This window comes from Streptomyces sp. RG80, assembly GCF_040446465.1.
Taxonomy (GTDB): Bacteria; Actinomycetota; Actinomycetes; order Streptomycetales; family Streptomycetaceae; genus Streptomyces.
In genome coordinates this window covers 110,690-166,332 of record NZ_JBEAAJ010000015.1, presented here as the reverse complement: position 1 = coordinate 166,332, position 55,643 = coordinate 110,690, and the positions used below count along the sequence as shown (strand labels likewise).

The 55,643-nt window shown below is 68.6% G+C and carries 55 protein-coding genes and 5 pseudogenes (2 of these 60 running past the window's edge); 29 read left to right on the top strand and 31 right to left on the bottom strand.

The annotated features are described in order from the left end of the window. From mqnC to ABKA17_RS41725, 3 genes are all read right to left on the bottom strand, one after another. Positions 1 to 727 carry the 5' portion of a cyclic dehypoxanthinyl futalosine synthase gene (gene mqnC, locus ABKA17_RS41735; protein ID WP_353697635.1) on the bottom strand. 473 nt of this gene lie to the left of the window's left edge, so the window shows 727 of its 1,200 coding nt (coding positions 1–727); the start codon lies at positions 725 to 727; the stop codon falls past the left edge of the window. 71 nt (positions 728 to 798) lie between these two features. Then, complete coding sequence (locus tag ABKA17_RS41730) at positions 799 to 1,527, bottom strand: prepilin peptidase (protein ID WP_353697634.1); 729 nt, start codon at positions 1,525 to 1,527, stop codon at positions 799 to 801. Next, positions 1,524 to 4,502, bottom strand: coding sequence for a BTAD domain-containing putative transcriptional regulator (locus tag ABKA17_RS41725; RefSeq protein ID WP_353697633.1), 2,979 nt, complete (start codon positions 4,500 to 4,502; stop codon positions 1,524 to 1,526). Before ABKA17_RS41725 ends, ABKA17_RS41730 begins: the two co-directional genes overlap by 4 nt. A gap of 509 nt (positions 4,503 to 5,011) precedes the next feature. Between ABKA17_RS41725 and ABKA17_RS41720 the strand changes: the two genes are divergently transcribed. From ABKA17_RS41720 to ABKA17_RS41710, 3 genes are all read left to right on the top strand, one after another. After that, positions 5,012 to 5,506 (top strand): hypothetical protein, encoded by a 495-nt coding sequence (locus ABKA17_RS41720; RefSeq protein WP_353697632.1) that lies wholly within the window; start codon positions 5,012 to 5,014, stop codon positions 5,504 to 5,506. After that, positions 5,494 to 6,564: a hypothetical protein gene (locus ABKA17_RS41715; protein ID WP_353697631.1), complete on the top strand. Its 1,071-nt coding sequence runs from the start codon at positions 5,494 to 5,496 to the stop codon at positions 6,562 to 6,564. Before ABKA17_RS41720 ends, ABKA17_RS41715 begins: the two co-directional genes overlap by 13 nt. A 68-nt stretch (positions 6,565 to 6,632) precedes the next feature. Continuing rightward, positions 6,633 to 7,661 carry a DUF8094 domain-containing protein gene (locus ABKA17_RS41710; protein ID WP_353697630.1) on the top strand — a complete coding sequence of 343 codons (1,029 nt, stop codon included), beginning with the start codon at positions 6,633 to 6,635 and terminating at the stop codon, positions 7,659 to 7,661. Between the two features lie 65 nt (positions 7,662 to 7,726). Here the strand turns inward: ABKA17_RS41710 and ABKA17_RS41705 are convergent. Further along, a pseudogene (locus ABKA17_RS41705) lies at positions 7,727 to 8,373 on the bottom strand (hypothetical protein); the annotation flags it as partial. Between ABKA17_RS41705 and ABKA17_RS41700 the strand changes: the two are divergent. Continuing rightward, a pseudogene (locus ABKA17_RS41700) lies at positions 8,367 to 8,945 on the top strand (DUF5753 domain-containing protein); the annotation flags it as partial. The pseudogenes ABKA17_RS41705 and ABKA17_RS41700 sit on opposite strands and share 7 nt — an antisense overlap. After that, a pseudogene (locus ABKA17_RS41695) lies at positions 8,942 to 9,040 on the top strand (DUF397 domain-containing protein); the annotation flags it as partial. The pseudogenes ABKA17_RS41700 and ABKA17_RS41695, both read left to right, overlap by 4 nt. 12 nt (positions 9,041 to 9,052) lie before the next feature. Here ABKA17_RS41695 and ABKA17_RS41690 read toward each other — a convergent pair. The 4 genes from ABKA17_RS41690 to ABKA17_RS41675 form a co-directional block, all read right to left on the bottom strand. Further along, the gene (locus ABKA17_RS41690) at positions 9,053 to 9,490 is read right to left on the bottom strand and encodes a contact-dependent growth inhibition system immunity protein (RefSeq protein ID WP_353697702.1); all 438 of its coding nucleotides are present in this window, start codon (positions 9,488 to 9,490) and stop codon (positions 9,053 to 9,055) included. A 31-nt stretch (positions 9,491 to 9,521) separates the two neighbouring features. Continuing rightward, positions 9,522 to 9,698, bottom strand: a complete 177-nt coding sequence (locus tag ABKA17_RS41685; protein ID WP_353697628.1) for a hypothetical protein — start codon at positions 9,696 to 9,698, stop codon at positions 9,522 to 9,524. Then, positions 9,695 to 9,868, bottom strand: a complete 174-nt coding sequence (locus ABKA17_RS41680; protein ID WP_353697627.1) for a barstar family protein — start codon at positions 9,866 to 9,868, stop codon at positions 9,695 to 9,697. The genes ABKA17_RS41685 and ABKA17_RS41680 overlap by 4 nt, the downstream gene beginning before the upstream one ends. A 130-nt stretch (positions 9,869 to 9,998) precedes the next feature. Further along, on the bottom strand, positions 9,999 to 10,946 hold the full coding sequence (locus ABKA17_RS41675) for an SUKH-3 domain-containing protein (protein WP_353697626.1): 948 nt from the start codon (positions 10,944 to 10,946) through the stop codon (positions 9,999 to 10,001). A gap of 185 nt (positions 10,947 to 11,131) precedes the next feature. Between ABKA17_RS41675 and ABKA17_RS41670 the strand changes: the two are divergent. Continuing rightward, a pseudogene (locus tag ABKA17_RS41670) lies at positions 11,132 to 11,326 on the top strand (hypothetical protein); the annotation flags it as partial. Positions 11,327 to 11,355: 29 nt separating this feature from the next. Here ABKA17_RS41670 and ABKA17_RS41665 read toward each other — a convergent pair. The 7 genes from ABKA17_RS41665 to ABKA17_RS41635 all read right to left on the bottom strand — a co-directional run bounded on the left by ABKA17_RS41665 (position 11,356) and on the right by ABKA17_RS41635 (position 19,361). After that, positions 11,356 to 11,826: a hypothetical protein gene (locus tag ABKA17_RS41665; RefSeq protein ID WP_353697625.1), complete on the bottom strand. Its 471-nt coding sequence runs from the start codon at positions 11,824 to 11,826 to the stop codon at positions 11,356 to 11,358. A gap of 30 nt (positions 11,827 to 11,856) precedes the next feature. After that, on the bottom strand, positions 11,857 to 12,405 hold the full coding sequence (locus tag ABKA17_RS41660; protein ID WP_353697624.1) for a hypothetical protein: 549 nt from the start codon (positions 12,403 to 12,405) through the stop codon (positions 11,857 to 11,859). Positions 12,406 to 12,503: 98 nt separating this feature from the next. Continuing rightward, the gene (locus ABKA17_RS41655) at positions 12,504 to 12,974 is read right to left on the bottom strand and encodes a hypothetical protein (protein WP_353697623.1); all 471 of its coding nucleotides are present in this window, start codon (positions 12,972 to 12,974) and stop codon (positions 12,504 to 12,506) included. Between the two features lie 27 nt (positions 12,975 to 13,001). Beyond that, complete coding sequence (locus ABKA17_RS41650; protein ID WP_353697622.1) at positions 13,002 to 17,600, bottom strand: DUF6531 domain-containing protein; 4,599 nt, start codon at positions 17,598 to 17,600, stop codon at positions 13,002 to 13,004. Positions 17,601 to 17,684: 84 nt separating this feature from the next. After that, complete coding sequence (locus ABKA17_RS41645) at positions 17,685 to 18,158, bottom strand: hypothetical protein (RefSeq protein WP_353697621.1); 474 nt, start codon at positions 18,156 to 18,158, stop codon at positions 17,685 to 17,687. After that, a complete protein-coding gene (locus ABKA17_RS41640) occupies positions 18,155 to 18,619 on the bottom strand; it encodes a hypothetical protein (protein WP_353697620.1) in 465 nt (154 codons plus the stop codon). The genes ABKA17_RS41645 and ABKA17_RS41640 overlap by 4 nt, the downstream gene beginning before the upstream one ends. 94 nt (positions 18,620 to 18,713) lie before the next feature. Then, complete coding sequence (locus ABKA17_RS41635) at positions 18,714 to 19,361, bottom strand: hypothetical protein (protein WP_353697619.1); 648 nt, start codon at positions 19,359 to 19,361, stop codon at positions 18,714 to 18,716. 104 nt (positions 19,362 to 19,465) lie between these two features. Between ABKA17_RS41635 and ABKA17_RS41630 the strand changes: the two genes are divergently transcribed. Further along, positions 19,466 to 19,801, top strand: a complete 336-nt coding sequence (locus ABKA17_RS41630) for a hypothetical protein (protein ID WP_353697618.1) — start codon at positions 19,466 to 19,468, stop codon at positions 19,799 to 19,801. A 28-nt stretch (positions 19,802 to 19,829) separates the two neighbouring features. Here the strand turns inward: ABKA17_RS41630 and ABKA17_RS41625 are convergent, their stop codons facing one another. After that, entirely contained in the window at positions 19,830 to 20,243 is a 414-nt protein-coding gene (locus ABKA17_RS41625; RefSeq protein WP_353697617.1) for an SsgA family sporulation/cell division regulator, read from the bottom strand. Between the two features lie 232 nt (positions 20,244 to 20,475). Between ABKA17_RS41625 and ABKA17_RS41620 the strand changes: the two genes are divergently transcribed. Next, positions 20,476 to 22,149 carry a sigma factor gene (locus ABKA17_RS41620; protein ID WP_353697616.1) on the top strand — a complete coding sequence of 558 codons (1,674 nt, stop codon included), beginning with the start codon at positions 20,476 to 20,478 and terminating at the stop codon, positions 22,147 to 22,149. A gap of 42 nt (positions 22,150 to 22,191) precedes the next feature. Here ABKA17_RS41620 and ABKA17_RS41615 read toward each other — a convergent pair whose 3' ends face one another. From ABKA17_RS41615 to ABKA17_RS41575, 9 genes are all read right to left on the bottom strand, one after another. Then, a complete protein-coding gene (locus tag ABKA17_RS41615) occupies positions 22,192 to 22,662 on the bottom strand; it encodes a TadE/TadG family type IV pilus assembly protein (RefSeq protein ID WP_502994530.1) in 471 nt (156 codons plus the stop codon). Beyond that, positions 22,659 to 23,075: a TadE/TadG family type IV pilus assembly protein gene (locus tag ABKA17_RS41610; RefSeq protein WP_353697615.1), complete on the bottom strand. Its 417-nt coding sequence runs from the start codon at positions 23,073 to 23,075 to the stop codon at positions 22,659 to 22,661. The genes ABKA17_RS41615 and ABKA17_RS41610 overlap by 4 nt, the downstream gene beginning before the upstream one ends. Before the next feature lie 11 nt (positions 23,076 to 23,086). Beyond that, positions 23,087 to 23,467 (bottom strand): TadE family protein, encoded by a 381-nt coding sequence (locus tag ABKA17_RS41605; protein ID WP_353697700.1) that lies wholly within the window; start codon positions 23,465 to 23,467, stop codon positions 23,087 to 23,089. 112 nt (positions 23,468 to 23,579) lie between these two features. Further along, a complete protein-coding gene (locus ABKA17_RS41600; protein ID WP_353697614.1) occupies positions 23,580 to 23,831 on the bottom strand; it encodes a hypothetical protein in 252 nt (83 codons plus the stop codon). Between the two features lie 76 nt (positions 23,832 to 23,907). Then, entirely contained in the window at positions 23,908 to 24,834 is a 927-nt protein-coding gene (locus ABKA17_RS41595; RefSeq protein ID WP_353697613.1) for a type II secretion system F family protein, read from the bottom strand. Further along, on the bottom strand, positions 24,831 to 25,841 hold the full coding sequence (locus ABKA17_RS41590) for a type II secretion system F family protein (protein WP_353697612.1): 1,011 nt from the start codon (positions 25,839 to 25,841) through the stop codon (positions 24,831 to 24,833). Before ABKA17_RS41590 ends, ABKA17_RS41595 begins: the two co-directional genes overlap by 4 nt. 2 nt (positions 25,842 to 25,843) lie before the next feature. Next, complete coding sequence (locus ABKA17_RS41585) at positions 25,844 to 27,151, bottom strand: TadA family conjugal transfer-associated ATPase (protein WP_353697611.1); 1,308 nt, start codon at positions 27,149 to 27,151, stop codon at positions 25,844 to 25,846. After that, on the bottom strand, positions 27,148 to 28,005 hold the full coding sequence (locus ABKA17_RS41580) for a hypothetical protein (protein ID WP_353697610.1): 858 nt from the start codon (positions 28,003 to 28,005) through the stop codon (positions 27,148 to 27,150). Before ABKA17_RS41580 ends, ABKA17_RS41585 begins: the two co-directional genes overlap by 4 nt. Before the next feature lie 17 nt (positions 28,006 to 28,022). Continuing rightward, entirely contained in the window at positions 28,023 to 28,745 is a 723-nt protein-coding gene (locus ABKA17_RS41575) for a hypothetical protein (RefSeq protein WP_353697609.1), read from the bottom strand. Between the two features lie 347 nt (positions 28,746 to 29,092). On the opposite strand from ABKA17_RS41575, the gene ABKA17_RS41570 reads away from it, so the two are divergent. From ABKA17_RS41570 to ABKA17_RS41535, 8 genes are all read left to right on the top strand, one after another. Further along, positions 29,093 to 30,034: a hypothetical protein gene (locus ABKA17_RS41570; RefSeq protein WP_353697608.1), complete on the top strand. Its 942-nt coding sequence runs from the start codon at positions 29,093 to 29,095 to the stop codon at positions 30,032 to 30,034. A 47-nt stretch (positions 30,035 to 30,081) separates the two neighbouring features. Next, positions 30,082 to 30,813, top strand: coding sequence for a hypothetical protein (locus ABKA17_RS41565; protein ID WP_353697607.1), 732 nt, complete (start codon positions 30,082 to 30,084; stop codon positions 30,811 to 30,813). 87 nt (positions 30,814 to 30,900) lie between these two features. After that, positions 30,901 to 31,767: a hypothetical protein gene (locus ABKA17_RS41560; protein WP_353697606.1), complete on the top strand. Its 867-nt coding sequence runs from the start codon at positions 30,901 to 30,903 to the stop codon at positions 31,765 to 31,767. A gap of 290 nt (positions 31,768 to 32,057) precedes the next feature. Continuing rightward, positions 32,058 to 32,357, top strand: coding sequence for a hypothetical protein (locus ABKA17_RS41555; RefSeq protein ID WP_353697605.1), 300 nt, complete (start codon positions 32,058 to 32,060; stop codon positions 32,355 to 32,357). Between the two features lie 6 nt (positions 32,358 to 32,363). After that, positions 32,364 to 33,545: a putative T7SS-secreted protein gene (locus tag ABKA17_RS41550; protein ID WP_353697604.1), complete on the top strand. Its 1,182-nt coding sequence runs from the start codon at positions 32,364 to 32,366 to the stop codon at positions 33,543 to 33,545. Positions 33,546 to 33,553: 8 nt separating this feature from the next. Beyond that, positions 33,554 to 34,225, top strand: coding sequence for a hypothetical protein (locus ABKA17_RS41545; RefSeq protein WP_353697603.1), 672 nt, complete (start codon positions 33,554 to 33,556; stop codon positions 34,223 to 34,225). Then, positions 34,225 to 35,115: a hypothetical protein gene (locus ABKA17_RS41540; protein WP_353697602.1), complete on the top strand. Its 891-nt coding sequence runs from the start codon at positions 34,225 to 34,227 to the stop codon at positions 35,113 to 35,115. The genes ABKA17_RS41545 and ABKA17_RS41540 overlap by 1 nt, the downstream gene beginning before the upstream one ends. A 65-nt stretch (positions 35,116 to 35,180) precedes the next feature. After that, positions 35,181 to 37,244: a hypothetical protein gene (locus ABKA17_RS41535; protein ID WP_353697601.1), complete on the top strand. Its 2,064-nt coding sequence runs from the start codon at positions 35,181 to 35,183 to the stop codon at positions 37,242 to 37,244. Positions 37,245 to 37,284: 40 nt separating this feature from the next. Here the strand turns inward: ABKA17_RS41535 and ABKA17_RS41530 are convergent, their stop codons facing one another. Continuing rightward, a complete protein-coding gene (locus ABKA17_RS41530; protein ID WP_353697600.1) occupies positions 37,285 to 37,770 on the bottom strand; it encodes a hypothetical protein in 486 nt (161 codons plus the stop codon). Between the two features lie 263 nt (positions 37,771 to 38,033). Here ABKA17_RS41530 and ABKA17_RS41525 point away from each other — a divergent pair, with 263 nt between their 5' ends. From ABKA17_RS41525 to ABKA17_RS41470, 12 genes and pseudogenes are all read left to right on the top strand, one after another. After that, positions 38,034 to 40,421 (top strand): DUF8508 domain-containing protein, encoded by a 2,388-nt coding sequence (locus ABKA17_RS41525; protein WP_502994529.1) that lies wholly within the window; start codon positions 38,034 to 38,036, stop codon positions 40,419 to 40,421. A gap of 134 nt (positions 40,422 to 40,555) precedes the next feature. After that, the gene (locus tag ABKA17_RS41520; RefSeq protein WP_353697599.1) at positions 40,556 to 40,885 is read left to right on the top strand and encodes a hypothetical protein; all 330 of its coding nucleotides are present in this window, start codon (positions 40,556 to 40,558) and stop codon (positions 40,883 to 40,885) included. After that, positions 40,882 to 41,367, top strand: a complete 486-nt coding sequence (locus ABKA17_RS41515) for a hypothetical protein (RefSeq protein ID WP_353697598.1) — start codon at positions 40,882 to 40,884, stop codon at positions 41,365 to 41,367. The genes ABKA17_RS41520 and ABKA17_RS41515 overlap by 4 nt, the downstream gene beginning before the upstream one ends. 402 nt (positions 41,368 to 41,769) lie before the next feature. Continuing rightward, on the top strand, positions 41,770 to 42,441 hold the full coding sequence (locus ABKA17_RS41510; protein ID WP_353697698.1) for a hypothetical protein: 672 nt from the start codon (positions 41,770 to 41,772) through the stop codon (positions 42,439 to 42,441). Further along, a complete protein-coding gene (locus tag ABKA17_RS41505) occupies positions 42,438 to 43,517 on the top strand; it encodes a hypothetical protein (RefSeq protein ID WP_502994528.1) in 1,080 nt (359 codons plus the stop codon). Before ABKA17_RS41510 ends, ABKA17_RS41505 begins: the two co-directional genes overlap by 4 nt. Before the next feature lie 265 nt (positions 43,518 to 43,782). Next, positions 43,783 to 44,424 (top strand): hypothetical protein, encoded by a 642-nt coding sequence (locus ABKA17_RS41500; RefSeq protein ID WP_353697597.1) that lies wholly within the window; start codon positions 43,783 to 43,785, stop codon positions 44,422 to 44,424. 65 nt (positions 44,425 to 44,489) lie between these two features. Beyond that, positions 44,490 to 44,896: pseudogene (locus tag ABKA17_RS41495) on the top strand (YxiG-like protein); the annotation flags it as partial. 426 nt (positions 44,897 to 45,322) lie between these two features. Continuing rightward, a complete protein-coding gene (locus tag ABKA17_RS41490; RefSeq protein ID WP_353697595.1) occupies positions 45,323 to 45,610 on the top strand; it encodes a hypothetical protein in 288 nt (95 codons plus the stop codon). A 59-nt stretch (positions 45,611 to 45,669) separates the two neighbouring features. Then, entirely contained in the window at positions 45,670 to 47,034 is a 1,365-nt protein-coding gene (locus tag ABKA17_RS41485) for a putative T7SS-secreted protein (protein ID WP_353697594.1), read from the top strand. 13 nt (positions 47,035 to 47,047) lie between these two features. After that, a complete protein-coding gene (locus ABKA17_RS41480) occupies positions 47,048 to 47,476 on the top strand; it encodes a hypothetical protein (protein ID WP_353697593.1) in 429 nt (142 codons plus the stop codon). After that, positions 47,466 to 48,143: a hypothetical protein gene (locus tag ABKA17_RS41475; RefSeq protein WP_353697592.1), complete on the top strand. Its 678-nt coding sequence runs from the start codon at positions 47,466 to 47,468 to the stop codon at positions 48,141 to 48,143. Before ABKA17_RS41480 ends, ABKA17_RS41475 begins: the two co-directional genes overlap by 11 nt. Continuing rightward, positions 48,140 to 48,754 carry a hypothetical protein gene (locus tag ABKA17_RS41470; protein ID WP_353697591.1) on the top strand — a complete coding sequence of 205 codons (615 nt, stop codon included), beginning with the start codon at positions 48,140 to 48,142 and terminating at the stop codon, positions 48,752 to 48,754. Before ABKA17_RS41475 ends, ABKA17_RS41470 begins: the two co-directional genes overlap by 4 nt. 14 nt (positions 48,755 to 48,768) lie before the next feature. Here ABKA17_RS41470 and ABKA17_RS41465 read toward each other — a convergent pair whose 3' ends face one another. The 5 genes from ABKA17_RS41465 to ABKA17_RS41445 form a co-directional block, all read right to left on the bottom strand. Then, positions 48,769 to 49,383, bottom strand: a complete 615-nt coding sequence (locus ABKA17_RS41465) for a hypothetical protein (RefSeq protein WP_353697590.1) — start codon at positions 49,381 to 49,383, stop codon at positions 48,769 to 48,771. A gap of 30 nt (positions 49,384 to 49,413) precedes the next feature. Further along, positions 49,414 to 50,049 carry a hypothetical protein gene (locus tag ABKA17_RS41460; RefSeq protein WP_353697589.1) on the bottom strand — a complete coding sequence of 212 codons (636 nt, stop codon included), beginning with the start codon at positions 50,047 to 50,049 and terminating at the stop codon, positions 49,414 to 49,416. A 9-nt stretch (positions 50,050 to 50,058) separates the two neighbouring features. Continuing rightward, positions 50,059 to 51,468, bottom strand: coding sequence for a hypothetical protein (locus ABKA17_RS41455; RefSeq protein ID WP_353697588.1), 1,410 nt, complete (start codon positions 51,466 to 51,468; stop codon positions 50,059 to 50,061). A 2-nt stretch (positions 51,469 to 51,470) separates the two neighbouring features. Then, on the bottom strand, positions 51,471 to 51,758 hold the full coding sequence (locus ABKA17_RS41450; protein ID WP_353697587.1) for a hypothetical protein: 288 nt from the start codon (positions 51,756 to 51,758) through the stop codon (positions 51,471 to 51,473). 136 nt (positions 51,759 to 51,894) lie between these two features. After that, on the bottom strand, positions 51,895 to 52,194 hold the full coding sequence (locus ABKA17_RS41445) for a WXG100 family type VII secretion target (protein WP_353697586.1): 300 nt from the start codon (positions 52,192 to 52,194) through the stop codon (positions 51,895 to 51,897). Positions 52,195 to 52,543: 349 nt separating this feature from the next. On the opposite strand from ABKA17_RS41445, the gene ABKA17_RS41440 reads away from it, so the two are divergent. Next, positions 52,544 to 55,643, top strand: the 5' portion of a protein-coding gene (locus tag ABKA17_RS41440) for an FtsK/SpoIIIE domain-containing protein (protein ID WP_353697585.1). Its footprint extends 1,544 nt past the window's final position; the window shows 3,100 of its 4,644 coding nt (coding positions 1–3,100); its start codon is at positions 52,544 to 52,546; its stop codon lies off the right edge, out of view.

Here is a 55,643-nt window from a genome sequence, read left to right as displayed (position 1 = left end):
GGGTGTCACGGATCATCCGCAGGTGCTCGATGCGCTCGGCGTTGGTCTCGCCGGTGCCCATGAGCATGGTCGACGTCGACTCCACGCCCAGCCGGTGCGCGGTCTCCATGATCTCCAGCCAGCGCTCGCCGGACTCCTTGAGCGGCGCGATGGCCTTGCGGGGCCGCTCGGGAAGCAGCTCGGCGCCGGCGCCCGCGAAGGAGTCGAGCCCGGCGGCGTGGATCCGCTGGATCGCCTCCTCGGCCGACACCTTCGAGATCCGCGCCATGTGCTCGACCTCGGACGCGCCGAGGGAGTGGATCACCAGCTGCGGGAAGGCCTGCTTGATGGCGGCGAAGTGCTCCTCGTAGTACTCCACGCCGTAGTCCGGGTGGTGCCCGCCCTGGAACATGATCTGCGTGCCGCCCAGCTCCACGGTCTCCGCGCAGCGGCGCAGGATGTCGTCGAGGTCGCGCGTCCAGCCCTTGTCCTTGGCCTTCGGCGGGGCGTAGAACGCGCAGAACTTGCACGCCGTCACGCAGACGTTCGTGTAGTTGATGTTCCGCTCGATGATGTACGTCGCGATGTGCTCGGTCCCGGCGTACCGACGGCGTCGTACGGCGTCGGCGGCCGAGCCCAGCGCGTGCAGCGGGGCGTCTCGGTAGAGGGCGAGTGCCTCTTCAGGGGTGATCCGCCCACCGGCGGCGGCACGGTCGAGGACGGACTGAAGGTCGGCCTTCTCGGTCACCGGGCGTCCCTTTCGTCAAGGGTTGTGGACGGACCCAGCCAGCGTACGCCAGCCCCTGTCGTCGACCGACGTCAGGCCGCGTACGCCCCGATCAGCACCCCGAGGAACGCCCCCGTGATCAGGAACGGCCCGAACGGGATCGCCGTCTTGCGCCCCGCCTTCCGCGCGACGACCAGCGCGCCTCCGTACAGGGCCCCCAGCAGGAATCCGGCGAAGGTGCCCAGCATGACGGTCGGCCAGCCGTACCAGCCCAGCACCGCACCGATCCCGAGCGCGAGCTTCACATCGCCGAAGCCCATGCCGGCGGGGTTGATCAGGAACAGCACGAGGTAGCCGCCGCCGAGCGCGAGGGCGCCGTACAGCGCCATGAGCCACTCTCCGTTGTGCTCGGGCACGAAGGAGATGACGCCCAGCAGCCCGAGGGCGGCGCCCGCGAGCGGCAGCGTCAGCGGGTCGGGCAGCCGCTGCACGCGCAGGTCGACCACGGCGAGCAGGACACCGAGGGGGGCGAGCAGCAGCCAGACGCCGATCTCGGGCCGAGTGCCGGTGGCCGCGGCGAGGGCGGCGCAGACGAGGGCGGTGACGGTGGTGAGAAGGGCGACGGAAGGACCGTAGGACGGTGTGTCCGCGCACTGCGCGCAGCGCCCCCGCCCGAGCCACCCCTTGACCGGATGGCCGCCGGGGCACTTCTCGCGCCAGGCCTCCCCCGCCGGTGCGGAGAACCGGTAGGCGGCCCTCGGCAGGAGCGCGCCCGCCGCCGCGCCCCAGAGCGCGGCGGCGACGATCAGCAGCAGGGTCATCCCACGGCCGCGACGCTGTCGCGCCAGGTCGGCAGGAGTTCGTCGAGCAGGGCCTCGGTGCGCGGCGGCAGTCCGCGGGCGCCGCTGCGGGTGACGAGGTCGGCGGCGAGCGCCTGGAGCCGGGCGGTGTCGCCGGTGGCGTGGGTGGCGCGGAGCAGTTCGTGCCAGAGCCGCTCGTCGCCGGGCGCGGAGTTGAGGGCGGCGCCGAGGGCTTCGATGGCCTTCTCCGCGCGGTCCTTGACCAGGTGGAACTCGGAGAGCGCGAGGCCGATGTCCGCGACGAGCAGCGGGAGTTGGGCGTCGATGATCTCGTGGGTGAGCCAGCGGTAGCGTCCCTCGGGCCGGTCCGCGAGGAGCGGTCCGCGCACCAGCACCAGCGCGTCGGTGAGCAGCCGCCCGCGCACGGCCCGGCTGTCGACCCCGCGGCCCTGCGTGGCCTCGTGGTACAGCGACCGCAGCACGTCCAGGTCGGACACGACGGACTTGGCGAGCGTGAGCCGCCCGGTGTTGTCGGTCCTGAGGCGCGGGGCGCCGTCGGGGTCGGTGCCGAGCCAGGCCCGGAGCCGGTCGAGAAGGGCCTCGCGTACGTCGTCGGTGACACCGCGCGGCCAGAGCGCGGAGGACAGCACGCGCGGGTGGACGCCCTCACGGTGCAGGAGCAGCAGGGCGAGCGCCTCGTGCAGGAGCGCGCTGCGGTCGCCGTCGGGGGTGTCGAGACCGATGATCTCGTACGGTCCGACGAGCCGCGCGTACACCGCGGGCCGGCCCTGCTCGCTGACGTCGACGAGGAACGGCGGCGCGGTGGCCGGTCCCTGCGGCTCGCGCTCGGGGTCGGCGTCGACGAACAGCTCGACGACCGCGCGCTGCTGGGCGACCGGCAGCAGCTGGGCGTCGAGTTCGAGGCCGAGCAGCGGGGCGAGCAGCTTGCCCTCGCCGGTGACCTCCATCTCCCAGGCGGCGCCGGGCAGATCGCCGCTGTCGGTGCCGACGAGGTAGCCGATGCCGAGCCGGCTGGCGTCGGCGGCGAGCTCGGCGAGCTTGATCGCGTCGTCGGCGGAGGGCTCGGCGGCGAGCAGGACGAGGTGCGGGGCCCAACGGGTGTGCTGGGCGGGCCCGGTACGGCCGGTGAGCACGGAGTCGTGCCCGGCGGCGCCCAGTGCGCCGCGCCGCTGCCGGGTCTCGGCCTCCATGGTCTCGACGAGGTCGGCGATCCCGTCGAGGTGGCGGAGCCGGTTGGGGGCGAGTGGCGTGAGGTCCTCGCCGAACCCGACGAGGGTGATGGTCATGCGGTCCGACCAGCCGTTGGTGGCCAGTTCGGCGGCGACGGAGGCGAAGACGGCGGCCCGGTCGGCCTCGCTGCCGCTCAGCGAGACGATGCCGGGCACGGACTCCAGGTTGAGCAGCAGCCGGGAGTCGTCCATGGTGCCGAGGCTGACGAGGCCGGGGTACGGGGCGGCGGCGTCGACGTCCTCGTACCGCTCGGCGTCGGTGCGCGCGAGCATCCAGAACGTCTGGTCCTGCCCGAGCTGCCAGGGGGCCGGCGGGTTGCCGGAGGGCTGGGCGAGCTGGAGGTGGAGGTCGCCGTTGTTGCTCAGCCAGGTCGCGTAGACGGTGGGCAGCGGGCGGGACTCGGCGGCGAGGGAGGCGGCCAGTCCCCGCAGGGAGCGGTCGAGGAGCCGTACGCCCTCGGGGTCGGCGCCCACGAGCAGGGCGTCGTGCGCGTCGGCGGCGTCCCCGGTCGGCGTGGGCGGCTCCATGCCGCGGCGCCCGCCGACGGCACCGAAGGCCGACTGCCACAGGGCCTGCCGGCGGCGACGCCCGAGGGCGCCGAGGAGACCGGCGGCGAGGAGGGGGGCGCCGACGAGGGCCTCCGGGAGGCCGAAGGCGTCGGAGGTGGTGTTCGTGGCGGTGGCGTGCTGCTGGTGACCGCCGGTCTGCTGGTCGGGGGCGGGGCGCTGCTCGGGAACGGAGACCTGGGTGGCGCCACCCTGCTGTCCGCCGCCCTGGGCGTGGCCGCCGCCCCCTCCGGCCTGGTCGCCACCGGCCTTGCCGTAGTCGTGCAGCTGCTGCTGGGCGGCGGAGCCACCCGCCTCGGGCATCTCGACGAGGTCCCCGCCACGGGCGTCGCCGGGCATCTCCATGATCCAGCCGGGTCGGATGAGGCTAGCCTCGGACAGCTTGGAGCCGTCCGGCTGCACCCGGTCCTTGTTGAGATCGAAGATCTCCTTGTACCGGCGTCCGTCACCGAGGTGCCGCTCGGCGATCTCCCAGAGGGAGTCGTGGTGGCGGCCCTCGGGCGGCTGGATCCGGTAGTACTTCGTGTCGTCGGCCTTGGCGGTGGAACCTCCCGCGTCGGCGTGCGAGGCGGCGTGCGTGGCCTGCTCGGCGAGGGCGGCGGCGGTACTGGCGGCCTGCTCCTGCTGCTGGGCGAAGAGCCCGCCGCCCGGGGTCTGCTCGGCGGCGGCGACGGTCCCGCGCTGGTTGCCCTCCAGACTGTGCCCGAGCTGGGACAGCCCCGGGGTGAGGCTGGCGGCGGTGGCGCCGACGAGCAGCAGCGCCGCGACGAGCTGCCGGGCGAGGAGCTGACTGGGGCCGGCGCCCGGCACGCGTCCGGGCACCCCGACCCCCGACAGGGCGGCCTTTATCTCGACGAGCACACACGCGGTGAACTGCGCCCACGCGAGCCACACGAGAACGGTCAGGATGTGCAGGAACGTCCCGGTGGTGATGGGCTCCTTCAGCCACTCGAGACTGGGCATCCCGCTGGGCAACGGCCACCCGACGGAGACGGCCAGCGCACCCGGCACCCCGACCAGCAGCACCACCAGCGCGACGAACGCGAAGAACGCCTTGACGAAGTCCCCGAACGAACGCCGCCTCATCCGCACGGCCTGCGGGGTGCGGTTCCGCGGCGCGGCGGGGGCGGTCGTGTTTCCCGTCGAGCTTGACGAGCTTGAACTGCGGCGTCGTGCCATGGCGGGCGTCCTGGGGTCGTGTGGGGAGGGTGTGAGGTGAGGGGGTGCGGGGGTGTACCGAGCCTACAGAGATCTTATGTACGGCGTCGAAGGTCGGGCAGGGGGCTGTGGACAACTGCCGAATACGCGGGCCTGCTTTCCTCACGAACTGCCGGATAGGCCCGAGTTGCACCCTCCGATCCCCCACCCCACCAGCCACCTTCGCAACCGCCACGCCACACCCTCACGTTCCCCACACAATCCCCCACGACCACGCCAAGGGCCGTTACTTGCCCCTGATAGCTTCGTTCCCTGTTGCACACGCCGAACCCCGGGGGAGATTCACCGTGGCCCGCCGCGCCCTGCCTGTCACCGCCACCTCGTTCGCCGTTTCGGCGATGCTTCTGCTGAGTGCGTGTGGTGGGGGTGGCGAGGGGTCTTCGGACGACATCAAGGGGGCGGACACGGGGTCGGGGAGTCCGTCGGCATCGGCTTCCGCGTCGGCGTCACCCGCTGCCGACAGACCGGACGTGAGCCTCCCCAAGGACCTGGACCTGGTCTTCGACTTCGAGAAGCCGTCGGACGCGGACAGCGCGGCGGCCCTCGCGGACGCGGAGAACTACGTTCGCGCGCTGAACCACGGCATCACTCAGCAGGATCCCTCCGATCCCGCCTACCAGTACTACTCCGCCGGGGATGCGGCCCGGTACGCGAACACGCAGATCAAGGAGTACGTCAAGGGCGGCTGGACACTCACCGGCAAGGACCGCTACTACCGGGCGGAGACGAGCGCCGCCGGCGACTCGAAGTCGGTGAAGCTCGTGAGCGTCTCGTTCTGCGAGGACCAGTCCAAGGTCTTCGGCAAGGAAGTGAAGAGCGGGAAGGTCCTCGACAGTGGGAACGCCGAGGGAAGCTCCGCCAACTACCTGAAGTTCAGCCTCGTCATGGCGTCCGCGAAGGGCTCGCCGGTGTGGCGCGCCCAGCAGATCACCGTCAAGGAGAAGGCGACGGAATGCCAGGAGTGATCGCCTACCGACGCACGAGGTGGGTCCTGGCCCTCGCCGCCGGTGCCCTCGTCTGGACCGCGGGCACCGCACACGCCGCCAAGCCCGTGCCCGGCGGACACGACACCACGGAGGGCGGTGCCGACGGGAAGACCCTGTTGGCCTCCGCCGGCCAGTCCCGGATCAAGGTCACCCAGATCAGTGGTTCCACCGGCGGCAAACGGGGCGCCGTCTCCTCCGTGGACGTCAACTGGAAGCCGCCGGCCTGCTGGTACGAGCCGGTCTTCACCCCCGCGGCACTGAAGGACTTCTCGGAGACCAATGGCGTCGGGGACGTCGGGATCCACGAGTACTGGGCCGGCAAAAGCCTCTGGACGGACCACTACCGGGACGAGAAGCCCACGACCAACATCTTCGAGAACGGCGCGAGCGTCGAGGGCTACAAGGACTACAACCTCGGCCAGGACGGCTACTTCTGGCGCAGCGTCGCACCGGACATCTCCGACCCGGACTCCTGGGACTGCACCCGCATCATGTTCTGGCAGCCGGCGGGCGAGATCCCGAAGATCGCCCACGCACCCACGCCGAAGACACTCGCCGAGTACGCCTACAACAAGGTCGAAGTCCCCGACACCGAGATCGAGTTGAAGCCCACCACCAAGTCCACGGTGAACCTGCCCACTTGGGTCTGGCTGGACAAGGGCACCTTCCAGGACGTCAAGGTCCGCGCCGAGCTCCCGAACACGGGGTTGTGGGCGGAGACCACGGCAAAGCCGGTCGCCCTCCACCTCGACCCCGGCACGGAGGACTCGGAGACCTTCCCCGCCTCCGGCGACTGCGAGATCAACGCTGACGGCTCGATCGGCACCCCCTACGAGAAGGGCAACGCCGACAAGACCCCGCCCTGCGGAATCCGCTACCTGAGGGCAACCGACGGCAAGCCGTACCGGCTGTCCGCCTCGGTGACCTGGCAGATCAGCTGGGAGGGCTCGGGCGGCACCGGCGGGGACCTGCCCGACGGCACGTTCGAGACGACTCAGGACATGAACGTCCAGGAGATCCAGGCGATCAACCGCTGATCCGCCGGTTCCACCCCTCAGCACCAACGCACCATCGTGACGACCGTGACAAGAGAAGAGAGAGCCCGATGACGCCCCGCGCGCGCACCACCCGTTCCCTGCCCGGCCGTCGCCTCACCGCGACCGCGCTGGGCTTGGCCACGGCCGTCGCCCTCACCGCATGCGGTGGCGGCACGGGCTCCGACGGCGCGAACGGCGAGGAATCCGCGAGCGCCGCACCCCAGGGCGTGGTGACGGAGAAGGCCGCCGCCGCGGTGATGGCCAACTACGAGAAGGTCAACAACAAGGCCAACGCGGCGCTCGACGAGAAGCTCCTGGGCACGGTCGAGGGCGGCCAGGTCCACGCGATGGACAAGGCGAACTACACCCTCGTCCCGACCTTCTCGGCGAAGGACCGGAAGGCCTACGCCAAGCCGTTCTCCTACACGGACCCCCAGTACGTGATCCCGGAGAAGGGTGTCGGCGACTGGTTCGCCGTCCGGGCCGGTTCCAGCGAGAACGAGAAGAGTTCGGTGCTGCTGGTCTTCGACAAGGTGGGCGGGACGTACAAGATGGTGCTGTCCCTGTGGGCCGACAGCGGGGAACCGTTCCCGAAGCTCGCCGTCGGCAAGGGCGGCTTGGCCCAGGCGGTCGCCCCCGGCACGAAGGTCGGCAAGCTCGCCCCGTCCGACGTGGCCACCGCCTACGAGGACCTTCTCGAGACCGGCGGCACGAAGGAGGGCAAGGGCCTCGCCTCTACGGGACCGGTCGAGGAAGCCCTCAAGACCTACAAGAAGAGCAGCACCAAGGGTGGGGCCGACGGCGCCGCCACGGTGAAGTTCTTCGCCAAGACCCCGGCCGACCCCGACGTGTACGCCCTGCGCACCGCCGACGGCGGCGTCCTCGCCCTGTTCCCGGCCTCACACACCCAGGAAACCCTGCTGAAGCCCGCCTACCGCTCCAACGCCTCCCTCGTACCCAGCGACACGCAGTCCGCCCTCGGCGCCACCAGGGGCCCCCTGATCACCGACACGTTCCAGGGCCAGGGCGTGGCCGAACTGACCCCGAAGGCCGCCCGCATCACGGCGGTCGACTTCCAGCACGTCGATTCGCGGTGAGCCGCGCCTGAGAGTCCGGCCCATACAGCCCGGAGAGGGCCGCCACGAGCGGCCCCTCCAGGGCAGGCCGAGTCGTCGGCGAACAGGTCTTCCGCGGTCGTCGCGTGGACAGCCCGTCGCGCCCAAGTCTCGAGTTGCCCCAGATCAGTGCAGCTCGTCACACGCTCGCGAACAGCGTCCGGCACCGGGATGGCGCGCCAGTCGAGGATCCGGAGGATCATCCCCGCACGTTCCTCCTCGATACCCTCCTCGCGCCCCTCTGCCCGGACCTTCTCGGCGACCTCGTGCCGGAAGAAGTAATTGACCGGCATCATCAGCTCCTTCCAGATCTGCCTCGCCTGACCATCGGCCAGGCAGGACTCGACGAACTGCGCGAGCATCCCCGCACTGTCGGAGTCGGTGGTCTCCAAGGCTGCCGCCAGCGGTTTCAGTCAGGACTCAGCACCAGCGGTCGTACGGTGAGCGAGTGCCACCCAGGCAGGCCCAGACGAATCGGCCGCCTCGCCCACCGGGCCGTGGCCCTGCTCTGTGTCAGGACGATCAGCACCGGCTCCCAGCGGTACTTCGCGTACAGATACGAGAGGTAGTAGGCCCAACTGCTCCGCTTGTCGTCGTCCGGCCGCCCCTGGGACTCGACGACCAGCAGATACGTCCCGTCGTCCGTCTCCGCCCGCAAAAGCGAGTCCACGCGCCGCTCGACGGGCTCGATCTGCGCTGCCCACGGCGTTCCTGGACCTGGCCGAGCTGGAACATCACGCCACGTTCCTGCGCGAGGTCCAGTTCCTGTTCATCCCGGGCCCGCTTCAGGCAGAGGACCACGCCCGCGCCGTCTACGCCTACCGAGTCCCGGAACTGCCCGCCCAGGAACTGGAGTTGCGCGTCGAGCACCGTATGCGACGCAAGGTCATCTTCGAGGGCTCGAACCCCACACCGTACGAGGCCGTCATCCACGAGGCGGCGCTCCGCATCATGGTGGGCGATCGGGCCACGTCCCGGGCCCAGCTTTCCCGCCTCCTGGAACACAGCGATGCGGACCATATGACCGTTCGCGTCATCCCGTTCGCCCTGGAGGGCTTCGCCGGTGCCGCGAGCGCCATGACCTACGTCGGCGGCATCGTGCCCCGGCTGGACACGGTCGTACGCAATGCACCGCAGGGTGCGGCCTTCGTCGACTCCGAAGCCCAGCTCAGCGCCTTTCGAACGCTCTTCCGTAAGGTGAAAGCCGCGTCACTCGACCCCATCCGGTCGCGCGACTTCATCCACAGGCTGACGAGAGAGCTGTGAGGCACTCCCCCGGCAACTGGCGGAAGTCGTCCTACTCGGGCCCTGGCGACGGCGATTCCTGCGTGGAAATTGCAAACCACCGCACCCTCATAGCATCTTCACCGCCTTCATCCAGGCCGTGAAGAAGGACGCGTGAGCGTGGACAGAAAGTCGTCCACCTCCTGCTTCACGTAGCGCGAAAGGTCGGCCAGCGTCATCACGGCTTCTTTGAGTTCGGCTGCCAAGCCCGGGGCGTTCGCCCAGACTTCGGGTCTCCTGGTCACGACGGCGTACAGGAGGTCGTCGTCGTACCATCCGCCGGCCGCCTGTCGGGGAGCTGTGTCCCGGAGAATCTCCACAGCCAGCGGGAGCAGCCACGGCAGGCCGACGTCCTGACCGATCAGCCGGGCAAGCTCATGCGGCTGGAGCGCTCCGACGGGGCTGCGCCGCAGGTCGTGCACGTTCTTGACCATGGCGGTCGCCCCCTCGGGCGGATCCGGCCAACGGCACTGCTCCAATTGCTCCAGGGACCGGGTGCGATCTATAGGCCTCGGAGGCTGAGGCACATCTGGCCGCTGCTTGTTCACATGAGCCCCATCAGTCAAGTTCCCCCGATCCGCACATCGGACAGTCGTCCTCGACCAGGGTCGCCATGAGGCGCCCCGCGTCGAGCGACACCTCCACATCCATACCGGCCGCCACGGACTGGCACAGGACCGAGACGAAGGTCCCCAGGAAGTCGACTCCGAGCAGACCATCTGCATGGTCGATCACGACGGCGGTGCCCTGCTCTCGTGCCCATGATGCCCATGATGCCCATCGTGCAGACAGTCCACGAGCGCGTCCCAGTTGTGGCCGAAGTAGTCGGGGAAGCCCAACTCCCGGGCGAACACGGCGAACAGGGTCCCCGGCGTCGGCAACTCCCGCCCGTCGAGCCGGAACACGCGTCCGCCCCGATCCAGGAGAGTTCGGCGGTCGCGGCAGCCGGCCAAGGGTCGTTCCGCGATGTGAAGACCACCCACGGCGGCCGATGCCGGGTGAGGGACGGCCCCAGGCGCGGATCCGCGCCCGCCGTCACCGAACCCTCCTCGTCAGCCGCCGCACCGCCTCGTCCGGTGTCGGCGCCAGCAGCGCGACGGAGTCCATGCCCACGTACACCGCACCGTCCTCCGCGATCCCCAGGTACTGGTTCCGGCGGTCGATCATGCCGATCGGATAGAGGTACGTGCCGGCCTGCTCGCTGAGGTCGTCGAAGATCTCGTCGTCCCACAGGGCCAGGAGCGGGTCCAGCCGGAACTCGCCCCAGGGCATGGAGTCCCACGGCTCCCGGAACGGGATGCCGACGCCACCGAACTCGGCGAGAAACCGCCGCGCGGCGTCATGCATCTCGAACTCGCCGTGCAGGTGCAACACGCTCTCCCAGGTTCCGGTCGGGATCGAACGCCCCGGATACCAACCCGCCGCCTGCAGCACACGACCGTTCTCCGCAGGCCAGCGCTGTTCGGCACCCTCCCCCTGCGGCATCGTCCCGACACGGCCCCAGAAGCGATGGGGTTCCGTCGGCGCCTCCGGGCTCCAGAGAGCGGCCATGGCAGCCTGCGACCGTACGAGCCGGTCCAGCCCTTGATCGGCGGACTCACCCAGCAACTCGACACGCTCCCTGGCGAGATGGAGCGCTCCGCTCTCCGACATGGCCAGGCAGCTGCTCCCGTTGTCGGCCCGTCCGACGGGACACAACCTCCCGGCTCCGCCGCTCACCCTCGCAAACGTCTCTCCGCCCCACTCGGCAGCAAGCGGGTCGAAGCGAACAGCCGACTGCGTCACTGTCGAATCCGCAGGCCAGCCGTACGTCACCAGCCCACCGAATTCCGCCAGGAACCGCCTCGCGGCCTCATGAACGACGAAGGCCCCGCGCTCGCCCAGCACCGCCTCCCACGTCTCGGTCCGCACAGAGCGCCCGGGCCACCACCCCGCCGCCCGCAACACCCCGTCGGTCTGGGGCGACCAACGCCGCGACGACACGCAACCCACCCCTTCCCGTGTCACACGCCACCGAGCATCTGGTCCTCATCGAACCCCAACTCGTCCTCGATCCCGAGCTGCTCAGCTGCGTGCCATCGCAGCGGATCGGGCCACTCGCCGGGCGCGCTCGTGGCGAGGGTCTTCAGAAACTGTTCCGCGTCGGGTGTGCCGATCTCCCCCAGCGCCTGAATTCCCTTGATGCACACAGGGAAGAACGGGCCGTCGGTACCCCGTCCGCGGTGCGCAAGGAGGTCTTCGTCGCCGAGCAGGGTGTGCCGGAGGATCTGGAGTACGACGCCGTCGCGGTCCATGTCCTGGCCGTCCGTGCGGACGGGGTGCCGCTCGGGACCGGGCGGCTGCTGTACGGCCCCCAGGCCGCCGAGGAGGGCCCGGCCCGCGATGTCCGACGTCACTTCTCGCGACGACCCTGTACGGCGTTCCAGGCATCCTCAGCCGCGTACTTGGCCCTCAGCCGCCAGGCATCCAGCTTGTCCGTCACGGCCGTCCGCACACCCTGCCACTTGAACCACGCAGGCAGCTCCCCGAACGGGACGAAGGTCAGCGTGTCCCTGATGGCGTCCTCGGCGAAGCCGCCGCGGCCCTCGGCCCGCAGGGCTACGTACAGCTCCGGGGTCAGACCGTTGTTGAGGCGCGCCGCGGCACCTGCCGCGGTGAACGCGAATCCCCGCTGATGCGGGTCCGTCAACCCCATCGCCCTGATGATCCGCGGTGAAGCCTCCTCCAGAGAGCAGTTGAAGGCCAGACCGATGACCGCCGAACCGAGAGGCCACTCGCCCCGCTCGAAGGCGGCGTCGACTTCGGCCGGGTCATCGATGCCCGAAACACCCTCACCCGTCGCCCAGTTCCATTCAGGTGACACGACCGACCTTCCATTCGACACCAAGCGTGCTCAGTCGGCCCAAGGCACCCGCACCGGCTTCCGCTTCCGCCATTCGCCCAGCTCGGCCTCGGGCCGTTCCTTCGCCGGGCGCACCCAGGGACGCAGCGAGCGTTCCGGGTCCGGAACGGTGGCGGCGTGGAAACGGGCGTCCAGCCCAGCCAGCAAGCGGTCCAAGGCGCCACCCGCCCGGGCTTCCGCGGGCAGATCGGCCATCAGGTCCTGGAGCGCGTCCCGGGAGTCCAGGTCGTTGTCATAGGCGCTGATGGGGTAGAAGTCATCGCCCGACCAGTCCGGTTCCATCCCGCTCACCAGGCGCTCATAGGACGCGAAGCGGTCCGCGACCGAGTAGACGGGTGCTGTGATCTTCTCCCGCAGATGCGGTGCCACGCGCGCGCGTTCGACCTCCAGGCGCTCCGCGTCGCATCGGGCGATCGCGTCGAACACCGGCTGCGTCAGCTCGCCCCACACGGCCTTCGTCTCGGGCGCGGACCAGAACACGTCGTACGGGGGCCGGGCCCCGCCACGCCGGGCATGTCCGCGCCCCGCCTCCTCCGTCATCCGGCTCCCTCGCTCCCCCAGGTCACACGCCACCGAGCATCTCGTCCTCGTCGAACCCCAACTCGTCTCCGGTGAACTGCGGAAGGTCTCTTCAGAGGTCACCGCTCACGGCGACCGCGTACGGCATTCCAGGCGTCCTCGGCCGCATACGTGATGGTCAGTCGCCAGGTCTTCAGTTTGTCCTGCACCTTTGACGCGATCGACCTCCACTTGAACCAGGTCGGCAGTTGCCGGAACGGCACATAGTCCAAGGTGTCGTCGATGGCGTTCGCGGCGATGCCGTGATGCCCCTCCGCCCGCAGCGCGGCGTACAGCTCCGGTGTTAGCGTGCCGTTGAGGCGGGCCGCGGTGCCGGCCGCGGTGTAGGCGAAGCCTCGCTGACCGCGGTCCGGCAATCCCATCGCCTTGATGATGCGCGGCGATGCCTCTTCCAGGGAGCAGTTGAAGGCCAGTCCGATCGCCGCCGTGCCGAGGCGCTGCTCACCGCGCTCGTAGGCCGCGTCCCAGTCCGCGGGGTCGTCGAGACCCAGCAGACCCTCGCCGCTTTCCCAGTTCCACTCGGACGGCATGACTGGTCGTCTTCCTTCTTTCGTCCGTCACCCGTCGCACGGAGGCGGGAGTACCTTCTGCTTCTTCTTGTTGTTGATCATCTTGAGCCTCACCATCTTGGCCAGGACGTTTTCCTTGACGGCACTGGACGGGTACGAGGCCTGGACGTGGCCATGGTAGATCTCCTTGACGATCTTGCCGTTCTTGTCAGTGACGTAATCGTGCCGATCAAGCACCACGATCTCGTTGTTGACGTGGTCCACGCCGACGCGTCGGAAGTCGTCCGCGGTGGCGGAGTCGCCCCGTGTGATGGACCGATCCAGCGCGGCCTGGCCGTTCGTGGGAGCACGGCCGATCTCACCCTTCGCCGACGAGGAGGAGCTCGAACCGTGCTTGTCGTACGTCGAGTCGTCGTAGATCCGGACCGGCTCGTCGCCTTCCAGGCCGAGCGGGTCGCTCCAGCGCAGCGGGTTGTCGACGTAGGCGTGGTGGTTCGGGGCGGGCTCCAGGCCCAGGGGGTCCGGGGAGAGGTAGCTCGCGGTGTCGGGGTCGTAGTAGCGGGACAGGTTGTAGTGCAGGCCCGTCTCCGGGTCGCGGTACTGGCCCGGGAAGGCCAGCGGGCACAGGCCTCCGTCGGTGCCGTCGGGCAGCGGCCGGCCCCACAGGGTCGTCGCCGATCGCCAGGCGATCTCCCCGTCCTCGCCGATCAGTTCGCTGGGCGTGCCCACCAGGTCGGTGACGATCGCGTAGAACCGCCGGTCGACCGAGGCCTGGTCGTCGTCGGCCGGCCATCGGCTGCGCACCTGCGCCGCCGCCCGGTGCGTGCCCGGCTCCCAGTCCCAGGTGTCCGACTCCGTCACCCCGTCCCGCAGCGTCTGCTGCTCCGCGAGGTTGCCGGCGTCCCAGGTGAAGAGGGTCTCGTCGGTGACGGAACCGTCCTCGCGCACCCGCGCCTTGGAGGTGCGGCGGCCCAGCACGTCGTAGCGGTAACGCCATACGCCGTTCTCCGGCGTCGTCGCCTCGGCGAGGTGGTCCTCCGCGTCCCAGACGTAGGTCCAGACGCGTCGCAGCCCGGACAGCGTGCGCCGGATCACCCGGGTCACGCGGCCCTGGGCGTCGTGCTCGTACGAGGTACGGCCCGCCGAGGTGACCTTGGTGCCGGAGTACCGCGCCGGGCCCTGGGCGTCCTGGCCGCCCGGTGCCGGGTGCTCGGCGGCGGTGAGGTTGCCGAGTTCGTCGTAGGCGTAGGACTCGGTCCAGGTGTCCGCCGACACCCGGGTGACGCGGCCCACGGGGTCGAGGTCGAAGCGGCGGGTGCCGGCGAGGCGGTCGGCGATCGCGGTCAGGTGACCGTCGGCGCGGTAGGCGTAGGTGCGGGCCTGGCGGACCGTGGGAGCGCCCTGCCGGCTGCTGCCGCCGGTGGCCGTCGCCGCCTGGACGATCTGCTCCACCAGACGGTGGCCGGAATCCCAGGACTGGGTCAGGGTGGCCGCCGCGCCCAGACCGCGAGTGGTCTCCCGGCCGGCCGCGTCGTAGGCGAAGGTGAGTTCACCGGCCGCGGTGACGAGCGAGGCGGGCAGGCCCACGGAGTCGTACGACCACTGCGACACCGCGCCCGAGGGTGTGGTCCTGCGGATGCGCCGCCCCAGCAGGTCGTAGGCGCTGGTGACGGTCCGGCCGTCCACCGCCTCCGCGACGACCCGGCCCGCCGCGTCATACGCGTACGTGACCCGGCTGTCGGCGTTCACGGCCTCGGTCATCCGGCCGAATACGTCGTACCGCAGCTCGGTGACCTGGCCGCTGTCGGTCTGCGCCGTCACGACCCGGCCCGCGAGGTCGCGGGTGAGCCGCACCGACTGGCCGGCGCCGTTGCCGCGCTCGATCGCACGGCCGGTCGGGTCGTAGGCGTAGGTGAGAGTGCGGCCGTCGAAGTCGGTCTCGGAGAGCAGGTTGCCCGCGGCGTCGTAGTCGTAACTCCACTGAGCGCCCTGCGGGTTGGTCACGGCGGTGAGGCGCAGCTCGGCGTCGTGGGTGAAGACGTAGCGGGTGCCGTCCGGGTCGGTGCGGGCGCTGGGCAGGTCGAACGCGCCGTACTCGAAGACGGTGGCGTGGCCGCCAGGCTCCCGGTGTTCGGTGAGGTTGCCCTCCGCGTCGTAGGACCAGGACTCCCGGCCGCCGTCCGCGCGCTCACGCCACAGCAGCAGGCCCTCGGGGTTCCAGCTCTGGCGGACGGTGCCGCCGACGGGGTCGTCGATGCGCACGACACGGCCGTACGTGTCCCGGTGCACGGTCACGACGCTGCCGCGCGGATCGACGACCCGCACCGGCATCCCGGTCCCGTCGGTGACGTACCGGAACGTGTTGCCCAGCGCGTCGGTCTCCGCGATCCGGTGCCCGCGCTCGTCGTACGCGTACGAGGTCACCGCGCCCAGCGGATCGGTGCTGGTGAGCAGGTTGCCCCGGTCGTCGTACGCGCATTCCCAGCGCGACCCGTCGGGCTGGGTGACGGCGACGGGCTGCGCGTCGGCGTCGTACTCGACCTCGATGCTGGTGCCGTCGGGCCGGTCCATGCGCACCGGCTCGCCGTGCTCGCCGAGGGTGAAGCGGGTCGTACGCCCGAGTTCGTCGGTGCGGGAGAGCATCCGTCCGTAGCGGTCCCACTCGGTGTACGTGCGGTGGCCGAGGGGGTCGGTCTCGGCGGTGAGCTGGAGGAGTTCGTTGTAGTGGTACGTCGTCGTACGGCCGAGGGCGTCGGTGTAGCGCGTCTCACGGCTCTCCGTGTCGTACGTGATGGAGGAGGCGAGGCTGCCGTCCGTGCCCGTACCGCCGGTGCAGCGGTCCAGGGCGTCGTATTCGAATCGGTAGGAGTAGGCGTTGCGGTCGGTCCACGACGTGATGCGCCCGCGCGCGTCGTACGTGAGCTTCCGGGGCAGCCCGCTGGAGTTGTGGATCTCGGTGAGGTTGCCGTCGGAGTCGTAGCCGAACCGCTTGAGCGTCGTGCCGTCGGGGCCGTCCTCCGGATTGTGGAGACGGAGTGCGGTGACGCGTCCGCTGTCGGGGTCGGTGTCGACGTACACATGGCGGCCCGCCGAGTCCCGTACGGCGACCGGCGTGCCGTCGTCGTCGCGGTCGAAGTCGACGCGGAGGCCGTTGCGGTCGGTGATGGCGGCGAGGGGAAGGGTGAAGACCTCGTCGGCGGCCGTGGGACGCCGGCGCGAGGCGAAGTGGCGGGTGATGCCGCTGCCCTGGTCGGTGATCCGCACCGGCGCACCGGGAGCGCCGTCCCAGTCCAGCAGCAGGCGCGGGCCCTCCTGCGGCAGGACAGCGGTGCCCGGTGTGGGCACCGGGTAGAAGAGGAGCATGCCGTCCTCGGTGGCGAAGACGGCGCCCTCGTCGTCCAGTTCGAGGCGTTCGTCCAGGGTGGAGGCCCAGGACTGACCGAAGGAACGGCCGTACGGGTAGGTCGACAGGTGCGTGCGACGCAGGACGGTCGGGAGCAGGCCCGGCAGGTCGACGTCGGTCTCCTGCATGAGCATCTCGCCGGAGATCATGTCGATCGGATCGCCGTTCTTGCAGCGGCCCTTCGGGGGCTTGCTGTGCGCGGCGGCCTCGTCGGCCTCCTTGCGCAGGCCCTTCTTCCCCAGCCCCTTCGCCATGGCCTTGAGGCCACCCTTGCCGAGCATCTTCAGCCCCTTGGCGAGTCCGCCGAGGGTGGTGAGGCCCTTCATGCCGGGGATGCAGTCGAGTGCGGCCAAGCCGACGTCCCACAGGGAGGCTTGGCCTTTGGAGTATTTGTAGAGGGTGTCAGCGAGGACGACGAGCGCGGCGATGAGGACGATCACGCCCAGGATCGGCCCACCGATGATCATCGCGACGACACCCAGCACCGCCACCACGATCTTGCAGGCCGTGACGATGTTGTCCCAGTTGTCGCTGAACCAGTCCCCGACCTCCTCCCACCACGACCGGTTCTGGATACCCGCGTCCGAGGCCTCGTCGATCTTCGACTTCGCGTCCCGGGCAGCGTCCTCCCGCATCTTGCGGGCATCGGCAGCCATCTTCTTCGCCGCAGCGAGGGCGTCCTGGGCGCTGTCGACGTCCGACTGGGCGCTGGTCTGGGCGGACTTGGCGTGCTGTGCATCCCGGGTGGCGGCCCGGACCTTGCCCTCGTCGGGCTTGTCGCCGCCGGACTTGCTGCCGGTGGGGTCGTCCTTGTACTTGTCGGCTTCCTTGTTCGCCCGGGTGACCCACGAATCGGCGGAGGACAGACGGGAACTGGCGGAGGACAGATCACTCTGCGCCTCCCGCCCCTTCGCCAACGCCCGGTCGGCGAGGGCCTGGGCGCGCTCCAGCTTCGGCCAGAAGTCGGTCAGCGCGTCCCCGCACAGGGCGTAGGACTTCTCCAGCTTCTTCAGGTTCTTCGGAACCCCGCCGAACTCCTCCTTGAACACCGCCGCCGACTTACCGGCCCACTCAAGGAGGGTGTCCTCATCCGCCATGCCATTGACCAGACGCAGCGCGTCGGAGACGTCGTCGGCGAAGTCGTGGAGTGTCTTGGCCAGCCGCTTGATCCGGTCCGGATCACCCGGCGTCGGATCCTTGTCCAGATCCAGGACATGCCAGTCCGTGGGCCGATGCCCAGCCATACCGCAACCCCCGTCACGCGTGCATCACGTTCAACAGCTATGTGCACACGCGAACCTACCGGGCACAGCCGTTCGACGGAAAGCTCAGCCCCTCCCGCGCTCCCTCAGGCTCCGCCAAGCCTCTCCGATCGCCTCCACAGGACGCAGCCACCGCAGCAACGTCTCCCGCACCGTCACGTACACCCACCGCCGCTTCAACCACGGCGGCAGATCCCGGAACGGCACGAACCCCAGCGTGTCGTCGATGGCGTTGTCCGCGGCTCCGCCGAGGCCCTCCGCCCGCAGCGCCGCGTACAGCTCGGGCGTCAACTCGCCGTCGAGTCGGGCCAGGTGGGCGATCGCGGTGAAGGGGAAGTCTCGTCCCTGACCGGACGGCAGCAGCTCCAGTGCCCGGATGATCCTCGGCGACACGACATCCGGCGGGCAGTTGAGGGCCAGACCGATCACCGCCGCGCCGATATGCGGGTCGCGCCGGTCGAGGGCGGCGTCCACCTCGGCGGGGTCGTTGATGGAGAGGAGGCCTTCGCCGGATTCCCAGTTCCACTTGGGCGTGCTCATGGTGCCGCACCGGCCTGAAGTTCCCCTTCGAGGAAGGAGAGAAACGAGGCCAGGCCGATACCGACCACCTCGCACGGGATCGAGCCCTCCGTGTACACGTCCCCCTCGACTCCCGACGGTGGCAGTCGGTACACCGTAGATCCGTCCGAGGTGCTCAGGGCGAAGAGGGCTCCCCCGCCGTCGGAGCCGAAGACCACGACGGAGTCCGTACGGGAGCCGGTGATCCTCGTGGGGAGGTCTCCGCTCATCCCGGCCGCTGTCAGGGCGAGCGGGTGCACGAAGTAGCCCGACCCCAGATCCGGAAGGCTGACCTCGGCCACATGACGGTAGAAGGTGAGCAGGTCTTCCGGCAGCCCCGCGGTGTTCGCGCTCGCCTCACGGGCCGCAGCCGGCGTCGGCTCCACCAGATGGTCACCTGGTGGGTAACCGAATCTGCTCTCGAACTGCTCCGTGAAGGTCACGGCGAACGCTCCCGTACGCCTCGCCCATGCTTCGAGCCACTCGCCGCGCAGCTCATCCGGATCCCTCACAGGTCCACCAGCCCTACGACCACCGTCAGCCCGTGAACCGGAACGTCGACGTGATCGCGTCGAAGATGTCGAAGAAGGAGTCCGCGAGGTCGAGGACCTGGCTGCTGCCCGCGACCAGGGCGACCTTGCCCTCCTGGCCCGGTACGGGGATGTACGTCTGCATCAGGACCGCCCGGATCGTACGGTTCAGCGCGTCGTCTGGGACGACGATGTCCTCGATGCCGTACGTGCGGGCCGCGGGGCCCACGCCCGGGATGTCCACCGTCGTGACCTTGCGCCAGGAGTCGCCCTCCTTCTTGGCCTCCTTGACGGCGAGTTGGCCGGCGATGACGGAGGGGTCGTTGGAGAGGGGCTCGCCGCGTTCGTTGCGGCCGCCGACCAGGGACACCGTCACCGAACCGGTGATCGGGGTGTCGCCGCCGAAGTTCTCGGCCATGCAGCCGCAGTACATCGCGCCCGACTTCCAGGCGTCCGCGGCGGCCTTGCGGAGGAAGTCCAGATAGACGTCCCGGTACTGGGCGAGCTCCGGCTTTCCGGCGATCCGGTCGTTCACCATGCGGCGGATCGAGTCGTCGCGCGACTCCGGGCGTACGTCGAACTCCCACCAGGTCTCGGGGACCTTGATGCGGAAACCGCCGCGCTCGACGGTGAGCGCCTCCGTGTAGCGGGCCATGGTGCCGACCGACCTTCCCCGTTTGCTGGATCACTCTGGATCATTCGCACAGGCACTGTTGCGTTGTACCGTGCACGTCAGACTACGAGACCGGGGGACGCGACATGGGACAGGGCGGCAAGAGTGACCTCTCGCTTCCGCTGAGCGAACTGGAGGGGTTCGGGCGACGGCTGCGGTCGGTCAAGGACCGGCTCAACCACACCAAGAAGCTCTTCGAGCAGTACAAGGACGACATCGGCGACGGCAGCGTCAACGGTGCCCTCGACGACTTCGAGTCCAACTGGGAGGACGGGCGCGAGGACATCACCCAGCAGCTGGACGCGCTCGCGAAGATGTCCGACGCCGTCGTGCGGGAGTTCAAGAAGCTCGACGACGAACTCGCCAAGCAGGTCAACGAGAAGATGAAGACCGAGGACAAGCGGCCCGCCAAGGGGAAGTAACGCCCATCCTCGGAAGCCGCCCTCGCCCTCACACTCCGTCCAGCAGCCACGCCAACCCCCGCTCCAGCGCCGGTCCCAGCGGCTCGCTCCCCGGCTCCGTGACCGCGTACGAGCGGAGCAGGAAGCGATGGAGGGCGGTCGTGTCGAAGAGGAGCAGGGCCACGCCCTCCGCCCCTCTGAACTCCACCGCCGTGCGCGTCGGTCCGGCCGGCCGGACGTGGACGTTGCCGAGGCCCGCCGGGGAGCCGAGGCCCTCCTCCAGCAGTCCGCGGGCGAAGGTCCACGTCACCTCCTCGCCGTCGAGCGAGATCCACGCGGGGAAGACGAAGTGCACGGCGAAGGGGTCGGCCGAGGTGTGACGGAGGGTGACCGTCACCGCCAGCTCCTCGTCTTCGGCGGTGAGCAGTTGGGCGCCGAGGGTCTGCTCCAGGGTTATCGACATGGCGTTCTCCGATACGGGGACACATGGGCCGGACGAGCCGGGCGGGTGCGGCGGCCGGTTGACCGACGCACCTGTACGAGCCGCCAACCCGGCCCCGTATTACGCCAGTTCTGAAAGTGGTGGGCGTGACGTGCGTCACTTTCTGCCACGACCGCAACTTTGTTTGAAACTTTTGCCATCTAGGCTGACAAACCCGTCCCCGCCCTTCCGCAGGCAACCGGAGCGTTCCGCCATGTCCGACGGTTCCACGAGTTCCAGTTCCACCGCCACGGCCGCGTACGCCCGGATCTACGAGGAGCAGCAGCCCCGACTCGTCGCCTACGCCCGCTCCCTCACCCGGAACACCCACGCCGCCGAGGACCTGGTCGCCGAGGCGCACTTCCGGGTGTGGCGGCGGCTGGCCGCGGGGCACGAGATCGACAACGTGCCGGCGTATCTGATGACGACCGTGCGGCATCTCGCATCCGCCGCGGGGGCCGGCGCCGGGCGGGAGACGCCTCGCGATCCGCAGGGCGACGAGCGCGTCGAGGTTCCCGCGCAGGGCGGCGACCCGGCCGAGCACGTGTCCTCCGTGGACCTGGTGGTGCGCGTGCTGGGGCAGTTGCCCGAGCGGTGGGTCAAGGCGCTGTGGCTGGCGGAGGCCGAGGGGCAGCCGCTGGCCGCCATCGGACCTCAGCTGGGTACGAAGGAGGGGGCGACCGCCGTACTGCTGCATCGCGCCCGGGAGGGGATGCGGCAGGCGTTCCTCCAGGTGCAGACCGGCGCACCGGCGGATCCCGCCTGCCAGGTGCACTGCGCGCGCATGCCCGCGTACGTCCGTGGCTCCGCGACCGCGCGGCAGTCCGAGCGGCTGCTCGGGCACGTGGACGCGTGCGACGACTGCCGCGCTCGCCTTGCGGCCCTGATGAGCGCGAACGACCGGCTGCCCGCGCTCGTCGGCCCCGCCCTGCTCGTCTTCGCCGTCGGCGGTACGGGCAAGTTCCTGCTCACCTTCCTCGCCGGGTCCGCGGGTTCGGCGACCACCCTCAGCGGTGCGGGTGGTGGGCTGCTGGACGGCGTACGCCACGTCACGATCGGCGGTACGAAGTCCGCGGTCGCCGCAGGTGCGGTGGTCGTCGGGGCCGCCGCGGTCATCCTCGCCCTCGGGCCGCTCGACTCCGGGTCGGTGCCGCCCTCACAGCGGACACCGGTGGCCGAGGCACCGGCGGTTCGGATACCGGTCGCGGAGGCGCCGGTGGACGCCGGGCAGGAGGGCGGGGATGACGCTACGTCCAGCAGGGCGGCCGGGGTCGAGGGCGCGGAGGACGTTCGGGTCGTGGGTGCCGAGGAGGTCGGGGCGACCGTAGCCCAGGCGCGAGGGGACGACGATCCTGCGGCCTCCTCCGATGGGCGGACGACTGACACCCCGGCGCCGGTCGAGACGACGCCCGAGAACCCGGCTCCGGCCCCGACCGAACCGACCCCACCGACCAAGCCGACCAAGCCGACCAAGGACACCCCCGAACAGCCCGCACCCCCGACCAAGGACACCCCCGACCAACCGGCGCCCCCCACCAAGGACACCCCCGAACAGCCCGCACCCCCGGCCGAACCCGCTCCGGAGCAACCGGCACCCCCCGCCGAACCCGCTCCGGAACAACCGGCACCCCCCGCCGAACCCGCACCGGAGCAACCGCAGCCACCTGCCCCCGACGCGCCGGAGCAGCCCACGGTGAGCACCCCCGAGCAGCCCGCGGAACCGGAGCCCACGGAGCCCGAGCCGGACACTCCAGCACCAGCACCAGCACCAGCACCCGACCCGGCCCCGGCAGACACGATCGCCCCTGAGCCGCAGCCCACCGATCCCCTCGCGCCCACCGACCCCGGGGACGGCTGCGGGGACGACGGCGGACACGCCCAGGGGTGACGACCCGGCGCCCTCGCGGGATCCGCTGCCCGAGGGCCCCGCTCAGCCGACCTCGTTCTCCGCCACCGCCTGGCCGCGGACGGTCACGTCACCGCCGTAGAACATGCCGGTGAAGACGGGCGAGTACGTCAACTGCACCTCGACCTCGACCTGTTGGGCGTCGGCCGCCACGCAGTGCGTCGCCGCGATGTCCGCGCCGTTCATGTCCATCTCGCGGGCGAAGGCCTTCACGCGGGCGTCGCAGTTCTGGAAGTTGATCGGCGCGGCGCCGTTCTCCTCGTCGTAGAGGGCGTCGAGGTCGATGTCCTGGGCCGCGTAACGGGCCGCCTGTTCGGCGATGTCGGCGGCGCGTTCGCGCTTGCTGATGGAGAGGCCGCCGTCGATCACGAAGGCCGACAGGGAGAGGAAGACGAGCGTGAAGATGATGACCGCGCCGGCGCCGGAGCCACGGTCGTCCAGGTGGGCGCGGCGGACGGAGAGCCAGGTGCGGGCGCGGTGCCTCAGAACCGTCACACCGTCCTCCGGAAGGGGTCCAGGGGCGAACTGAAGCTCGCCGTCAGGGTGGTCGGGACGTCCAGGCCGAGCATGGCCAGGCCCCGTACCTCACAGCTCACCTCGACCGTGAAGAAGGTCGCCGCGTCGAAGCCCGGGCTCGTCTGGACGACGTCGACCGGGCCGGAGCAGACGTCCTCGAGGTCCGCCTCGGCCGCCTTGCGGGCCTCGGACATCGCCGTCGCGTGGTCCTTCTGGATCGAGCCCGCGCGGGCCGCGTCCCGGGCCGCGCCGTCGATCGCGCCACGGCCGTCGACGAGTTGACCGAAGGCCACCAGCACCAGGATGAACAGGATCATCACCGGCGCCAGGATCACGACCTCGATCGTGGACAGGCCCCTGTCACGGTCGTCACCGTGCAGAAGGGAGTTCATCGAGTTCACTGTCAGTTCCCGTTGTCCTCGACGAACCGCTCCACCGGGCCCTGCGACTGCGCGTGCACCGTCAGGTCCAGGCCGGGGAAGACGGTGGGCACCCGGGCCGTGATCTCCACGCCCACGGTGTTCTGCTCGGGCTGGAGCATCGTCACGTTCGGCGAGAGCACCAACTGCGGGCCGAGCTGGCTGATGTAGCTCTCGACCACGTCCTGCGCCTCGCCCCGCCAGCCGCCCGGCTGGGCATCCGCCGTGGCGCGGGCCTTGCGGGCGCCCGCCTGAGCCGCCGCCTGGGCCACATGGTCCGCGAAGAAGTACAGCGCGAACTGGACCGTCGCGAAGATCATGAAGAACAGCACCGGGGTGAGCAGCACGAACTCGATCGCGGTCATGCCGGAGTCGCCGCGGGTGGACGCCTCTTTCCGAGCCGTCTCCACCCTGCGGCGCACCCATCTGCCCACGCCTGTGCCCACGCGCACCCCGTCAACCCCGTTGTATGGACAGTCAGCAGGTCTTGCCCGCGTCGGCGCCCTTGATGCAGTCGCCGACCTTGTTGGCGCCCTCGCTCAGGGCGGCGTTGATGATCGCGGCCACGACGCCGACGATCGCCACGACGACCGCGGAGATGATGACCCACTCGACCGCGGAGGCACCGCGGTCCAGCTCGCCGGAGCGGGCCTTCTCCACGCGCGCGCTCAGGAAGGTGACCAGGAAGTCCACGGCCGGGATCCCGGTGCTGAAGTTCCGTCCGTTCATGATGTGTTGTCCTCTCGGTGCTGCGGTGCGCAGCGGTTGGCAGCGGTTCTGGAAGCGACTTGGGGCTGGGCTCGGCTCAGGACACCTGGAACACCCGCATGGCCGCCGGGTAGATCAGGAACACCAGGAAGCCGGCGCACAGCAGCAGCTGGGCCACGAGCATCGACTGGGACTTCTCACCCGCGCTGCCCTCGATCTCGGAGAGTTCGCGGTGCCGCATGGTCTCGGCGCGGGAGGCGAGGGACTCGCGGACCTTGGCACCGTCGTCGGCGACCAGCGCCAACGAGGCCGACAGGTCCTTGAGTTCCTCGACGCCGAGCTCCTCGCCCAGCGAACCCAGCGCCTGCCACTGGCTGATGCCGGTGATCCGGGCGTCGGCGAGGGCGTTGCGGATGCGCTGGGTGGCCCAGCCGTCGGAGACCTCGGCGGCGGCCATCAGCGCCTCGGGCAGACCGCGCCCGCCGGCGAGGCTCATGGACACCAGGTCCAGATAGGCGCCGATCACCCGCCGCAGGTCACGCCGCTTGTCGGCGGCGTCCCGGCGGACCTCCAGGTCGGGCAGGAAGAAGAAGATGGCCGCGAACGCGAGGGCCAGCCAGACCGGGATGATCGGGCTCTTGCCGAAGCCCAGCGCCAGCACCACGGCGAACATGAACGGGCCGAAGAACAGGCCCGCCACCCCGAGCAGCACCTTCGTCGCGAGGAACTTCTCCCAGCTGCGGTCCAGAACGGCGAGGTCCGCGCGCAGCGACCGCTGCTCCCAGCCCTGCTGCACATAGAACTCGGCGACCCGGATCCCGACGTCGGCCCGGAACGAACCGAGGCGGCCCTGGTCGGCGGCGGTCCGCGGGGACTCGTACGCCGCTCCGCGGGCCCGCATCGCGTCGATCCGCGCGACCTGGGAGACCGCGCTGCGCTTGGACGGCATGAGGGCGCGGACGAGGACGTAGATGCCGAGGCCGATGACGGCACCGACGACGACCGGCATGGTGACGTCACTCATCGGCGTACCCCCTCTTCCTGTTGGGACGGCTGGCCGGGCTGACCCTGCTGGGACGGTGTGCGGGGCCGTACGAACTGGACCGCGGACTCGTCCTTGATCAGGAAGCGTTCGGGCGTCTCGATGGTCGACAGCTTGCGCAGCCACCAGAAGCCGAGTGCGAACAGACCGCAGACACAGGCGAGGACGAGCTGGCCGACGGCCGTGCCGTACGGCTCCACGAACTCGCGGTTGAAGACGGACAGGCCCAGCACGAAGGCGACCGAGACACCCACGACGATCTGCACCGAGCGGCGGGTCGAGGACCGTTGGGCCATCACGCGCTGGCGCATGTCGACCTCTTCACGCGCCGACTTGGCGAGCGCGCCCAGCACCTGGCGCAGACCGGGGCCGCGGAGGCGGGCGTTGAGGATGAGCGCCGCGACGATGATGTCGGCGGAGGCGTCGTCGATCTCGTCGGCGAGGTGCTGGAGCGCGTCGGGCAACGGGGTGCGGGCCCGCAACCGGTCGACGAGCGCGTCCAGATGGGGCCGCAGCACCGGGGCCGAGGCGCGCGCGGAAGCCGGGATGGCCTGCTCGAGACCGACCGCGCCGGCGATGGTGTCGCGCAGCGACTCCGTCCAGCCGGCCAGCGCCTCCACCCGCTTCATCGCGGCGCGTTCCTCACCGGCACCGCCGAACAGCCGGTCCCAGAAGAACACCAGCACACCGGCCGCGACACCGGCCACCGCCCACTGGGTGAGCAGCAGGACGACGATCCCGACGATGGCGGCCAGCGAACCGCGCTGCCCGGCGAACCGGATCAGTTCGCTCGCCCGCTCGGCGGCCTTCTGCTTCTCGTGGTCGGGCTTGGCGGGCAGTCCGCGTACGGCGATGGCGAACAGCGCGATGCCACCGCCGACGGCGACCCCGGACGCGAGGGAGAAGAGGACGGTCGTGGAGAACAGCCCGCCCATGGAACCGAGCGAGTCGAGTGCGGCAAGAGTCTGTGCCTGTGTCCGAGTCGTCATGGTCACCCCCACGCTCCCGTGGGCCGGTAGCCCTGTGCGATCAGATCGTCGACGCAGGCGATGGGCGCGTGCGGCACGATCCGGCCGTCGTGCGCCTCGGCGAACACCTCGCTGGACAGCACGCGGCCGTCCACGCCGTTCACCTCGCGGATGGAGGTGACCGAGCGCTGGAGACGGCCGCCCGACTGGAAGTTGTTGCGTCGCTGGATGAAGACGACGAAGTTCACGGCGCCCGCGATCAGCATCTGGCTGGCCTCGATGGGCAGCCGCTCGGAGGCCTGCAACGCGTAGGTGGAGATACGGTTGAAGACCTCGCTGGAGCTGTTGGCGTGGATCGTGGACAGCGAGCCGTCGTTGCCCTGCGACATCGCGTTGAGCATCGTCACGATCTCGTCGCCGAGGACCTCACCGACGATGACGCGGGAGGGGTTCATACGCAGCGACCGGCGGACGAGTTCGGCCATCGGGATCATGCCCTGGCCCTCGGAGTTGGGCAGCCGCTCCTCGAACGCGACGACGTTCGGGTGGAGATCGGGGAAGGTGTCGAGCCCGAGCTCCAGAGCACGCTCGACGGTGATGAGACGCTCGTGCGGCGGGATCTCGTTGGCGAGGGCCCGAAGCAGCGTGGTCTTACCGGCGTTGGTCGCGCCCGCGATCATGATGTTCTTGCGGGCCCGGACCGCGCAGGCCAGGAAGTGCGCGACCTCCGGCGACAGGGTCCCGTTGCCGACGAGGTCGGAGATGAAGACCTTGCCCATGCGGGCGCGACGGATGGAGAGCGCCGGGCGCCGGGTGACGTCCATGACGGCCGACAGACGCGAACCATCCGGGAGTCGGAGGTCGAGCTGCGGGTTGGCCGAGTCGAAGGGCCGGGACGACAGACCCGAGTACGCGCCGAGGACCTGGATGAGCTCGATGAGCTCCTCGTCGGACTCGGCGACCGGATCGCCGGTGACCTCGCGCCCGTCGGAGTAGCCGACGAAGACCTGGTCGTACCCGTTGATGTCGATGTTCTCGACGTCCGGGTTGTCGAGGAGCGGCTGGAGCCGTCCGACACCGAACAGCGCGGCGTGCACTGCGGCGGCGTACTGCTCCTCGGTCTCCGCGTCGAGCGGGGTGCGCCCGGCGTTGATCTCGGTGCGGGCGTGGTCCTCGAGGATCTGGGCTATGACCGCGCGGGCGTAGTGCCGTTCGTCCTCGCCGGACATCGGCGTGACGCCGGACACCTGGTCCTGGCGCCGCTGCTCGGCGATACGGTCGCCGGCGTCCTGCCGGAACCGCTTGACCAGTTGATGGTCGACAGCGGTCATCGCCCGGCCCCCGCATGGCCGTTCATCTCGCCGTGCTGGGCCTGGGTGGGTACGGACCAGGCGGCGCCGTACTGCTGGTAGAGGTCCGCGGTGACCTTGCGGGCGGTGCGGATGAGCAGCGACTTGTCGAGCCGCCCGCGCTTGCGGCCGGCCAACTGGTCGGCGCCGGCCGGGTCGTCGGCGATGGTGCCGACCACGCGGGCGCCGGTCTGGGCGTGCACGAGCATGTCGTTGACCTGGCCCGAGATCTTCGCCGCGTTGTTGGTGTCGGCGATGAGCACGACCCCGATCATCGGGTTGCCCATGGTCGCGACCCCGCGCTGGCCCCCGTGCAGCTTGTTGCCGAGGGCGGCCGCCCGGTCCCGGACCCGGGCGATGGCCTCGGGCTCGGTACGGGATACGAGGAGTACGAGGGAGGCGTGCGGGAAGAGGTCCACGGCAGGCGTGTCCCCGGCGATCCGGCCGCAGTCGGCGATGACGTCGGCGGGCGCGTTCGGGGACTCGGCGAGCGCGGCGAAGGAGTGCCCGAGGGTCGGCCACAGTCCGGCGAGACCGGCGGCCTGCTCGGCGTTGCCGAGCCCGACGAGCACTTCGAGGCCGCCGCTCAACGGCTGGACGTGGTCCCAGAGTTGGTCGGGGACCAGGCCTCGGCGCGCGGTCGCCGCGATGGACAGCATCCCGGTGTTGGGGTTGAGCGGCCCGCCGTGCGCGGCGGCACTGCGGTAGACGAGGTCGCCGCCCGCCGGGTCGGTCTCCGCGAGCAGCGCGCGCCGCGGCCAGACCGCCGCGAGGGCGACGGCCGCGGTGGTGACGCCGGGGGAACCCTTGTCGGCGGCGAGAGCGATGAGCGCCATGGGTCTGGGGCCGCCTTCTAGTTGCTGCTGTTGCTGGGCACGAGAACCAGGACGACCTGGCTGTTCGCGGCGGCCTGGGCGAGCGCGGGAGCCACGTCGGAGTCGACGGCGAGGGTGTACGCGGTGTTGGCGCTGCCGACGATGTCGTCGTCGTTCGCCACCGGTACGGCGGTCACGATCGCCTTGTCCACCAGCAGGGAGTTGTTGTCGCCCGAGGCCGAGGCGGAGCTGTTGCCGCCGGAGCCGCCGTCGGTGACCCGGTAGGCGGCCACCGTGTCACCCTGCTTGATGCCGGAGGGGAACTGACCCGCCTTGAGGGAGAGGCCTACGAGGGTCTTGCCCTCGGTGGCACTGACGTCCTTGCTGAACATGTCACCGATGACGACGGTGCCGGCGTAGATAGTGGACTTCGCCTTGTACGACTCGAGGGTGCTCCGCTGGGACCACTCGACGTAGTTGACGGCGGCGTCCTCGGCGACCAGCACGGACGTCGTGTTGCTGCTGTTGACCGACTCCCCGGTCTGGATGTCCTTCGTGACCTGGACGACCTCGATCCGGTCGCCGGCCTGCAACACCAGCATGGTGGCTCCCAGCGCACCCACCAGGATCAACAGCACCGCCAACGCGGCCAACGCCGGTTTGCGCTCGCGAGGCGGCGTGGGAAGCCGGTCACCGACCGACGGCTGAGCAGGAGGTGCGGAACGACCGTGAGCCGCCCCCGAACGCTCTTGGATCTTCACGCAACCGCTCCCCGTACACCCAAGAAAATGTCTGCCAAATTCTCTGCAAATTAGGACACTTCACCCGCGTTCGCCTGAACCTTCGCGGCTAGCCATCGCTGGGGTGAGTGTCAAGCCATGGCACCGTATCAGCCGCACATAAGCCCCTCAAGGCACGTCCGCCGTCACGCATCTCACCCCGCCCACCGTTATTCATCTGCAACTGAGGGCGTCAGAAGCCCTTTTGCGTCCAGCATGCGGAACGGCGTCACGGGCCGCCCATGAGGCCTCCACCATTCGCTCACGAGGGGGCGAAACCGCCGTGACATGATCTTTGCTCGATTCACGGACACGGGGGAGTTGCGACGGTGACCGAGCTCGAAACGGGTCTTCTGCCGATCGGCGGGGCCGCGCTGGCATCCGATGCCCGGGTGCTGGAGGCGGTACGCGCGACGGGTGCGCGCACCGGCGTCGACTACACGAACGACACGGCGGTCTCGGCGCTGCTCGCGGAACGCCGCGAGGCGGCACACCGGGTGCAGCACCGGCCGCTGGCCTGGGTCGCGGGTTTCGCGCTGGTGGCGGTCGTGTGCTGGGTGGTCACGGCGGTGAGCGTGCCGGCGATGGGCCCGGTGAAGGCGCTGATGGCGGCCCCCGTCCTGATCCTGGCCGTGGCCGCGCTGGTCCACGTCCGCAGGGGCTGGCGGCGCGAGCTGCTGCACCCCGCCCTCGTCGGCTACCGCGAGATCCTGGGCGTGGCCCGGGCCCATGGGCTGCCGCTGGCGCATGTGCCGGGGTGGCTGGAGGGCAGGCCGGAGGGCTCGGGCGGCAACGGCAAGGCAGTACTGCCGATCCCGTCGTACCCGAAGGTGGACCCGGCGCCGTTCGCGGGCGGCGCACCGCAGGGCTTCGGCGCCGCGCAGGGCTTCGGCGCACCGCAGGGCTTCGGCGCCCCGGTCCCGCCCTCCCCCGTGCCCCCGAAGCCCGCCGCCGTCACCGAGTACGAGCGGATCGCGGACGCGGGCGGCTGGCACGACGAGACCGGCTGTCTGCTGATCCTCGGCGCCGGCGGCGGAGTGCTGTGGGCGTCGACCGACGGCACCCCGCTCGGCTACGGCGCCCTCGCCCTGATCCCCCTCGCGATCGTGGTCTGGCTGGCCGGCCGGAGGCAGGGCGCCGAGAAGGCGCGGCTGCGGGCGGAGGCGGTGGCGTACGTCCAGGCCGTCGCAGCGGTGCAGGCGGCGGGGGCGCGGGTGCCCGAACTGTCGCCGGCGCTGCGGAAGTTGTTGGACGGGGCGTACGTCCCGTAATCGCCGGCCGGCAGTCGTGCAGGCCGAACCATCCAGGAGCCCCCCACATGAAGCGAGCCACGCTCACTCTCTCCCTGCTGTCCGCGCTGTCCCTCACCACGCTGACCGCGTGCGGTGGCGGAGACGGGGACGACAGCAGGACCACGGCGTCCGAGAAGCCGAAGCCCAGCACCTCCGAGGCGAAGCCGTCGGCGGACCCGGCGGCCGAGTTGGCGAAGCTGCTCGTCACGAAGGCGGAGGCCGGCGGCGACTACCGCATCGACGAACCCGCCAAGGAGGACGCCCTCGCCACGAGCCAGGACCAGCTGAAGGTCGAGAAGCCGGTCTGTGCCCCGCTGGCGTACGCGTCCAACTACCTCCCCGTCGGCGACCCGGAGGCCTCACTGGTCCGGTACGCCGGCACGGGGAGCTACCTCTACACGTACATCACCCTCGCCACGTACGCGGAGGGCAAGGCCGAGGAGGCGATGAAGGGCCTCGCGGACGCGGCCTCCTCCTGTACGACGGGCTACACCGCGAAGTCCAAGAAGGCGAGCACGACGTACACCTCGGTGAAGAAGGAGACGGCCCCCTCGGACCCCTCCGCCGACGAGTCCCTCGCCACCGTCTCCACGGTCTCGTACAAGGGCACCCAGACCATGCGCACCCAGACCTTCCGCTTCGGCGACACGATCGTCAACTACTTCTCGATCGACAGCGGCGGCTTCATCAAGGGCCAGTCCGCCCAGGCGATCGTCCCCGCGGACCTGGTGAAGGCACAGAACACCAAGCTGGGCTGAACACGCCTCACTTCAGCCTTCACTCGGGCGGGTGATCCAAGGTCGTACACCAGACCACGAGAGGATCACCCGCCTACCGTCCACCACATGGTCAGCTCATCCCACGAGGCGATGCATCACATCTTCCGGGAGGACCCAGGCGTCTTCGCCCGGACCTTCCGGCGTCTCGATCTCCCCTTTCCCGATCCGGTCGCTGTGTCCCTGCTGCCGACAGACCTCACCGAGATCCAGCCCACGGAACGACGCGTGGACACTCTCCTGAGGATCGACACAGCATCGGGCGAGAGCCACCTCCTGATCATCGAGGCTCAGGGGAAACCGAACCCCCTCAAGCCCAGCAGCTGGGCCTACTACGTCGCGCACCTGCGCGAGAAGTACGGCATCCCGCCCGTCCTTCTCGTGACCTGCCAGGACCGCAACACGGCGAAGTGGGCCGAGAAGCCCATCGTCATCGGCCCCGCATTCTGGCCCACCCTCACCCTCCGTCCCTTGGTCCTCGGTCCGCACAACGTCCCCGTGATCACGGACCCGTCGGCCGCCGCCCGTGACATCCCGCTCGCGACACTCAGCGCCATCACGCACGGCAGGGACCCGGACGCCCCTGCCATACTGAAAGCCCTGGCTGTCGCCCTGAAGACCATCGACGAGGAGACCGCAAGGATCTTCGCCGAGCTCACCGAACTCGGCCTCGGTAAAGCCCTGGCCGCCGAGACCTGGAGGCAACTGATGGCCGTCGACCTCTCTTTCTTCCGCTCCGAGACCTCCCAGCGACTGCGGGCCGAGAGCCGAGCCGAGGACATCCTGCTGATCCTCGACGCGCGTGGCATCGGCGTCTCGGAAGCCACACGCGAACGGATCACCAACTGCATGGACCTGGAAACCCTCCGCACCTGGGTCACCCGGGCCGCGACCGCCGCGACCGCCGAGGACCTGTTCGTGGAGACCGGGGACTGACGGGCCGCGCCGACGCCGGACGACGTCAGTACCGGCGTCGGCGCGCCATCACACTGCTGATCCGCCCGGATAACCGAGCACCCCCCTTCCCACCCGCTGAGCTGAGGCCCCCCGTCGTTCGCGATCCGGAATCGCGGTAGCGTCACGGCCTCGCCAAGCCCCGGCAAACAGCCCCCCATCGGCCGCTCAAGCCGCGCCCATCCTTCCCCCACGTCGCTCACCAGCGCGAATCCGCTGCCTAAGATCACGAACGCGAACCCGAACACACCCCCGAGCACCCGGAACGCCTCGTGAGTGACCTACGGCTCGAAGACACGATCTTCGAGGATCTCAAGCGCACCTTCTCGACGATCTCCGACCGCATGGACACCGCCCGCCGCACCCTGCGCGGCACGGACGGTTCGGTCGTCGGCGCACCCCGGCTCGTCGACGATGTGCACGAGTTCGCCGACGACTGGGGCTACGGCATCAAGCAGCTCGGCAAGCACACCCAGAACGCGGTCAAGATGATCAACAAGATCGGGAAGACCTTCGACGACCTCGACCTGGAACTGGCCCAGTCCCTCAAGGCCCCGAAGAAGGGCCGCTGACCCCTCATGACCCGCCCCTCCTTCCCCCACATAGGCTGGGACCCCACCCCCGGCGACGTGGAGCAGACCCGCGAGCTGGCCAAGAAGCTCGGCGGCCTGGCGAGCGAACTCGGTACTGCCGTACGGGAGTTGGAGCAGATCGAGTGCGGCGCCTGGAAGGGCAAGACTGCCGTCGCCTTCAGCGAGCACATCTCCACCGACGTCACGCCCCTCATCAGGCAGAGCCACGACTCCTTCGACAAGGCCGCCCGCGCCCTGCACCGCTGGGCGGGCCAACTCGCCGGTTTCCAGGACGAGGCCGACCGTCTGGAGAAGCAGGCCGGCGAGAAACTCGACGCGAAGTCGGACGCCAAGGAAGGCACCGAGGCGTACGGCAAGGCTTCCGGTGACGTCGACAACGTCATCCGCGAGGTCCACGACCTGGAGGACCGCTACCGCAAGGCAGCCACCGCGGCCGGCCGCGACCTCGACAAGGCGGCCGACATCGCGCCGGACGAGCCCGGGTTCTGGGACCGGCTCGGCCACGACCTCGCCGGCGCCTGGGACGCCACCGGCGACTGGTTCAAGAAGCACGCCGACCTGTTCAAGGAGATCGGCGACATCCTCAGCCTCGCCAGCGGCGTACTCGGCATGCTCGCCATCATCACCGCCCCCTTCGAGCCGCTGGGCGCGATCTTCGCCGCCGGCGCGATGATCGCCAGCGGCGCCGCACTGCTGTCGCACGCGGTGGCCAAGGCGTCCGGCGCGGACGTGAGTTGGACCGACATCGGGTTCGACGCACTCGGCATCCTGCCTGGCGTGAAGGGGCTGACGGGGAGCGCGGAGCTGGCGAAGGGGGCCAGTGCGGTGGCGCGGGCGGAGGAGCTGGGGGAGGGATATCGGGGAGTGACCAGTCTCAGCAAGAGGTTCATACTGTTCGGCCCCCTCAAAGCCGCGCCCATGGTCAAGCTCGGTGAAGGGGGCAGCAGGCTGACGCTGGCGGTGGAGAGCGGCCTTCAGAACGTCCGCAAGGGGCAGCTGCTCGGCACGCAGGGCCTCAACGCCGTCGGCTCCAAGCTGCCGTTCGTCAAGGGTGCCGAGGTCATCGCCCCGATGAGCAGGGCGGGCCGCAGCCTCGACGCCGCGATCAAGGGCGGCTTCAACGCGCTCAAGGTGCACACCATCGCGACCACCGACTACGGGAGCTGAGGCAGGACATGTCCGGCACCGATACGACGTCGCAGCTGCTGACCGTGGGCAGCGCCGCCCTGCCGCCGATGGCCTTCCGCCTCCCGCACGGCATGCACGCGATCGAGGTGTCGCTCGACGCGGCGGAACGCGCCGAGGCCGTACGACGCCTGGTCCAGGACATCTACCCCCACGGCGAGGAGCCACTGTGGGGCACGGTGGGCGACCTGTACAGCGCCATGGCGGAGGAGCTGCTGTCGTCCGGAATCGCCTTCTTCGGCATCGGCCTGTACGAGATCGAGGACGGCGGAGGAGTCGCCCACTGCTCCCTCACCCTCGCGGTCACCGAGTCGGAGTCCACGGAACCGGACGTGGTCGCCGAGGGAATCCGGGCCGTGCTGCTGAGCGATCCGCTGCGCGAGGTGTCCTGGCTGGACCTGCCGTGCGGCCCCGCCGTCGCCGGGATCGGTTTCCGCAAGCTGCTGGTGGACGGCGCGTACACCCGGTCCGGCATGGACACCGAGCTCGTCATGGGCCAGATCCAGGTGTACGTCCCGTTCCCGAAGGACCCCTACACCGCCGTGATCACCCTCGACACGGCGTCCGTCGCGCAGTGGGACGAGTTCTCGCAGGCCCTCGCGGGAATCGTCGGCTCCGTGGAGTTCCCGACGGAACCGCAACCGGAAGAAGTGGTGCACTGATGGACTGGTACCCCAGCGCTGACGAGGACCTGCTGCTGCGCACGTCGGCGAGGTTCGCGAGCGGCATGTCGGTCGCGGTCCACGGCTCCCGTTGGTTCCGGGACACCGAGCGCCATGACATCCAGGACGAACTCCCGGGCTGGCCCGAGGGCCCGGCCTACGCCCTCCACTCCACCGGCGACCGCGCCGTACGCCGCACCGGTCGGGCCCTGGCGTTCGGGATCCCCCTCATCGCGAACATCATCGCGAACATCGGCGGCGCCATGGGCTCCCCCTTCGGTGACGTCCCGGTGTACGGCAAGCCGGAGGAGCCGGAGAACGAGGTCGACGACTTCCCCGTCATGTGGGCCGCCCCCGACACCCTCGCCCGCACCGCCCCCTGGCAGCTCGACCCCGCCCGCCGCCCCAAGGGCTACCTCACCGACCTCGTCCTGACCAGCCGTCGCCTGCTGTTCCTCGGCAACCAGACCGCCACCCTCGCCAAGGCCGACGTCCTCGCCGAGTACCCCCGCGACGCCATCGCCGGCGCCCGGCAGATGACGTACAGCGAGGTGGAGGCGGACATCCGCCTCACCTTCTCCGACGACTCCTGGATCCGCCTGTTCACCGGCAACCCGGACAGCGCCAAGCGCGTGGCGCAGATCCTCTCCGGCACCGTCCAGGCCGTCCCGGAGAGCGAACTCTCCCCCGGCCAGCGCAAACGCGTCGCCAAGTTCCTCGCCGAGCTCCCGGCGGACACGCCGCCCCCGTCCTTCACCCGCCTCCCCAGCGGCATCGTCATGGTCGAGGCGCGCGTCCCGTCGAAGGCGGGCAAGGACGTCCACGACACCCACACGATCCTGATGGGCCGCGACGGAGAACGCGCCAAGCCCCAACCGGGCGACCTGTAGCGCCGGGTGGCAGGCCGGGTGGCAACCCCGGGTGCCGTTTCGCACTAGCGAAGCACCCCAGTAGAGTGCCGCGGACAACCGCGGGCGATCACTGGGGGCACAGCGCGATGCGAGCGGCGGCGAAGAGCGACAACGCGGCCGGACGCCGCCCGTTCATCCAGCTCGCCTTCCCGATCACCTTCCTACTCGCCTTGCTGGCCGCCCTGTTCACGGCCACCACTCCGGCGCGAGCCGCCACCGACTCCGAGGCCCAGGCCACCTACCTGGCCACCCAACTCCGCAAGAACCCGGTCTACATCACCGACCAACTCCCCCGCGAGATCCCGAAGTCCACCACCCCCGCCTTCGAGAAGGTCGCCCAGCGCACCGGCGTCCCGACGTACGTCCTCGTCCTCCCGGCACAGTCCACCGCCGTCTCGGGGTTCCTCGACTCGGTGCATGACCGGCTCGGCGAGGACGGCCTGTACGTGCTGATGGACGAGTCGACGATCACGGACACCGAGGCCTACGGAATCCAGGCCCCCGACGAGGACGCGGCGACCGTCGCCTTCTACGAACTCCCCTACGACGCGGGCCCGTTGCGGCAGCTCGAGCGCTTCGTGGACGTCGTCGTGCAGGACGCCGAGAGGGTTGCCGTCCGGGCGGAGGCGGCGCGCGAGAAGTACCAGGACGACCCGCCGGCCGACCTGTACATCGGCCCGTCCGACCGCGAGAACCAGTCGAACCTCACAGGCATGGCGATCACCGGCGCGCCCCTGCTCATCCTGCTGCTGGTCCCCTACGCACGACGGTGGTGGCACCGTCGGCCGGGAGCCGCCCGGAAGGAGCCGAAGCGGCTCCCTCGCTGGCTTCTCCCCATGATCGCCCTCGCCACCGCCGCCGCGATCACCGTCTCCGCACCGCTCGTCTTCGACGAGACCAGGACGAGCGCGTCGCCCCCGCCCAGAGCGGTCGACCTCAACACCCGCCTCGACCGTGTCGCGGAAGGCCTGGCCAAGGACCCGGTGTACGCGGACCCGGAGAGCCCTCAACTGCTGGACACGGCCCGCTTGACGCAACTCCACGCCCGTATGGAGAAGTTCACCGCTTCCCGGGGCGGCGGGCCGGTGTTCGTCGTGCTCGTCCCGCAGATGTACGAGGACGAATCCACGGGCGACGAGGAGGCGTTCACCGCCGCGGTCCGCGACAAGCTCGGCGGCGCGAACGGGGTCTACATCGTCGCCGACCCGCTGAACGGCTACATCAACGCCTTCAACTACGGCCTCGGTCTCGATACTTACAGCCCGTTCTTCGACCTCCCGGAGTCTGTCTCCTACGGCGACGACAAGGCACAGCGGGCCGACGACTTCCTCCTGGGCGAACGGCTCGACACCCTGCTGGTCATCCTCGACAAGACCGAGCGCACGGACGAACCGACCTCCCCCGGAGACCCGTACCCGGTCGCGGACGCCGTCACCGAGGACGATCTGCGACCGCTCTACTACGGCGACTTCTGGTCAAGCCTGTTCCTGGGCGTACTCGCGGCACTCCTGATCTTCGGTCTGGCAGCGACCGTACTGGGGATCGTCCGCAGACTGCTGTTGCGCCGCACCCCGGAACCGCTGCCGACGTCGGCTCTGCCCACGGACTCCCCGGCCGCCCCCACCCTGCCGTACCTGCGCGACACTGCGAGGACCGAACTCCGCGCCATGAAAACGGAGTTCGCCGCCGACACCACCGCCGACGCCCGCGCCCGCAACCGCCACGAGGCGACCCTGCTCCTGACGAACGGCGCCGACGACGTCGACGACAGCCTCTCCCCCGCGACTCTGGTGGCCGTCATCGTCCTCGCCCGAGCCACTCGCGCCGCGCTCGCCCACCACAACGCCACCCTCTGCTGCGGCGTGAACCCCCTGCACGGCCCCGCGACGGCCACCCGCCACGTCCGCGTGTCGACCGATAACCACCGCCGCAAGATGCTCCCGGTCTGCGACCACTGCCTGAACACCCACCCGAACGAACTCCCGGCCCAGCTACTGAAGTTGCCCGGCGCGGAGGTCCCGTACTACGAGGACGACCTCCTCTCCGCCGTCCCCCAGGGCTTCAGCAAACTCGGCCGCAAGGTGCGGGAGTCGACGCGGGTCCGCTGACCGTCGTGGGAAGGCCTGCTCGGAATGCGGCCGGGGAACCTCACTCGCACCAGCGGCTGCCGGCCCGGTCCGCGGTGATCTCGACGTCGAGGGTCCCCTTCTCGGGCCCCCAGACCGTCAGATACGCGGTCGTACCGTCGATCCGCTTGGCGAGGCAGTCCCCGGCCGCGGTCCGCCACCCGCGCGTGGACCCCACGTCCAGGTAGTGCCGGAGCGCGCTCTCCCGGGAGCCCTCGTAGGCGTAGGACCGCCCGGCGACCACGAACAGATCGTCGTCGTCGCAGCTCCGGTACGACTCCCCGGCACCGGCCGACGACGGCGGCACATCCAGCACGGACTCCTTGGCCAGCGCCTCCCCGAGCCGCTCCTCCGCGTCCCCGCACCCGTATCCGAACGGGAAATACCCGGCCGACGACCCCACCGATGGCCCCACCGACGACCCCGTCGCGACATAACCGGCCGTCCCCAACAGGCCCACCGCGGCCACGACCACGGCCAGCGTCTTCCCCACCCTGTGCATGCGCATGTCGGGGGACGCTAGCGGATGCCGACCACCTCACAACCCCCGCCCTGTTCCCAGGATTTAACCTACGACCTCTTGGCGCCCTCCCTTCTACGCGCGTAACTTGAGCCGACTCCCCACGGTCACGGTCCCCACACCGCACCCCGCCGCCCCACTCCGTCGCCGTCCGATCCGAGGAGACCGCCAGCGTGTCCAGCCCCGTTGGAAGAAGACCCCGCCCGGAGAGAGGCCTCCGCGCCCGCCGAGCCGCGTACCCGCTGATATCCGTGAGCGCGGCCGGCGCCCTGGCCTTCACGGCCCTCCCCGCCGCCTTCGCCGCCCCCTCCAGCACCGCCGTGATCGCCGAGGTCTACGGCGGCGGAGGCAACTCGGGCGCCACCCTGACCAGGGACTTCGTCGAGCTCGCCAACGCGGGCTCCGAGGTGTTCGACCTCTCCGGCTACAGCGTGCAGTACCTCCCCGGCACCGCCTCCGCGAGCTCGCAGTGGCAGGTCACCGCCCTGAACGGCAGCCTCGCCGCCGGCGGCCGCTATCTGATCGGCGAGGGCACCGGCACCGGCGGCACGACCGCCCTGCCGACCCCTGACGCCTCCGGCTCGATCGCGATGAGCGCGACGACCGGCACGATCGCCCTGGTCTCCGGCACGACCGCGCTGACCTGCAAGACGGCTGCGGACTGCACGGCGGACACCCGCGTCCTCGACATCGTCGGCTACGGCACGGCGGTCGTCCGCGAGGGCAGCGGCCCGGCCACCGGCGCCTCCAACACCGCCTCCGTCGCCCGCGCCGAGTCCCTGACGGACACCGACGACAACGCGACCGACCTCACCTCCGCCACCCCGACCCCGGTGAACGCGGCGGGCCAAACCCCGGACCCGGGCGACGGCAGCGGCGGAGGTGGTGGCGGTACGACCGACCCCGGCACGGTCCGCGTCCACGACATCCAGGGCCCCACCCGCCTCTCCCCGTACGCCGGCAAGGCGGTCACCCGGGTCCCGGGCATCGTCACGGGCGTTCGTACGACGGGCTCGAAGGGCTTCTGGATCCAGGACCCGCAGGCGGACGCCGACGCCCGCACCAGCGAGGGCGTCTTCGTCTACACCGGCTCGGCCACGCCGACGGTGACGGTGGGCGACTCGGTCCTGGTCACCGGCAAGGTCACGGAGTACTACCCGGCGAGCGGCCAGCAGTCGCTCACGGAGATCACGGGCCCGGTGACGACGGTCCTCTCCTCCGGCAACGCGCTCCCGGACGCGGTCACCGTCGACGCGACCTCCGTCCCCGACGCCTACACGCCCTCCGCCGACGGCGGCAGCATCGAATCGCTTCCCCTCGAACCCACCACGTACGCCCTGGACTTCTACGAGTCGGTCGAGGGCATGCGTACGTCGTTCAAGGACGCACGTGTCGTGGGCGGGACGACCGAGTACGACGAACTCTGGGTGACGGTCAAGCCGGACGAGAACCCCACCAAGCGCGGCGGCGCGCTCTACTCGGGCTACGACCGGCAGAACACCGGCCGCCTGAAGGTACTGTCCCTCGACACCTCCGCGCCTTTCCCGACGGCGAACGTGGGCGACGAACTGACGGGCACCACCACGGGCCCCCTCGACTACTCCTCCTACGGCGGCTACAACCTCCAGGCGACCCAGCTCGGCACCCTCCAGGACAACGGCCTGAAGCAGGAGGTCACCCGCCGTCAGAAGGGCGGGGAGCTCGCGGTGGCGACGTACAACGTCGAGAACCTCGACGCGCTGGACGCCCAGGAGAAGTTCGACCGCCTGGCGACGGGCGTGGCCGTGAACCTCAACTCCCCCGATATCGTGGCCCTGGAGGAGATCCAGGACGACAACGGGGCGGTGAACGACGGCACGTTGACGTCGGAGGCGACCCTCACGAAGTTCACGGACGCCATCCGCGCGGCGGGCGGCCCCCGTTACTCCTGGCGTTACGTGGTCCCGGAGAACAACAAGGACGGCGGCGAGCCCGGCGGAAACATCCGCCAGGTCTTCCTCTTCAACCCCAAGCGGGTGTCCTTCGCGGACCGCGGCACCGGCGACGCGACGACGACGGCGACGCAGGTGGTGAAGACACGCAAGGGCGCGACCCTGACGCACTCCCCGGGCCGCATCAACCCGACGAGCGACGCGTGGGCCAGCAGCCGCAAACCACTGGTAGGCGAGTTCACGTTCCACGGCGAGCCGGTCTTCGTAATCGCCAACCACTTCACCTCAAAGGGCGGCGACCAGTCCCTCCACAGCCGCTACCAGCCCCCGACCCGCAGCTCGGAGACCCAGCGCGCGGCCCAGGCGGCGGAGGTGAACACCTTCGTCAAGTCCCTGCTGGCGGCTGACGCCGATGCCAAGGCGGTCGTCCTGGGCGACCTGAACGACTTCGAGTTCTCGGGAACGATGACGACCCTGACATCCGGCAAGGTCCTCCGCCCCCTCATCACCACCCTCCCGCCGGCCCAGCGCTACACCTACGTCTACGACGGCAACTCCCAGACCCTGGACCACACACTGACGACCCCGGCGATCACCCACTTCGACTACGACGTGGTCCACATCAACGCGGAGTTCGCAAACCAGGCGAGCGACCATGACCCGCAGATCGTGCGGATCGATGTGGGGCGGTGCCGGGGGAGGCACTGACCGCCTGATCCGCTGGATGCCTGAGGTGCGGCCCGCCCTTGACGTACGGACTGTCGTCCGTCGAGGGCGGGCGGGGCCACACCTCCCGGGCCACTCCCCTTGAGCTGCCGTAATACGCGTCATACGCTCGACGCATGGCCAAGACTCGGATCAGCATCAGCCTCGACGGCGACCAGGCCGAGCGCATCAGACGGCACGCCGAGCGGGCAGGGCTGGACGTCTCGGCGTATCTGGTGGCCGCGGCGACGCGCCAGATGGCGGAGACCGAGGCCATAGAGGAACAGTTCTCCGATGTGGACGCCCTCATCGCACGGGCAGAAGCGGAAGCGAAGGCGCTACCCGTCGAACCGGACGAGGTCGGGCCGGAGCTGACCGAACAGGAGCGACGGGACGTCGAAGCCGCGCTCGGCCTCGTCCACGGCGAGGACCGCAGGACGAGCCGCCGCCCCGGACATGCCGCATGACGGCTCGGGTCCCGGTGTACGACACCGGAATGCTCATCGCTCTCGCAGACCGCAAGGCGAAGGCTGTGGCACTGCATCAAAGCCTGCGGGTGACCCGTCATCGCGCTCTGGTCCTCAGCCCGGTTCTGGCGCGGGTATGGCGTCCCCATCCAGCTGTCGTCCACGCCTTGGCCGGCGTCCTGCGGGACTGCACCGTGCCGCAGGCCCGATCCTCCGAACCACCCCTACGCGAAACGAAGGCCGGCCGGCCCGAGTGCATCGCCTGCGCCACCGGCCCTGACGTAACCGACTGGCGCCGAATCGGCACGGCCCTGGGTGAGGCTCACCTCCCCGCCAAGAAGAAGCCGGACGCGGTGGACGCCTGGGTGGTCCTGACAGCCGTCAAACACGGCAGCGCGGTGATCTTCACCAGCGATCCGGAGGACATCGAGGCATACCTGGGCGTACTGAACCCCGGCGACGTCCACGTGGTCCCGGTGTGATGAGCCCTTCGCCACGCCTCCGCGTCCGACGGCGCCCTCCCGGACTCGATGACCGAGCCGAACAGCACCACCGCGAGGCGCGTGCGCCGACCACTACCCGCCCCTGACCGACGTGCCAGACCCCCTGTGCACGTCGACGTATCCGCCATGCGCGTGCCCGAGATGCAGGACGCCTCGATAGCAAAGCGGAACACCTCCACGACGACGGTCTCGGACGCGGCTCACGGACGCGCTCGGGGCCATCGCTCGTTCGGGCACGATCAGGACACAGGTCACACCGGCAGGTACCCCCATACGCCCGAATCGCCCCCATTTACAGGGAAGTTCGCTCTGGCGAAAGCGAGAACCCCACCGATACCGTCAGATCACTTGACGGAACTGATGTCTCACGGGGAGTTCACTGTGAAGCGCCGCTCTTTGCCCGTTGCTGTCGCTCTGACAGCAACGGCAGCCCTGCTGTTGACGGCCTGCGGCAGCGGGGACGACAAAGCCAGCGACAACGACAAGATCGCGGGCGCCGACCAGGGTTCGAAGACACCGAGCGCGTCGGCTTCAGCCTCCGGGGCACCGGCGGAGGACAAGCCGGACGGGGTGGACGTGTCGCTGCCGAAGGACATCGACCTGGTCTTCGACTGGGACAAGCCGAAGGACAAGAACGAGGCGGCGGCGATGGATGACGCCGCGAACTACATCCGAGCCATCTACCAGGGCGTCGACAAGGGCACGGCCAAGGACGCGGCCGTCGCCACCTACGCGACCGGCGGCGGCCTCAAGTACGCGGACACCCAGATCAATGCCTATATCAAAGGTGGCTGGACTGTCACCGGCACACGTCGCCACTACGACGCCACCACTCGGTCCGCGGCGAACGGCACATCGGTGGAAGTAGCGTTCTGCTCCGACTCGACCAAGTTCTACGGCAGGGAGATCAAGACCAGGAAGGTCCTCACAACCGACCCCAGCATCACGGACTTCAGCTTCTTCAAAATCATCATGGTCAAGCACCCCACGGGCACCGACCTGTGGCAGGCGTCGAACGTGTACGTCGAAGAGAAGGCGGCGAAGTGCCAGTGAAGGCTTCACGTGGCCCACGCCTCTCCGCAGCAGCGCTGACGCTGGTTCTCAGCACCCTCGCCCTCACAGGATCCGCCTACGCGGGAACGGGTGTGGGCGACGGCAAGGGCGGCGACACGGAGGAGAGGGGCGGCAGCGACGGCACCGGCATCTACGCCGCCGCAAAGATCCAGTACTCCGGCTCAGTCACCACAAACGGCAGCACAGGCAACGTAACGTCCTCCGACGTCAACTGGACGCCCCCGCCCTGCTGGTACGCCCCCTACCTCGGCGCCAAGGACTTCAAGGAAAAGATGTCCAAGGACATCGACAGCCAGATGAACGCCCCCGGCATGGGCGGCCACGCAGGCGCGGCCCTGAACGAACTGCAGCGCCACTACGAGGACGACTACGGCTGGACCGACACCCCCGGCTACAAGGACTACAACGTCGAGAAAGACGGTGAGGGGATGTTCTGGGCCGCCGTAGAAAACCCCAACGAGCCCGACATCCTGAAGCGAAGCTCGTGCAACGACATCCCGTTCTGGGTCGACAACGGCGAAGCCCCGCCGCCCCAGTACGAGGAGGCCATCACGCCGCAGATCCTCGCAGCCCTCGCCTACCAGCACATGGAACTCCCCGACACGAAGGTCACCTTGGCCCCCGCGGCCACGACGAAGGTGAACCTCCCGACGTGGGCGTGGCTCGACAAGGCGGTCTTCGACGAGGTCCAGGCGACGGCAGCCATCAACGTCCCCGGCTTCAACATCCAGGCCACGACGACGGCCAAGCCGATCTCCCTCAAGCTGGAGCCCGGCACGGACGACGCCCAGACCTACCCGGCCTCCGGCGAGTGCACCATCAACGCCGACGGCTCCATCGGCGAGCCCTACGCCAAGGGCAAGTCCACCCAGACCCCACCCTGCGGCCTCAAGTACCTCCGCTCCTCCGGCGACACCACCTTCAAGCTCCGCGCCACCATCACCTGGGAAATCGCCTGGACCGGCACAGGCGGCGCCGGCGGCGACCTCCCCAACGGCACCTTCGGCAACGAACAGGCCGTCACCGTCCAGGAGATCCAGGCAGTCAACCGCTGATCGAAGGCGTGGATGACCGACGGAGAATCCAATCCATCGGTCATCCACCGCGCACGGACCCGTTGCCTTGAAGGTGGAAAAATGCCTTGGACCCCTGTGTCTCTTCGGCGGCATTTGGCTTCTCGCAACCACTCCGCTAGGGCGCTTCACAGTGCTCGGACTCCTGCTGGTGGGAGCAGGAGGGGGAATTCTGCGGCACTGGTGGCTGTATCGCTGAACGCCTCCACGGCATTTCACTGCGCCGCGCCCAAGAAAGAGACCAGTTATGTCCGAAGGCACCCTCTGGAGCACCGACCTCGGCGGTCCGCTCCGCATCGACACGGATGCCAATCCAGGCCTTTGGGGCTATCTTCACCTCCAGATCGACAAGAAGACCTTCAAGGAATGGCTGGACCTCCACCTGATCGGTCTGGCCACCGTCCACGGCATCGAGCTCACTCGCAAACTGCGGCGTTTCCACAAGAGCTTCTACGAGCAGACGATCGTCACGCTGCGGGACAAGCTCCAGGCCGACGAGGCGTTCATTTACCACCCCGTTCCGCTGACCTACATGCCGCTGGTGATGCACGCCACCCGTATCCACTGCGAGGCCCCTGATGCGGCCTCGTGTGAGGGAGGCACCGCGCTCACGGTGCCGCACCCGGAAATCCCCGAGTGGCAGCAGCGAACCGGGAGCGTGCCGTTCGTCTCTCCGCACCTGGGCGCGAACGGGGTTCGGGTCACCCGCTCTTACCCTGCGGACAGCAGCATCCTGATGACCTCGGTGACGTACCACTGGCACACCCCGCCCGGCCTCCCCGACGTCCTGCTCCGCGGGCACCACGACGATCCGGAGATCGTCGCTGCGGTGATGGAGCCACTGGACGACTTCGCACGGACGCTGCGGCTCCCTGGAACGGCCTCTTGACCGGCGTCGCCGGGGTGGGGTGCCTCTATGCCTTTGGCTCTCACCGCGTGAGGTAGAAGGGCGGTATGGATACCGCTGTTCTTGAACAGATGCTGGACGAGACCTTCGATCACGCTGTCGTGCACCACGGATACACCAACTACATGCGTGACTACGAGGTCATCGTCTACGTGACTGCGGATCCCCGTACCGGCGTCACGCCGTCCCACCTGCGGTATCTCTTTCGGTACTGCGTCGAGGCCCGCTGCGAGACGTCCGTGCCGACGGAGACCTGGCGGGTCTCGTTGGACGACCGGCTCATCGAGTTCGAGACCGGCGTCGACCTCGACGGTTTCGTCTGGGGCGTCAAGTGGCACTGCCTGTACCCGGAGCCAGGCTTCTCCCTTCGTCGGAGGTCACTCGCCGCTGGTCGAGCGCCCTCGGAATCGACTTTCACGAGGTCCGCATCGAGACCAACGCGCACAACCTGACCTTGGTCTTCTCGGACCTTCAAGTGACCGAGATCCCGGTCGGATACGCACCCTTCGTCACGGAGTAGAGGGTCGGGGAGCATTCTTCGCCAAAGGCGACATCCCTGACGTGCCCCCTGCGTGCCGCAATTCGCATGGGTTCCCGGGTGCATCCCATCGCAGCGTGACCATTCGACTTCGCTAAGTCAGGAATTCAGCGGCGCGGACACACACGAGCACCCGATTTGCCGCAAGACATTCACACTTGCTCCCCCGCAGGCATAGGCCCGCCCTGGCGAAACCACCAGTCACACGGCTACCGTCGGAGCTCTTGACCAAGCCTTTGTCTCGCCGGGAGCACTCCTTGACGCGCCGCCCTCCGCTCGTTGCCGCCGTGCGTGATGCGACCGTGCCCCGGCGCCGGCGGGGAAGACACACGGGGTAGATCAATGTCGGACTTGATCGTGGATTTCACTCTGCTCAGCACTTCGGCGAAACAACTGAATGCGATCGAGAAGGAGTTCAAGGAGCTCGGTGAGTGGAAGGACGATGTCACTTCCGTCGTCGGGGCGTCCGAGCTCAAGAAGGCGATGACAGACTTCATCGACAACTGGGACGACAACCGTAAGAAGCTCCTCGAGGACCTGGATTCCGTCGGGAAGATGGTCGAGGGCACCCGGGACGCCTTCAAGAGTGTGGACGACGAGTTGGCGAAGGCCGGCAAGAAGAAGAAGTAAGAACCACCCGATCGCTTACCGCTTATCGCTTACCGAAGTGCTGTTTGTGGGGGACAAGAATGGCAAGGCCCAAGGACTGGCATCCGCTGCGTGAGAGCGACCCCGTACCCGGTGATCCGGTGGGCGTCCGCGATCAGGTGACGCACATGAAGAAGATCGCCGACTACCTGCGCACGCAGGCCGAGGCGCTCACCGCCATGGCGGACGCCGACAACCTCAAGGGCGACTTCGCGGACGAACTGGCGGAGAACGCCCGTGCGTTGGGGCGCAAGCTCGATCTGGCGGAGGATCGTTACCGCGAGGTGAAGGGGCATCTCTCCGGCTGGGCCGACGATCTGGAGGAGTTCCAGAAGAAGGCGGACAAGGCGCTGAGCGACGCCAAGGAAGCCCAGCAGGTGATCGACAGCCAGAACGCCAAGGCCGAGGACAAGGCGAAGGCTGAGAAGGAGAAGGGGAAGGACAAGGACGCGGAGTCGGACAAGGGCGACTCCGGGGCCGAGGATCCCGTTCTCAAGCAGGCCAAGGAAGATCTCGCGGACGCCCGTAAGCGCCTCAACGCGGCCGAGGGCGACTATCAGGAACGCGCCGGTCACTTCGCCGGCAAGATCCGGTCGTCCATCGACGACGACATGCGGGACAGCTGGTGGAACGACTTCAAGGGCTGGGTCGCCGACCAGGAGTGGCTGAGTACCGTGGCCGACTGGGCCAGTTGGGCCGCCACGATCATCGGCGTCATCGCCATGTTCTTCCCCGCGATCGGTATCGTTGCGCTGATCCTGACCGCGGTGGTGGCGGCGATCCATATCACCCAAGCGGCAACAGGAAACGGGTCATGGTTCGACGTGGTGATGGATCTCGGCGCGTTGAAGATGGCCCGTAACGGTCTTAAAGCGGCGAAGGCCATCAAGGCCCTGCAACAGAGTTCTCGTAAGACCGCCGGTGGTCTCGCCAGCGCGGAGAAGTCCGCACAGTCCGCGGCGAAGAACCAGGGCGCCCGGAAATCGGCTGCCCGGGCGGAGAACAAGCGCGGCAACACCTCGCGCAAGAACCGCGAGAACGCCAAGGGTCGCCGTATGGCGATGGAGCAGAAGAACCGTAAAGCGGGCCAGAAGGCCGAGGGCGAGGTTCGCGACGCGGAAATGCCGCAGATCTCCGCGAAGGACAAGGCCGGGGCGCTGGGCGATGCGAAGGTGGCCCAGCAGGTGAAGGACGTCAAGAAGTGGCGCGACGCCTATCCTGACAACACCGGTCTCGCGGACAACGCCCGTCAGGCCGAGCGGCAGAAGGACGTACTCCAGGGATCGTGGGCCGTCGCCACCGGCCTCGACACCGCCGACAAGAGCGCGGACTCCCTCACGGACGACGGATACAGCAGGATGAAGGACGGCATGACGGCGCCGGTGCCGGGGACGTCGCAATGGTGAGGAAAGCCCGACGATGACTGATCAGAAGCGAACCCCTGAGTCCCATGGGACCGACGGGACCGACCGGCGCACACGGCTCGTCGCGTACGGCGTGGGCGCCGTCAAATGGGTCTTCGTGCTGGCTCTGTTCCGTCTGTTCGCGGCCCCGATGACCAAGGACCTGCTCGGCGACGAGAAACTCCCGATGCCGACCTGGGAGTGGTCGCTCGCCGCGCTCACGCCGGGAATCGTGCTGTATCTGCTCCGGCGCCCCGCGGACTGGGAGCAGCTGAGCGGTGAACTCACCATCTTCACATGGGCATTGCGTTTCTATCTGGTCTACGGCCTCGCTTTCGCCCTCTTCCAGGGCGTCTGGGTGCTCTGGATCGCCGTACTGGCCGGAATCGGTGGTCTCGCCGGTATCTGGAAACTCGAGCGCAGGGAGCTGACGAGTGCCCACTGAGGAACAGACGACGGAGGAACAGACGATGACGGCCACGGGGGCGCGTCCTCCGGTGACCGGCTATCGCCTCCTCCTGCCCAGCCAGTGGGATCAGGTCCCGCTGCGGCAGGGCACGGAGGAAGCCGTACGCCGCATCCTGGACACCGCCTTCGCGCGTCTTCCCGCCGATGCCCCGCAGGACAAGATCGGTCCGTACAAGCGCGAGCTCGAACGTCGTTTCCGGGCGGCTGTCGCGCAGGCCCAGCAGGGCAAGGCGTTGGACCTGTACCTGCCGGTCAAGCCCACGGAGGACGTCAACCTGGGCGCGTCGATCGTCGTCTCGGAGACGCTCCTGCCCGGGCGCGAGCAGGGTCAGGCCGAGCCGGCCGACCTGGCCGTACAGCTCCTGTCGCGGGACGGTGTCGAGAACGCCGATCTGAGCTCCGGAGAGATCGACGGCGCCCTCGCGGTGCGCCGCGAGCACATCGCCGACGCCGATCCGGAGAGGGGGGCTGAGCTCGCCTCCCGGCGGGTGGAGTACATCGTCTCCGTGCCCGACGACCCGCGCCGATGGTTCGTATCGGCCTTCTCGACCGTCGGAGGCGGGGATCCCCGTGACGAGTTGGCCGAGGCCCTCGTCGAATGGTTCGACGCCGTGATGGCGACCTTCCGCTGGAGGCGTGGATGAGCGACTTCTTGCCCGTCATCGACATCGAGGACGTCGACGCGTACCCGTGGACGGTCCTTCCGCCGCGGGGCGGGGAAACCGGCCCCTTCGAGGAGTGGGACGACATCCAGGCCTGGTGCCGCGAGGAGGCCGAGGACCTGTGGCTGGACCGTGAGCTCGATCCCGGCCCGAACGGCATCGACTTCGTGGCCGGTACCCTCCACCGCTGCGCCGAGGCCTTCTCACCGCCCGGCTCGGACCACTGGCTCTTCCTCCACCGCGACCACCCGACGGACATGCCGCTGCCCGTCATGGCGGCCATCGGCCCGTCTACGGCACCTCGCGACGAAACCCTCCGCGCCCTGACCCTCGCGGACGACCCGAGCTCCGTCGAGCCTCCCGTCGTCAAACGCTTCAAGTCCCCGAACCTCGGCGAGGGCCTGACCGTCTTCCGCTACATCACCCAGCAGGACTCCCCACACGTCCTCGCCTGCGTCCGCTACGCCTGGCAGGTCGAGGAACACGGCGCGGACGTCGTCATCTGGACGGCGACGGAGGACATCGCCCGCATCATGCACGCGGCAGACGACCTGGAGGCGCTGGCGAAGTCCCTGGGCATCTTCGCTCCATAAACCCGCCCCCGCTGTCACGCCCAATACAACGTGCCGGCCACCGTGTCGAAGAGCTCCACCATCTGATCGGCAAGCGGATCCACCGGGGTGGAAAAGTTCAGCATGAGCCAGCGCCCAGTTGCCGGGATCGGTACGTAGTACGTGAGCGTCGTGGTCGGCAGGGTGTTACCCATCTGCTGCTCAGGATCGGGCGCAGCACGGCGCCGGACCCGCACGGCCTTGCCCGCCACCTCGAGTTTCGTCACGCTCAATTCGGTATCCGCGTCGGCATAATACCGTCCAGCAAAATGTTCAGCTAGTTCGTCCGCTTCCGAACAGGCGGACCATTCGTCAGCCGCCGGGATGCTGATGAGTAGCGAGGAAGCCAAGGGCACTGGCCCCGCAGTCAGCAGGGAGAGGTAAAGTTCTGTACCACCGATTCCATACGCGCTAATCGCTCTCTTTTGCAAATCGCGCATTATCTCTTGCTTGAGATGCGGAGCATTGTCCACACCTCTGAACTGGAGGTCCACAAGAGCGACAATGCATCTATCTCGCTCTTCTGGATCGAGTAAAATCTGGAACCAACCATCAGGGACGATGAGGTTATAATCCGTCGGAGGCGAGGAAAAATCTTCAGCAGTCTTCACGTGCACGCCAATCGGTCAGCAGAATCAATATCATCCCTGCTGGGAATTCACCGGCACTTGTCTCATACTTGCAACCAACTCGTCGGTCACTCGCACTAGGGAATCGGATTCCGCCATACTCCGCCAGGTAGCCGTGATGACAACAAAGTATTCCACCCCTGGCGGAAATACTGCATACTTGATAAATTCATTCAGCTGAGAGCCGAAACCCAAGAAGCGCTTGGACTTCAACATGGCTTGCACTCGGACAGCAGGGCCAGCCTCCAAATCCAGATACCTTACATCCGGCTCGCCTAGAACTTTTGCATTTGACCAGTCAAGGAGAAGCGGCGTAATTTCGGCAGGAGAAGGCCTGCTTTCACCTTCATCGGCATGCGAATCAACTCGTAGATCCACGAGCCCAACACCCCCGGGGGTGTAGTAGCCAGCCGCAAGATCCGGTTCATCAGAATTGAGGAAGAGTGCCCTGTCAATCAAGTCGTTCAGCAGGTCCCGGTCACTGACCGTTCGCTCTAGCGGATTGAAATGCTTCATGACCGCGCTGGCCACACCGAGGGCATCCGCCTGGATCCGGTGTTCCAACGTCAGGTCGACCCAGCCGTCCCGAAGATCGAAGCGGGTCTCATAGTCCCCAATGGGATTCTCTGCCCCATATGCGTCCAACATCAGGTCCTCTCAGTCCAAGAGCGGATTCAGGTTGCCGTCCAAGCCCATACCCACAGACGTGACAACTGTACCTGCGACTGACATGCCGGTAGCACTGCGTGAAAGCTTATTCACGGACTCAAGTCCATCAAACCCCTGAGCCGCAAATTTAATATCCTTCAGACCGGAGGCGATACCGGGATCCGCGACGGAGAAAGAACGACCGGCACCCAAGAGAACATTACCATCTCCTCGTAGGACGACCTTATCCCAAGCCGCCTTATAATTTCCGCGGAATGGAATTATGGTGCCCAGATTATCCCCCCAAGCTTTCTTCGAGGCAAGCTCGGAGAAAGGTTCGATCATGGATTTTCGCCACTCGCCAGGCTCCAGCTTGAAGGTTTTCATATTCTGCCTGAATGTATCGATACCCTTAGTTTTAGAACCCGCAGTCTTATTCACCCCCTTCATGGCTCGCCTGAACTGTGCGGAAGTTTTCGCTACGTTCGCCTTATCCATTACCTTTAGGGCTCGCTGCGCATACTTACCAGCGATCTTCGAAAAAGCCTTTCCTACACCCATCATGGCGAGCCCGAGCACAGAAAAGGCGAGATCCTTCAACCCCTTATCTCCTCTGATCACTTGGATGACAGTTGCCACTGTGCTCGCCAATGTCAGAATCGTGGACAAAGCGCCCAACACACCGGCCAGCGCTTGGCCTATGACTGGAATCCAACCGACAGCAAGTGCGGCAACCCCCAGCTTGGTAGCCCAGTCTTCTGCCCATTTCCCAACTGTGTCGACCCAATCATCGAACTTGTCCCAGAAGTCATCCTTCAGTGAGTCATTTAGGCTGGCAGCATCATCAAGAGCCTCGCATGCCTGGCCAGCCGCTTTGTTCCGGATCGCCTTAGCCTGGGCGATTTGCTCTTGAGCAGCAGCAATCTCACCCCCTGCCAGATCCCTCTGCTCCTCCAGCTTCTTCTTGTCGTCCTTGTCCTTCTCTGAAAGACCGTCAAGGCTACGCTGGGCTGCGCCTTTTCGATCTTCTGCATCCTTGGCATCTCTAAGGGCCGCGTCGGCAATCTCCTGCGCCCGGTTCAGGTCCGTTGCATAGTTCTTGGGTTTAGCGTGCAGCTTGTCCTGATACCCCCCACCGATCTCCGTCACCTCTGTGCCGAGGGCATCGGCAGCCATGTCGTAACGGGAAAAAGCAGCTTCGAGCTTCTTGGTGTTTCCCTTCGCCTTCTCCCGGAACTCCTTCCCTGCTTTACTGTCCCAGGAATCAAGTTCAGCGATCGCTTTGAGATTTCGGATCTGGCGTTGCAACTCGTCAGCGGTCTTCCGAAGTTGCCGGCCAAGAGCAGCAACCTGATCAGGATCACCGGGGACTGGGTCTCGATCCGCAACCGGATGCCAGTCCCGGGGGCGTCCAGCCATAGCTACTTCCTCTTCTTCGCCGGCTTGTCGTCCTTGGCACTCCGAATTGCTTCGGCCAACGCATGATCGATTTCTTCGTATACCTTCGCCGCCGCCTTGGCCATGCCGGCCAACGCGTCGAGCTCCTCAGCTAGCTTCCCTCGATTGACTTCCCAACTACTGGAAAAGTCCTCGAACTTGTTAGCAAGGCCGCCGTGCCCGAAGTCATCGCCATACTTTCCGCCGAGCTTCTCGAGCCCGTCGAAAGCCTTCTTTACCCGGCTGAGCCCAGTGCCCATCTCTTTGATCACATCGAGATCAGCCCGAGTGTGATCACCCTCGCCAGACATAACTCCCCCGCGGTGCCATGTTGTGGATTCCCAAGACGGGCGGTGCGGCGAAAGCGCCCCGCGCCCCGCCGCACCGCACACACGCCTCAGCGAGACGTCACTTACGAGCCGACTTCGCCAGCTCGTCGTCGATCTGCTCGAACTTGTCCGCCGCCATGGTGAGGTAGTCACCCATGCCGTCGAGACCGTCGAGGGTGTCCTTCATGCCGCGCACGAACTCGTCGAAGTTCTCGTCGAAGGCCTTGGACGAGCTCTTCGTCACGTAGCCCGACTGCACGAGGTTGTTGATGTACTTCTTCAGCCCCTCGAGCTTGTCCTGGAGCTTTTCCTTCTCCTTGACGACATGCTTGGCAGCATCCCGCATGTCCTGATATGTGACATCAAGGTCCTTGGCCATGAAGCCGCTCCCCATCACAACGCCGCAGGGCCAACCCCCGTGGCTCCCTGTATGCGGACCCACACCTGGAGGCAACCACCGGTGTGATCGTCCGCTCTTGAGGCAGCAGCTTACGGGTGTGGCCTGAGGTCTCACATCCCCACTTGTGAACAAGGCGTCGTGAACTCGTGCATACGCCGTTGCCAAAGGGAATCAAAGGGAGACGAGAACCCGGCCACCCGCCCTGCCCCCACCTCCCCGGTGTCCCGCGGCAGCACCTAGCGGATATCGTCGCTCCTACTGTGGCCAGCGTTGCGGAAGCAGTCACAGGGCCACACGGGGGCCACAGTGGCCATGGGGAGGACATAGCGTGCGCCTGACTCTGACCGTCGTCGATCCGTTCGGCGGGGGCACCGCCGACGTCGTACTCGATGCTGATCCCGAGTCCACCGTCGGGGACATCGCCCAGGAGCTGGCCAAGCAGGTCGGGGCGCACGGCGGTGCCCAAGTGATTCCTCTCGGGCACCCCCACCAGGCCCCCGCCAACAACGCTCCCCTCATCTACGTCGACGGGTACGCCGTCGATCCCGCCGCCACCGTCGTCAACTCCCCCCTGCGCGACGGCGCGGTCGTCAGCCTCCAGGACCCCGCCGGATGCCTGCCGGGCGAACCGACCGGTCTGGTCGAGCTGCGGGTCGTCGGCGGGCCGGTCGCCGGGTTCGTGCACCGGCTCGGCGTGGGGCGCTACGACATCGGCAGCGGGCCGGCGTCGTACATCCGTATCGACGACCCCGAACTCGACGCCCGTGCCCTCACCTTGTCAGTTGCAACCGATGGCACCTGCCAAGTCGCCGTCCATGTCGACCTGGGCGATGACGCGGACACGGACCCGGACACGGACGCCGAGAAGGGCGACGCTGCCACCGTCACCCTCGACGGCTCCCCCATCAAGGACAAGTTCGAGAGCAACGACAAGGGCAAGAAGAGCAACAAGACCGACTGGCCCCTCGGCAGTCAGATCGCCGTCGGCAACACGCTCCTCGAACTCACCCGTTACTCACCCCCCAACGCCGCCCTCAAGTGGTCGGACGACGGCGTCGGGCTCGACTACAACCGGCCCCCGCGGCTGCGGCCCCCGGACCGGCAGACCACGTTCCGGCTGCCGAACCCGCCCCGCGAGTACGAGGCCCGGCCGCTGCCCTGGCTGATGGCGCTGACGCCGCTCGTCGGTGCCGTCGTGGCCGTGCTGATCTTCGGGCGCTGGTACTACCTGATCATGGCGGGGCTCAGCCCCCTCCTCCTCTTCGCCAACTACTTCAACGACAAGAAGCACGGCCGCAAATCGCACGCCAAGCAGGTCAAGGAGTACGAGGAGCAGAAGGAGAAGGTCGAGAAGGACGCGCAGGACGCTCTCGTCGCCGAGCGCACCGACCGGCGGCATGCCATTCCCGACCCGGCCACCGTCCTCTCCCTCGGCACCGGGCCCCGGACCCGGCTGTGGGAGCGGCGGCGTACCGACCGGGACCATCTCCTCATCCGCGTCGGCACGGGGCAGTTGAACTCCGAGGTCGTTCTCGACGACCCCGAGCAGCTCGACCACAAGCGTCAGGTGACCTGGAAGATCGAGGACGCGCCGGTCGCGCTCAACCTCCGTTCCCTCGGCGTCATCGGCATGGCCGGACCCGGCGACTCGGCGCGCGCGATGGGGCGTTGGGCCGTCGCGCAGACCGCCGCGCTGCACAGCCCGATGGACGTGCAGTTCTACGTCCTGAGCGAGAACGCCGCGCAGGACTCCTGGGACTGGGCCCGCTGGCTGCCGCACGCCAAGCCGGGCAACGGCCAGGACGTCAACCTCCTCATCGGCACCGACGCCGAGACCGTCGGCGCCCGCATCGGCGAGCTGACGCAGATACTCGACGCCCGCAAGAAGGCCGCCGAGCAGAACGGCAGCCAGGGGACCGCCTTCAGCGACCCGGACATCGTCGTCGTATGGGATGGATCGCGGCGGCTGCGGTCGCTGCCCGGGGTGGTGCGGATCCTGCGCGAGGGGCCCGCCGTCTCCGTGTACGCCATCTGCCTGGACGCCGAGGAACGGTTCCTGCCGGGTGAGTGTCAGGCGTACGTCGTCGCCGAGCCGCCCGCTCAGGAGTACGACTACACGCAGTACGCACAGCAGCAACAGCAGCAGGCCGCCGGTGGCTTCCCCTCCTTCCAGGCCTGGCACCACACCGCCCAGGACAACAACCGCACCGAGCAGGCCGACAAGCTGCGGCTGCGGGTGGAGGAGGCCGGTGCCGAGCGGATCAAGGACGTACGGCCCGACTTCGTGTCCGCGGCCTGGTGTCTGCGGCTCGCCCGGTCCCTGTCGCCGCTGCGGGACATCAGCGGCGAGACCGAGGACTCCGCGCTTCCCGGGTCCTCCCGGCTGCTCGACGTGCTGCAGCTCGAACCGCCGACCAGCGATGCCATCGTGGCCCGTTGGCGGATGGGCGGGCAGTCGACGATGGCCGTCATCGGTGAGTCGTACGACGGTGCTTTCGGTATCGACATCCGCAAGGACGGGCCGCACGGTCTCATCGCGGGTACGACCGGTTCGGGTAAGTCGGAGCTGTTGCAGACGATCGTCGCGGCGCTGGCCGTGGCGAACACGCCCGAGAACATGACGTTCGTGCTCGTCGACTACAAGGGTGGCGCGGCGTTCAAGGACTGTGTCCATCTCCCGCACACCGTCGGCATGGTGACCGACCTCGACGCCCACCTCGTGGAGCGGGCGCTGGAGTCGCTGGGCGCCGAGCTGCACCGCCGTGAGCACATCCTCGCCGCCGCCGACGCCAAGGACATCGAGGACTATCAGGATCTGGTCAAGCGGGATCCGTCGCACAAGCCGGTTCCCCGACTCCTCATCGTCATCGACGAGTTCGCCTCGATGGTGCGCGATCTGCCCGACTTCGTCACGGGACTTGTGAACATCGCCCAGCGTGGCCGTTCCCTCGGTATCCACCTCCTCCTCGCCACGCAGCGGCCCTCCGGTGTCGTCTCCCCCGAGATCCGCGCGAACACCAACCTCCGTATCGCGCTGCGGGTGACGGACGGCGGGGAGTCCAGCGACGTCATCGACTCCCCCGAGGCCGGCCACATCTCCAAGAGCACGCCGGGTCGGGCGTACGTCCGGCTCGGGCACGCCTCGCTCGTGCCGTTCCAGTCGGGGCGGGTGGGTGGACGACGGCCCGGTGCCGCCGACCCCGCCGTACTGATGCCGTGGGTGGGTCCGCTGGGCTGGGAGGACCTCGGGCGGGCCGCGCTCGTGAAGCCCAAGGCCGAGTCGCGGGAGGACGAGGAGATCACCGACCTCAAGGTCCTCGTCGACACCATCCGCGAGGCCAACCGCACGGTCGGCATCCCGCCCCAGCACAGCCCGTGGCTGCCCGCGCTGGACGAGCAACTGCTGCTGGACGAGATCCAGTTGCCCG

Bases quoted from the DNA above. Each gene is read 5' to 3' on its own strand.
- ABKA17_RS41480 (WP_353697593.1), top strand. From the start codon at position 47,048: ATGACTGATCAGAAGCGAACCCCTGAGTCCCATGGGACCGACGGGACC.
- ABKA17_RS41645 (WP_353697621.1), bottom strand. From the start codon at position 18,158: ATGAGCACGCCCAAGTGGAACTGGGAATCCGGCGAAGGCCTCCTCTCC.
- ABKA17_RS41455 (WP_353697588.1), bottom strand. From the start codon at position 51,468: ATGGCTGGACGCCCCCGGGACTGGCATCCGGTTGCGGATCGAGACCCA.
- ABKA17_RS41625 (WP_353697617.1), bottom strand. From the start codon at position 20,243: ATGTCGATAACCCTGGAGCAGACCCTCGGCGCCCAACTGCTCACCGCC.
- ABKA17_RS41485 (WP_353697594.1), top strand. From the start codon at position 45,670: ATGGCAAGGCCCAAGGACTGGCATCCGCTGCGTGAGAGCGACCCCGTA.
- ABKA17_RS41730 (WP_353697634.1), bottom strand. From the start codon at position 1,527: ATGACCCTGCTGCTGATCGTCGCCGCCGCGCTCTGGGGCGCGGCGGCG.
- ABKA17_RS41580 (WP_353697610.1), bottom strand. From the start codon at position 28,005: ATGGCGCTCATCGCTCTCGCCGCCGACAAGGGTTCCCCCGGCGTCACC.
- ABKA17_RS41500 (WP_353697597.1), top strand. From the start codon at position 43,783: ATGTCCGAAGGCACCCTCTGGAGCACCGACCTCGGCGGTCCGCTCCGC.
- ABKA17_RS41655 (WP_353697623.1), bottom strand. From the start codon at position 12,974: ATGCCGTCCGAGTGGAACTGGGAAAGCGGCGAGGGTCTGCTGGGTCTC.
- ABKA17_RS41540 (WP_353697602.1), top strand. From the start codon at position 34,225: ATGGACTGGTACCCCAGCGCTGACGAGGACCTGCTGCTGCGCACGTCG.
- ABKA17_RS41660 (WP_353697624.1), bottom strand. From the start codon at position 12,405: ATGACGGAGGAGGCGGGGCGCGGACATGCCCGGCGTGGCGGGGCCCGG.
- ABKA17_RS41515 (WP_353697598.1), top strand. From the start codon at position 40,882: ATGACGGCTCGGGTCCCGGTGTACGACACCGGAATGCTCATCGCTCTC.
- ABKA17_RS41605 (WP_353697700.1), bottom strand. From the start codon at position 23,467: ATGACCGCGATCGAGTTCGTGCTGCTCACCCCGGTGCTGTTCTTCATG.
- ABKA17_RS41590 (WP_353697612.1), bottom strand. From the start codon at position 25,841: ATGACGACTCGGACACAGGCACAGACTCTTGCCGCACTCGACTCGCTC.
- ABKA17_RS41630 (WP_353697618.1), top strand. From the start codon at position 19,466: ATGGGACAGGGCGGCAAGAGTGACCTCTCGCTTCCGCTGAGCGAACTG.
- ABKA17_RS41585 (WP_353697611.1), bottom strand. From the start codon at position 27,151: ATGACCGCTGTCGACCATCAACTGGTCAAGCGGTTCCGGCAGGACGCC.
- ABKA17_RS41600 (WP_353697614.1), bottom strand. From the start codon at position 23,831: ATGAACGGACGGAACTTCAGCACCGGGATCCCGGCCGTGGACTTCCTG.
- ABKA17_RS41635 (WP_353697619.1), bottom strand. From the start codon at position 19,361: ATGGCCCGCTACACGGAGGCGCTCACCGTCGAGCGCGGCGGTTTCCGC.
- ABKA17_RS41565 (WP_353697607.1), top strand. From the start codon at position 30,082: ATGAAGCGAGCCACGCTCACTCTCTCCCTGCTGTCCGCGCTGTCCCTC.
- ABKA17_RS41650 (WP_353697622.1), bottom strand. From the start codon at position 17,600: ATGGCTGGGCATCGGCCCACGGACTGGCATGTCCTGGATCTGGACAAG.
- ABKA17_RS41715 (WP_353697631.1), top strand. From the start codon at position 5,494: ATGCCAGGAGTGATCGCCTACCGACGCACGAGGTGGGTCCTGGCCCTC.
- ABKA17_RS41725 (WP_353697633.1), bottom strand. From the start codon at position 4,502: ATGGCACGACGCCGCAGTTCAAGCTCGTCAAGCTCGACGGGAAACACG.
- ABKA17_RS41530 (WP_353697600.1), bottom strand. From the start codon at position 37,770: ATGCGCATGCACAGGGTGGGGAAGACGCTGGCCGTGGTCGTGGCCGCG.
- ABKA17_RS41470 (WP_353697591.1), top strand. From the start codon at position 48,140: ATGAGCGACTTCTTGCCCGTCATCGACATCGAGGACGTCGACGCGTAC.
- ABKA17_RS41545 (WP_353697603.1), top strand. From the start codon at position 33,554: ATGTCCGGCACCGATACGACGTCGCAGCTGCTGACCGTGGGCAGCGCC.
- ABKA17_RS41460 (WP_353697589.1), bottom strand. From the start codon at position 50,049: ATGTTGGACGCATATGGGGCAGAGAATCCCATTGGGGACTATGAGACC.
- ABKA17_RS41610 (WP_353697615.1), bottom strand. From the start codon at position 23,075: ATGAACTCCCTTCTGCACGGTGACGACCGTGACAGGGGCCTGTCCACG.
- ABKA17_RS41520 (WP_353697599.1), top strand. From the start codon at position 40,556: ATGGCCAAGACTCGGATCAGCATCAGCCTCGACGGCGACCAGGCCGAG.
- ABKA17_RS41560 (WP_353697606.1), top strand. From the start codon at position 30,901: ATGGTCAGCTCATCCCACGAGGCGATGCATCACATCTTCCGGGAGGAC.
- ABKA17_RS41595 (WP_353697613.1), bottom strand. From the start codon at position 24,834: ATGAGTGACGTCACCATGCCGGTCGTCGTCGGTGCCGTCATCGGCCTC.
- ABKA17_RS41490 (WP_353697595.1), top strand. From the start codon at position 45,323: ATGTCGGACTTGATCGTGGATTTCACTCTGCTCAGCACTTCGGCGAAA.
- ABKA17_RS41710 (WP_353697630.1), top strand. From the start codon at position 6,633: ATGACGCCCCGCGCGCGCACCACCCGTTCCCTGCCCGGCCGTCGCCTC.
- ABKA17_RS41445 (WP_353697586.1), bottom strand. From the start codon at position 52,194: ATGGCCAAGGACCTTGATGTCACATATCAGGACATGCGGGATGCTGCC.
- ABKA17_RS41550 (WP_353697604.1), top strand. From the start codon at position 32,364: ATGACCCGCCCCTCCTTCCCCCACATAGGCTGGGACCCCACCCCCGGC.
- ABKA17_RS41620 (WP_353697616.1), top strand. From the start codon at position 20,476: ATGTCCGACGGTTCCACGAGTTCCAGTTCCACCGCCACGGCCGCGTAC.